Below are 56,142 nucleotides of genomic sequence, written 5' to 3' on the forward strand. Positions count from 1 at the left end.
GGCAAAGCTGCCGCCGGACTGGGCGTCGGCGATCGCCGCCTTTGAAAGCGGGACGCATGTGGCGGAGATCTTTCCGGCGATCCTGCGCGACTCCTTCGTTGCCTGCAAACGCCAGGAGTTGAACACGTTCGCGCTCAATGTCAGCGATTTCGAGATCGAGACCTATCTCGAAAGCGTTTAGGCCAACCGGCGCCTGATCATCGCCAACAGGGCGATGGTCGGGCCGCAAAACAGTTCCGACCACATCACGCACTGGAGCCACGGCACCCCATCGTTTCTTCCGGCCGCCTGCCGTGGCAAAGCGGGCCGGTTTGACATGATATAAAACTTGATAATTTTCATCATGAATATATGTTGCGGGACGATCGACACCACGAGGAAACAGGGTTTCTTCGTCCCGCGCATGGAGAGCCGCATTCAGGGTTTTGCCGTCATCGGCGACCTGAAATGGCATGTCTGGGATGGCGTGGTCGCTGACCTCTGGGATGTTTCATGCGGCAACAGGGCCGAAGGCTATTATGTCTCTCCCGACCCCCGGCTGTTCGTTGCGCTCGATGTGGACGGCGACGGCGCCTTCTTCGTCGAAGGCGCCAAGGGCGAATTGCGCCGCCACGACAAGGCCTTCTCCATGGCCTACATACCGGCCGGCGTGCCAATCCGCGGCCGGGTCGAGGGACTGCGGCGGATCCGGCATCTCGACCTGCATTTCGAGGCGGCGACGCTGATGCGCCGCTTCGGCCGCAGTCTCGACCTTGAAGCCTTGCAGATGTCGCGTTTCCAGTTTCGCGACGACCGCGTCGCCATGCTTGCCGGCCTGATCGCCGCCGAGTGCGGCAGCGACCAGCCTCTGCATGATCTCTATGGCGAGGGCCTGCTCAACGCCCTGTTTGCAAGCCTGTTCCAGATCGACAAGCCGAGCGCCGCCAGGCGTCGGTCGCCGCTGTCGCGCCGCAAGCTACGGCTGGTCACGGATTACATCGATGCGCATTGCCTGGACAGGATCCGCCTCTCCGACCTCGCAGCATTGACCGGCCTGTCCGAAACCGCGATGAGCCACGCCTTCAAGGCTGCGACCGGCGTGCCGCCGCATCGCTGGCAGATGCAGGCTCGAGTCGACAGGGCGAAGGCGATGATGGCGCGTGACGCCGCATCCCTCGGCGACATCGCCGAGGCGACCGGCTTTTTTGACCAGGCGCATCTGACACGCGTGTTCAAGTCGGTCGTTGGAGTGACGCCCGGCGCATGGGCGAAGAACGCCCAGTGACATTTCCGCAACATGGCGTCGCGATGTCCCTCGTTTGGACAAGAACGGACAAACCGCCCAATTCCATCCAATGACCCGCAGATAAGTTGAGATAAATGATCATGTATCTCAATATCGACAGGCGGAACCTTCCTAATGAGCAAAATTTACCGGGTGAAAGCGCTTCTGGCGGCCAGTGTCGCCGCAGCCGCGATGTTCCCGACGATGGCCGCGTTCGCGCAGGCTGTGCAAACCAGCACCCAGCTTGAACCGGTTGTGGTCGAGGGCGAAGCCGGCGACAGCGCGACCGGACCGGTCAAGGGTGTCGTCGCCAAGAAGACCAAGACCGGCTCCAAGACGGCGATCGAGATCAAGGACATCCCGCAATCCATCTCGGTGGCCGGCCGGCAGGAGATCGACGACCAGGGCGCGCAGAAAGCCGACGAAGCACTACGCTACACCGCCGGCGTCTTCGCGCAGCCCTTCGGCCCTGACAGCGACACCAACTGGCTGTTCATCCGCGGTTTCCAGGCGACAGCCACCGGCACCTATATGGATGGGCTGCAGCTCTTCAGCTACGGCTTCGGCGGCTTCTATGTCGACAGCTTCGGGCTTGAGCGTATCGAAGTGATGAAGGGCCCTGCCTCGGTGCTCTATGGCGGCAGCAATCCCGGCGGTCTGGTGAACTATGTCAGCAAGCGGCCGGAGTTCGAACGCAAGCGCTATGTCGAAACCGGCATCAATGACGCCGGCAATGTCTATCTCGGCTTCGACATCGGCGACGTCGCCAACAATGGCACGGTCAGCTATCGCATGACGGGCAAGGTCGCCGGCGGCGACACCTACAGCGACCTGCAGAACGGCTGGCGCGGCTTCATCTCGCCAAGCATCACCTGGAAGCCGGACGAAGCAACCACGCTGACCATTCTGGCCAACTACAGCCACATCGACGAGAACCACAATGGCGGCAGCTTCCTGCCCTATGATGGCACCGTGATCGATCACGTTGTTGGCGGTGTGAACTACGGCCGCATCGACCCGGATGCGAATTTCACGGAGCCCAGCATTGACCTCTACAAGCGCGAACAGGGCTCCATTGGCTATGAGTTCGAGCACGAGTTCGACAATGACTGGACCGTTCGCTCCAACGCCCGCTTCACCGCTGCCGATATCAATGAGGTCAGCGTCTATCCGAACGGCTGGTCACTCGTCGGAGGGCCTACCGATCTAGCCCGGATAAATTTCGACCATGACACCACGGCCAAGACCTTCCTTGTAGACAACCAGGTCGAAGGCAAGGTGGTGACCGGCCCGATCGAACATACGATCCTGGCTGGCGTCGATTTCAAATATTACAACATCGACCAGGTACAGTCCTCTGGCCTCTACGATCCCAACTATGACAACCCCATTGACGCCTTCCATCCGGTGTACGGCTCACCGCTGACCCCACGCGTCAGCTACCTCAACCAGAACCTGACGCAGAAGCAGCTTGGCTTCTATGCGCAGGACCAGCTGCGCTTCGGCGATGGCTGGCTGGTGACGTTGAACGGCCGCTACGATCGTGGCTGGCTCGACGCCGACAACGGCCCGACATACTACTCAGCGAGTTCCAGCTCGCAGAGCAGCACCGTCGGAGACTTCTCCGGGCGCGCCGGCCTGGCCTATGAATTCGCCAACGGCGTAACCCCCTATGCCAGCATCGCCACTTTCTTCAATCCGATCATCGGCACCGACGCCAACGGCAATCTGTTCAAGCCCGAGGAAGGCACGCAATATGAAGTCGGCGTGAAATACGCACCGACCTTTGTCGATGGCCTGTTCACCCTGTCGCTGTTTGACCTGACGCGTCAGAACGTCCCTTCAAATGTTACTCTCTTCACGCAGATGCAGACCGGCGAAGTGCGCTCGCGCGGTGTTGAACTCGAAGGCAAGGTGAACGTGACCGACGATTTCCGGGTCACGGGTGCATTCACAGCCTACGACATAGACATCACCAAGGACGCCAACCCGGCACTCATCGGCAAGACGCCCTTCATCGTACCCGAGGTTATGGCCTCCGCCTCGGTCGACTACACGTTCCGCGGCGGCTGGTACGACGGCATCTCGATCGGCGGAGGTTTGCGGTATCTCGGCTCCTCATGGGCAGACGATGCCAACACTGCGAAGGTGCCCGCGGTTACGCTGGCCGATCTGAAGCTCGGCTACGAAAAGGAGAACTGGGGTATCGATCTCAACATCACCAACCTCTTCGACAAGATCTATGTGTCGAGCTGCCAGACGACGCTGACCTGTTCCTATGGTGAAGGCCGTTCGTTCAAGCTTAAGGCGCATACGACTTGGTAGCCATGGGCCAAATCCGCCAGCGATGATCCACCTGCCCAACAGACGGCAGGTGCTTGCGCTGGCGGCCACAGCTTTGCTGCCACCCGTCGCCGCCAGAGCTGCGGCAATACGTGTTGCCGCGATCGACTGGGGTATGCTGGAGACCTTGCCGGCGCTTGGCATCGAGCCGGTGGCGGCGACCGAACTGATCCAGTTCCGCAAGGTCGCGGTCGAGCCGGCCATCCCCCAACCGGTGACCGATCTCGGACTGCGCGGCGCGCCCAATTACGAGCTGCTGCGCATCGTCGCACCGGATCTCATCGTCATCTCCAATTTCTACGAATACCAGCGCCCGATGCTCGAGCGCATCGCGCCGGTGTTTGCGCGGACGATCTATGAGGCCGGTATGCCGCCTTATGCGCTCGCCGAGGCAGCGACGCTGGCCCTGGGCGAAAAGCTTGGACCGCAGGCCGAGGCGAAGCGCTACGTGGATGATACGGCTGAGGAAATCGCGCGGCTTCGCGTCACCTTGCCGGCGTCCTCCGGGCGACCGGTCTTCGTCATCAGCCTTGGTGATAGCAGGCATTTCCGCGCTTTCGGCCGCGATTCCATGTTCGGCGATGTGCTCACGCGTCTCGGCCTGGTCAATGCATGGACCGACGAGACAAGCTACAGTGCGGCAGCGCCAGTCGGGCTGGAGGCGCTGGCGCGCGTGCCCGAGGCATCGATCCTGATCGTCTCGCCGCTGCCGGCGGATGTTGGGCGCTCGCTTCCGACAAACGCCTTGTGGAACGCCCTGCCGGCCGTGCGCGCGAACCGCGCCGCGGTGCTGGAGCCGGTCAACCATTTCGGCTGCCTCCCATCCGCACGCCGCTTCGCACGGCTGGCCATGGCGGCACTTGCTGGACGGACCCATGGCTGAGCGTCCAATCGATCGTCGCGCCATATCTGGGGTCACACTGTCGCCAATCGCCCTGTGGAGCTTCCTGGCGGCGATGGCAACACTTCTGTTTGCATGGCGGGTCGGCATGCAGTGGCCGGTCGCACTGCCCGGCGACGGCATTGACCTCGATCGTGTCATCCAGCTCTACAGCACACTGCCGCGCGCCGCGGTGGCCGTGCTGGCGGGTGCTGTGCTCGGCTTGTCTGGCCTGCTCTTGCAGCATGTGCTGCGCAATCCGCTGGCCGAGCCATCGACGCTCGGCATTTCGGCCGGCGCGCAACTGGCCATGACGATCGCCTCGCTATACGCGCCATTTCTGATGGAGCGAGCGCAGGGACTGGTCGCCTTTGCCGGTGGCACCACGGCAGTGCTGCTGGTGCTGGCGCTGACCTGGCGGCGCGGGTTGGAGCCGGTGTCCGTCGTGCTCGCCGGCATGATGGTGGCGCTGACCGCGAGTTCCGTCAGTGCCGCCCTGATCCTCGCCAATGGCGAGTATCTGTTCTCGCTGTTCATCTGGGGCGGTGGTTCGCTGGTCCAGCAGGATTGGGGGCCGACCATCGCGCTGACGGTTCGGCTGGCGGCCGGCGCCGTTGCGGCGCTGATGCTGCTGCGGCCGCTGACCGTCCTTGGCCTCGACGACGCCTCGGCGCGCGGCTTGGGCGTCGCCCGTCATTCAAGCCGCTTTCTCATCATCGCGCTTGCCGTGTGGATGGCGACGACTGTCGCGGCCAAGGTTGGCGTCATCGGTTTCATTGGCCTTGCCGCGCCCGCGCTGGCCTCACTTTCCGGCGCACGCACCTTGCGGCAAAAGCTGATCGCCGCGCCGCTGATCGGCGCCGTGCTGCTGTGGCTGACGGACGGGCTGGTGCAGCTCGCCGTCGGTTCCGGCGGAGAGCGCATTCCGACGGGTGCCGGCACCGCACTTCTAGGCGGCCCGCTGCTGCTGTGGCTGTTGCCCAGGCTGCGCCTGTTCGAATGGCCGCAACTCGTGGCCAATGGCACTGCACCGCGCAAGGCCAGCCGACCCTGGCTCATTATTCTGCTGCTGCTTGCGGTGACACTTGTCGCCGCCGCCGTGGCGCTCATCGTTGGGCGTGGCCCGATGGGCTGGTCGGTCGCCAGCGGCGACGTGCTGAGCGACCTCGCCGCCTGGCGCGCGCCACGGATCGGCGTGGCGGCAGCCGCCGGCGCCATGCTGGCGGCAGCCGGCGTCGTCATCCAGCGGGTCACCGGCAACCCGTTGGCGAGCCCCGAAGTGCTTGGCGTCGGCACCGGTGCCGGTGCCGGGCTGACCGCCGTGCTGATGGTCAGCGCCACGGCCGATCTCGGCTGGCAACTCGCCGGCTCCGCCTTGGGCTCACTGGCGGCGTTGATTGCCATGCTCGCCCTTGCCGCACGAGCAAAATTCGGCGCCGAGCGGTTGCTGCTTGCCGGCATCGCCATGAGTGCGCTGTGCAGTGCGGCGATCACCGCGACGATCGCCATGGGCAACGCGCAGTCCTATCTCCTGCTGCGCTGGCTGAGCGGCTCGACCGGCCAGGCAACCGCCCTGGATGCAGGACTAGCACTCGCCTGTCTGTTGCCGCTGACGCTGCCGCTTTTTCTCGCCGCCCGCTGGCTCGACATCCTGCCGCTCGGACCCGACAGCGCGCGCGGGCTGGGCATTCCGGTCGCCGGCGGACGGCTGACGTTGATCATTGTCGCCGCGATGCTGACAGCGCTCGCCGCCATGGTCGTTGGCCCATTGAGCTTCGTCGGCCTGATCGCGCCGCACCTTGCGCGGCTGGTGGGATTTTCCCGCGCACGCGTCCACCTTGCTGGCGCAATGCTTTTGGGCGCCTTGCTGATGATCGTATCGGACTGGCTGTCGCGCATGGCGGCCTTTCCCTACGAACTGCCGGCCGGCCTGTTCGCCTCGCTGCTCGGCGGACCGTATCTCGTCTACCTGCTTGCCAGGGGCGTGCCGCGCCAAGGCTGACAGTCTCGAACTATCAGCACCGCTCGGCCTTCAGCAGCAAGACCGCCGCTTCATACGGCTGGGCCAGTGCGACCGAGCTGGCGCGTATCGATCGGTCATGTCCCCGCGGCCGCGATACTGTCGGCAGGCCTCGGGCTTCTTGCGCACCGAAACCCAATCGGGTCAGACAGGCTCGCGCCAAGGCCGCATTGCTGTCGATGACGACCAATCCATTCACATCGGCGAGGCTGGCGGCCACCACCGACAGTTCGGTGCAGCCGAGGAGGGCGGCATCAGCGCCAGCCGCTTGCGCGATGTCGAGCGCACGCTCGGTTTCGACCGCCGCATCCGCGATCGAACCAGCCTTGACGAGGCTGATCGCGCAGTCGACGCCCTCCTGGAACTCGGTGTTCGCGGGAAGGGAGAGCTCAAATCCCGCCGCCGACATCCTGTCCCGATAGAAGCCGGAGACCAACGTGCCCTGGGTGGCGAGAATCGCAACCCGGCCTCGGTCCAAGCTACGACGCGTTTCCGCCACCACTGCATCGCCGATATGGATGATCTCCGCGTGCGAATTCGTCGCCAGTTGGTCGTACCAATGATGGGCGGTGTTGCACGGCACCGCGATGCAGGCGACGCCGAGCGTATTGAGCGTCGAGACCGCGGCTTTCAAAGGCGCCAGCGGGCCGTCATGACCGGCAAGGATGGCCTCGGTCCTGTCGGGCAGCTGCGGTAGGCACATGTTCGTTGTCCCGGAACGCCTGGGTCATTCGGGTCAGCTTGAAGTAGAAGTCAGCCGATGCAAGCGGCCCGAGGCCGCCGATAATGCCGAGCTGGGGACGGATGCTGTCGTCGATCATCCGACGGGCTCGGGTTCGAGCTGTCCCGAGACGGTTTCAGGTTGCGTCGCCTCCCTGTGGCTGGGAGCGATCATTGCCGTACTCGCCGCGACGGTGCAGACGCTGGCCAGCATCATGAACGTGTCCACGGCCGCATCCATCGCGACGAACAGGGCGAACGCCGCCTCGAAGGGAAGTTTGCAACATGCACAACCGAAGTTAAACAAACGTATATATTACATAGTGCCTTTTTTGTGTATTGGATAGACAGCATAGCATCGCGAAATATGAGCATCTCCTGATGTATAGAAGTGCGGAAGGATTGCGTTGCTTCCCCTGGGCGATCCGCTGGATTGTCAAAACGTCTCGACCCAGGGCCGCAGCTCGAGCTCCGAGCTCCAGGCGCTGCGATGCTGGCGATGGGTCGCGAGATAAGCCTCGGCGATGGCGTCCGGCGACAGGCGGCGGTCCGGCCGGTCGGGATCGGCTGCCTGTCCGGGCGGCTCGATCACCCCGTCGATGATGAAGTGGGCGACGTGGATGTTCTTCGGGGCGAGTTCGCGGGCCATGGACTGCGCCAGGCCGCGCAGGCCGAACTTAGGCATGGCAAAGCCGGCCGAGCCGGGAAATCCCTTCACACTGGCGGTGGCGCCGGTGAACAGGATCGACCCGGAACCCCGGACAAGCAGCCGACGCGCCGCCTGCTGGCCGACCAGGAAGCCGCCATAGGCGCCGACCAGCAATGCCTGTTTGACCGCTTCGGTATCCAGTTCGGCAATCGGGCCGCGCGTGCGCGCGCTGGCATTGAAAACCACGAGCGCCAGCGGGCCGGCCTTGTCGGCGGCGTCGAACAACTTGGCGACGGACGCGGCGTCGGCGACATCCGTCTCGACGGCCAGCGCACCGGTCCCGTCGACCAGAGCGCTCAGCTTCTCCACGTTGCGGGCGGCCAGAACCACGCGAAAGCCTTCCCGGGTGAGAAGGCGCGCAAGCGAAGCGCTCAGACCAGCGCCGGCGCCTGCAATGACGGCCACATCGGATGTCATGATTTTTCTCTCCCTGCGGATTTCGGCGGAAGCGTCTCGCCCGATTAGACAGGGTCGCGCCTTTGCGGGTGACAGGCAAGAGATGGCATTGCTGCAGCTGTTGCGCCAGACGGCCGCGGGACCGGCGTTGCGCGGTCCAATATCGCCTGTGGCGCTACGAAGACCGCTCGGCCTTCAGCACCGAAACCGCCACTTCGCTGTTGTGAACGTACTCATTGGCATCCGGCTGCTTCTGTACCAGCAGGATGAACAACAGGTCCGTCAGCGTCAGCTGTGCGTCGCGCGCGGTGATGGAGGAGGAGCGCGCACGCTCCTCGTCGGCGATGGTATAGAGGCGGATGTCGGCGACCCGGCTCAGCGGATTGTCGTGCAGGCCGGTGACGGCGATCACCATCGTGCCGCGCTTGCGGGCAAGCTCGGCGATGCGCAAGGTTTCGATGCTGGCGCCGGAATAGGAGAGTGCGAACAGCACGTCATCAGGCCCGAGCGTCGAGACATTGGCCATCTGGATGTGGCTGTCGCTGTCATGCATGACATTGCGGCCGAGCTTCATCAGCTTGTAGGAGAAATCGCGCGCCACCAGCGAGGAAGCGCCGACGCCGACCAGATGGATGCGGCGCGCGCCATCCAGCAATTCCAACGTCCTGGAGATGATGCGCTCGCTGTTGGCGACGATCGTCCGCTGCATCGACAGGAGCTTGCTGCCGATCAGCTTCTTCAAAATGACCTGATGGTTGTCGCCGACCTCGATCGAGCCGTGGATCATGCCGGCCGGCACCTGCCACTCCCGCGCCTTGGCCTCGCTGACGGCGAGCTTGAGCTCCTGATAGCTAGCATAGCCGAGCTTCTGGCTGAACTTGACGACGCTCGACTGGCTGCGTCCGATCTCGGCCGCGAGGGCGGCCGTCGACAGGCGCAGCATCTGGTCGGGATTGTCGACGATGTACCGGCCGATCTCACGATCGCCGGGCGCCATGCCGTCGAGCTTCACATTGATCCTGTTCAGGACGGACACGGGATTTCCTCGCGCTTTCAGGTGCCGGCTCAAGGAATAAAATATTCCAATTCCGATTGACAGCCAAGAACGTAGAATTAATTCTCGAACTGGGCCGAGCCAACATCCGGGATTCGGAGCAGTATCTCCGGAGAAAGCCGCCCGAGTATGGCCGGCTTTCGTCGCACAAGGTTTCAGCCCATGGACAGATTGCGGATCGTCGGCGGACAAAGATTGGAAGGCGCGGTCACCATATCCGGCGCCAAGAACGCCGCCTTGCCGCAGATAGCGGCGGCGCTGCTCAGCCCCTACCCGCTCGAACTGACCAATCTGCCTGATGTGACCGATGTCGAAAACATGCTCGGCGTGGTGCGGCTTCATGGCGCCGAAGTGACACGATCGGCGCATGCCGCGACGATCGACACCAGTGCCGCCGTTTCCAAGGAGACGTCCTACGATACGGTCAGGAAGATGCGGGCGACGGTGCTCGTCCTGGCGCCGCTGCTGGGCCGGTTCGGCCATGCCCGGGTTTCGCTGCCGGGCGGCTGCGCGATCGGCGCGCGGCCGGTCGACATGCATGTCGCGGCACTCGCCGCGCTGGGCGCCAAGATCGCCATCGAGAACGGTTCGATCGTCGCATCAGCGCCGAACGGGCTGACCGGCACGCGCATTGTCCTGAGCTCACCGTCGGTCGGCGCGACGGAAACCGCCATGATGGCCGCGACCACGGCCAAGGGAGAAACCGAGATCCTCAACGCGGCGCGGGAACCCGAAGTGGCTGATCTCGCCGCTTGCCTCAACGCCATGGGTGCCAGCATCGAAGGCGCCGGCACGCACCGCATCCTGATTGCCGGCGACACCAACTGGCATGCGGCCACGCACGACATCATCCCCGACCGGATCGAGGCCGGCACCTATGCCATCGCCGCGGCGATCACCGGTGGCCAGCTCGAACTGACCCACGCCCGGCTTGAGCATATGGCCTCGGTGGTGCAATTGCTCGAGGCCACCGGCGTCAGCGTCTGGCCGGGCGACCGCGGACTTATCGTCTCGCGCGACCGGCCACTCAGGGCTGTCGACGTCACGACGGAACCCTACCCCGGTTTTCCGACCGACCTCCAGGCGCAGTTCATGGCGCTGATGTGCTGCGCCGACGGTGCTTCGCTGGTGCGTGAAACAATCTTCGAGAACCGCTTCATGCATGTTCCCGAATTGATGCGGCTCGGCGCCAACATCAAGCTGCAAGGCACCACGGCGCTGGTGCGTGGCGGCGAGAAACTGCATGGCGCGCAGGTGATGGCCACCGATCTGCGCGCATCGGTGTCGCTGGTGCTGGCGGCGCTTGTCTGCGAAGGCGAAACCATCATCAACCGCGTCTATCATCTCGACCGCGGCTATGAGCAACTGGACCGAAAACTCCGCCTGTGCGGCGCCAACATCGAGCGGCTGAGCACATGAGCAGCGGCGCGGATTATTTCCTCGGCGTCGACGGCGGCGGCACCGGTTGCCGCGCCCGCATCGAGGATACCCAGGGAAACGTGCTGGGACAAGGACTGTCAGGCCCGGCGACGATGCGGCTCGGCATCGACGCCGCCTGGGCCTCCGTCGCGGAAGCCTTTGGCACGGCGATCGAGGAGGCTGGCTTCGGACCGACCGAGATCGCTCGAATCCATGCCGGCATCGGCCTTGCCGGCATCGGCCGCAAGGGTGCGCTGGAGGCGTTGCGAGCGATCGCGCATCCCTTCGCCAGCATCGATTTCGTCAGCGACGGAGTCGGCGCCTGCCTTGGCGCGCATTCGGGCCAGGACGGCGCCATCGTCATTGCCGGTACCGGCTCGATCGGCCTTGGCTTTGTGGAGGGCCGCGACCTGCGCGTCGGCGGCTACGGCTTTCCGATCTCCGACGAAGGCAGCGGTGCCGATCTCGGCCTGAAAGCCGTGCAGCTGGCGTTGCGCGCCCATGACGGCCGGCATGAGCGGACGGCACTTCTGGCGGAAGTGATGCAGCGTTTCGAGGACGATCCGATGGAAGCCGTCGCCTGGATGGACCGCGCCAGTCCTACGGACTATGCCGCCTTGGCGCCGATGGTGATGCGCCACGCCGACCAGGGCGATCCGGTCGGACGGCGCATCGTGCAAAGTGCGGCCGAGCAGATCGATACGCTGGTGCGGGTGCTGTTCGAGAAAGGCGCGCCGCGTGTGGCCTTGCTGGGCGGCCTCGCCAGCCCGCTCGAGCCCTGGCTCTCCCCCGATGTCCGGCGTCGCCTGAAGCCCGCCGACGGCGACGCGGTGTCGGGCGCGATCATCCTTGCCAAAAGACCCCTCGACGGACGGTAGTGTCTTGTCAGCGAAGGAATAAAATATTCCCAATTTCTGTTGACGATATGAATATCCAATTCTAAAAAGTTAACAGAGAAAACAGGGTAGCGACCACGGACCTTGGTCCGTGTGCGTTTGCGCCGATCGGCGAGCCATGCTCATCCGGCTGCGCCGCATGGTTTTTGAAAGCATTGGGATGACCGAGCAAGGGTTGATGTCCGAGCTGGACCGGCTGGTTTCCGAGGGCCGGAACCCGAGGACGATGGACATCGATCTGCTGCCGACCATCGACGTGCTGCGCAAGATCAACGACGAGGACAGGGCCGTCCCGGCGGCTGTCGAAAAGGTCGTGCCTGAAATCGCTGCCGCGGTGGACCGCATCGTGCTTGCCTTCCAGAAAGGCGCGCGTCTGATCTATATCGGCGCCGGCACCAGCGGCCGGCTGGGCGTTCTCGACGCCTCGGAATGCCCGCCCACCTTTGGTGTGCCCGAAGGCATGGTCGTCGGTCTGATCGCCGGCGGTCGCGACGCTCTGGTGCGGTCGACGGAAGGCGCCGAAGACGATCCGAAGATGGGCGCCAGGGCATTGCAGGACATTGACCTCACATCAGACGACGTCGTGGTCGGCATCGCGGTCAGCGGACGCACGCCCTATGTCATCGGCGGGCTGAACTATGCCCGGCAGGTGGGCGCAACGACGGTTGCCCTGTCCTGCAATCCGGCCTCGACGATTGCCGGCATCGCCGACATCGCCATCTCGCCGGTCGTCGGCCCGGAGGTGCTCACCGGCTCGACCCGGCTGAAGTCGGGAACCGCGCAGAAGCTGGTGCTCAACATGCTGACCACCGCCTCGATGATCCGCATCGGCAAGAGCTATCAGAACCTGATGGTCGACCTGAATCCGTCGAACAAGAAGCTTGTCGCCAGGGCGATCAGGATCGTCATGCAGACGACTGGCTGTGGGGCGCAGCAGGCCAAGCAGGCGCTCGGCCAGACCGGCAACGATGTGAAGCTGGCGATCCTGGTGACGATCACCGGCATGGGTGTCGAGGAGGCGCGAGCGGCTCTCGGCAAGGCCGGAGGCTTCCTGCGAAAGGCAATCAGCGACAAGACAGCGTGAAGCCGCATAGACTGGGCCGATAGTCCAAAGCATGTGTGTCTTGGAAGCGGTCGGCGGAAACCGCAAGGCATCGAGTTCAAACAAAATGGGAGACGAGAATGGTTCATCTCACAAGAAAGCTGCTGTCGGGCATTACGCTGGCCGCGATGCTCGGCGTGGCCGCGGTCTCAACGCAGGCGAGTGCTGCAACGCTGCATATGGCCTGGTCGCAGGACGCAACCGGGCTTGACCCGCACAAGCAGACGGCGTTTTCGTCGCTGCGGCTGCTGGAGCTGATCTATGAGCCGCTGGTGCGTGTCGATGCCAGCCTGCGGATCATCCCTGCAATCGCCACCTCCTGGGAGTTCTCCAAGGACGGCAAGGAGCTGACCTTCAAGCTCGACCCCAAGGCAAAATTCCAGGACGGCACCGCCGTCACCTCGGCCGACGTCAAGGCATCGTTCGAGCGTATCCTCGACGAGAAGACGGGGGCTGCGGCACGTGCCAACTTCCTGTCGATCGCCAGCATCGATACGCCGGATGCTGAAACCGTGGTGTTTCATCTGTCGCAGCCCGATGCGCCTATCCTGACGGCGATGAGCGACGTCAACGCTGCCATCGCCCCGGCCAGCGAAATCAAGGCCGGCTCGATCGGCACCAAGGCTTTGGGCTCCGGACCCTTCAAGCTCGACAAATGGGACCCCAACGCCAAGGAAGTCTTGAGCGCCAACAAGGATTGGGCCGGGGGTGCGACAGGTGTCGACGGCATCGAGATCAGCGTGCTTCCCGATGAAGCGGCGATCCTGGCCGCCATGCGCACCAAGCAGATCGATTTCGCGCTGCTCAACGACCCGCTCGTCGCCACGCTGGTGCCCAGGGAACCCAGCCTGCAACTGAACCGGGTGCCGGTGCTGGCCTATCACGTGCTGCAGCTCAATCCGTCGCGCAAGCCGATGACCGAGCTTAAGGTGCGCCAGGCGATCTCCTGCGCCATCGACCGACAGGAGGTGCTGGATACCGCTTCGCTCGGCGAAGGCAAGGTGACCGGACCGCTGACCATCCCTGCTCTGGCGACCGACCCAAGCCAGTTGTTCTGCTACAAGCGCGACGTCGAAAAGGCCAAGAAACTGATGCAAGAGGCCGGCTTTGCCGACGGCTTTTCCGCGACGGTGATCGGCGCCACCGGCGAGCCGCCGACGGCAGCGGCAGAGGCGCAGGTCATCCAGTCGCAACTCGCTGAAATCGGCGTCAAGCTCGACATCAAGATGATGGAACTCAACGTCTATGTCGACGCCTGGCTGAAGGGCGATTTCGACATGGCGATCGCCTTGAACGGCGGCCGCGCCGACCCCTACACCATGTACAACCGCTACTGGACCAAGGCGGGCAATCTGCAGAAGGTGGCGAACTACATCGACGACACGCTCGACAGCCAGATGCAACAGGGCCGCGCCGAGACCGATCCGGCAAAACGCAAGGCGATCTTCGCCGCGTTCGAGAAGCACCTCGCGGAAATGTCGCCGTGGATCTGGCTCTACACGTCCTACAGCTATACGGCCCAGCAGAAGAACATCGCCGGGTTCGTGCCGACGCCGACCGGCACGCTGTTCAGCCTGAGCAAGGTTACCATCCAGCAGTAGCCGCCGCAGGCATTGGACGAGAGGACTTCTTCGCGTGAACTATCTGATGCGACGACTGGCGACGTTTCCTCTCGTCCTGCTTGGCGTGTCCATCCTGGTCTTCGTGGCGATCCGGACGGTGCCGGGCGATTCGATCACGGCGATGCTGGGGACCGAAGCCGGCCTGCTGACGCCGGCACAGCGCGACTCGCTCGCCGCCTATTTCGGCATCGACCAGCCCTGGTTCGTCCAGTACTGGCGCTGGATAGGCGGCATCCTGCATGGCAATCTCGGCATCTCGGTCACCTATGGCAGGCAGGTGCTCGACGTCATCATCGAGCGCTTCCCACTGACGCTTGAACTGGCCGTTCTGTCGATGGTCATCGCGCTCGCGGCCGGCATGCCGGCCGGGATCTATGCCGCCACGCACAATGAGAAGCTATCCGATTTGGGTGTGCGCATCTTCGCCATGATCGGCCAGTCGACGCCGAGCTTCGTGCTAGGCCTGCTGATCATCTACACGCTGTCGGCCGGCTTCGGCGTGCTGCCGGCGATGGGCGAATTCGCGCCGCTCTGGCAGGATCCCTTACGCAATCTCAGCCAATTGATCCTGCCCGCCATCACGCTCGGCTTCGCCTTCGCCGCGTCGGTCACCCGTATATCGCGTTCGGCCATGCTCGACGTGTTGAGCGACGACTATGTGCGGACCGCGCGCAGCAAGGGCGCCTCGGCGCGCAGCGTCATCTGGCGGCACGCTCTGCCCAACGCGCTGATCCCTGTCGTGACGCTGAGCGGCATCGAGTTCGGCTACCTCCTGGGCGGCGCCGTCATCGTCGAGCAGATCTACGCCCTGCCCGGCCTCGGTCGCATGGTTCTGGATGCGATCCAGCAGCGCGACTACGCGCTGGTGCAGGGCAGCGTGCTGTTCATCGCCTTGAACTTCATGATCGTCAATCTCCTGGTCGATCTCGCCTATGTCGCGCTCGACCCGCGCATCCGGCTGGGAGAGTCCTGATGCGCATCCTGCGCGCCATCTTCGGCCACGGCAGCGGCCGCATCGGCGGCGTCATCGTCGGCGTCTATCTCACGGTCGCCATCCTCGGCATGCTGGGGCTGACGCCGCACAACCCGATCACGCAATTCCGGGTCGACCGGCTGCATTCGCCCAGCGGCGCCTATTGGATGGGCACCGACCTGTTCGGCCGTGATGTGGCCAGCCGGCTGATGGCCGGCGTCGGCCAGTCCTTCACGGTCGCCTTCTTCTCCGTGGCCTTCGCCACCCTTGCCGGCACCGTGCTCGGGCTGGCCGCCGCCTGGCTCGGACGCCGATGGGACGGCATCGTCATGCGGATCATGGACGTGCTGCTGGCCTTCCCGGCGATCCTCCTGGCGCTGCTCATCGTCACCGTCGCCGGACCCGGCACCTGGACCAGCGTCGTTGCCATCGGCATCGTTTACACGCCGATCTTCACCCGCGTGGTGCGCGGCCCTGCGCTTTCGCTCAAGGCACGTGAATTCGTCGATGCCGCACGCACCTTCGGCAGCAGTTCGAGCTACATCGTGACGCGCCATCTGCTGCTCAATCTGGTGGCGCCGTTGACCGTGCAGGTGACGCTGGCGCTGGCGTGGTCGCTTCTGACCGAAGCAGGCTTGAGCTTCCTTGGCCTTGGCACGCAGCCGCCGGCGGCCTCGCTCGGCCTGATGCTGAGCGACAGCCGCAATCTGATGGAGACCGCGCCCTGGCTGATGATCTTCCCGGGGCTGACGATCATGATCAGCATTCTCGGCTTCAACCTGCTGGGCGACGCCTTGCGCGACATCCTCGACCCTAGGATGCGGAGGGCGCCGGCATGACCCCGCTGCTCTCCGTTCGCGACCTACGCGTCGGCTTTGGCCGCAATCCGCAAGCCAATGAGGTGGTGCGCGGCGTCAGCTTCGATCTCGCCGATGGCGAGACGCTGGCGATTGTCGGCGAAAGCGGCTCGGGCAAGTCCGTCACCGCGCTCTCGATCAATCGGCTCATCGATTTCGGCGGCGGCCGCATCACTGGCGGCGCCATGAAACTGAAACGCGCCGACGGCAGCCTTTTCGACCTGATGACCGCGACCGAGCCGCAACTGACCGGCATTCGCGGCGCCGAGATCGGCATGATCTTCCAGGAACCGATGACCTCGCTCAACCCGGTGCTGACCATCGGCTGGCAGATCGAGGAATCCTTTCGGCTGCACCGCGGCCTGACCGGAAGACAAGCCACGGCGGCGGCCAAGGATGCGCTCGACCGCGTGCGCATTCCCGATGCCGCGCGGCGGCTGAAATACACGCCCAACCAGCTGTCGGGCGGCATGCTGCAGCGGGTGATGATCGCCATTGCGCTGGCCTGCAATCCGCGCCTGCTGATCGCCGACGAGCCGACGACGGCACTCGACGTGACGGTGCAGGCGCAGATCATGGCGCTGCTTGCCGAACTGAAGCGCGAAACCGGCATGTCGATGATCTTCATCACGCACGACATCGGCCTGGTGGCCGGCATCGCCGACAAGGTGATGGTGATGCAGAACGGCCAGGCCGTCGAGCAAGGCGAGTTGAACCAGATCCTCGACAATGCGCGGCATCCGTATACGCAGCATCTGCTGCAGGACGTGCCGCATTTCACCAATGGCAGCACGACGCGTTCGGACGGACGGCGCGACAAGGGCGCGAGCCACGAGCCGGCCTTGAAGGTCGACGGCCTCGTGGTGCGGTTTCCGCTCAGGAGCAATTTCTTCAGCCGCGCCACGGGCGCGGTGCATGCCGTTGACGGCGTCGATTTCGACCTGATGCCAGGCGAGACGCTGGCCATCGTCGGCGAAAGCGGCTCGGGCAAATCGACCACCGCACGTGCGGTGCTGGGGCTGGTGCGGTCGACGCGCGGCAGCTTCTCGGTTGGCGCAAGAGAAGCTTCTGCGCAACAAAGCGCCCTGCCCGTGCAGATGGTGTTCCAGAATCCCTACGCCTCGCTCAATCCGAGGCTCAGCATCGAGAGCATTCTGGCCGAACCGGTGATCGCGACCGGCGGCCGGGTGGATGCCGGAACGCGGGCCAGGATGGCGAGCCTGCTGGAACGCGTCGGCCTGCCAAAAAACAGTCTCGAACGCTATCCCCATGAATTCTCCGGTGGCCAGCGGCAAAGGCTGTGCATCGCCCGCGCGCTGATGCTCAACCCTTCCGTCGTCGTTCTCGACGAAGCCGTGTCCGCCCTGGATGTCTCGGTACAGGCGAAAGTGCTGGAGCTTCTGGTCGACCTGCAGCGCGAGTTTGGGCTGGCCTACCTGTTCATCTCGCACGACATGGCGGTCGTCGAGCGGATCGCCCATCGCATTGCCGTCATCTATGCCGGCCAGATCGTCGAGATCGGCGACGCGACCTCGGTGCTGTCGAAGCCGAAGCATTCCTATACGAAGAAACTGATCGCCGCCGTTCCGACCATCGACCGGCGCCACGAACATTTCGAGCTCGACACGCGCCAGGTTCCCTCGCTCGTGCGCCCGCAGGGGTATGAGCCGGCACCGGCGAGGTGGGAGCAGTTTGGGCTGGATCATATGGCGAGGGTGGAGGTGTGATGAGTGGTGCGCAGGCACTTCTAAACTCGGAGGGACAGCACCCCCCTCTGCCCTGCCGGGCATCTCCCCCGCAAGGGGGGAGATCGGATGTCGCCACGGCTTTCGCCAATCTCCAACATTGGAAGGTTGGCGGAACATCAACGCTGCCAATCTCCCCCCTTGCGGGGGAGATGTCCGGCAGGACAGAGGGGGGTGTGACGGATCGCGGCCTCTCGGACGGAGGCCGACATTGAGCGACCTCCCCGAGCTCTTCAATCGCGCCTTCCAGCCCCTCGCAGCAGCGGTTTCCGCCAAGCGCATCCCCGGCGGCGTGCTCGGCATTGTCGACAAACATGGCGAACGCATCATCCGATCGATCGGCTCGGCGCAACTCGTGCCGAAGCCCCGCCCCATGCAGGACAACACCTGGTTCGACCTGGCATCGCTGACCAAGGTCATCTTCACCACACCGCGCATCCTGACGCTCGCGCAACAGGGCGTCATCGATCTCGATGCGCCGCTTACTTCCGCCCTGCCCGACCTTCGCCAGTATGATGCAAAGGCCTGGGAGCGGAACGTGACGTTTCGCCAGTGCCTCGGCCACCAGACGCCCTTTCCGGCTGTCGAGCCGATCTACACTTACGGGCGCGATCCCGACCTGCTACGCGCCTTCATCCTGCAGCGCGAGTGGCGGGCCCGCGACCCCGTCTATTCCGACATCAACTTCATCCTGCTCGGTTTTGCGCTGGAGCGGCTGTCGGGAAAGACGATCCGGGAAATGGATCCCGGCCCCGGCTTTGCGTTCTCCGCCGACGCCGATGCGTCAGCGGCGACCGAGGACTGCACCTGGCGCCACCGCGTGCTGTCCGGCGAGGTCCACGACGACAATTGCTCGGCGCTGCAGGGCGCGGGTCACGCCGGCCTGTTCGGAACGGCCGCTTCGGTGCTGGATTTCGCGCAAGGACTATTGGATGGCAACGGCGCGTCCGAGCGTTCGATCGCGCTGATGCGCACGCCCTTGTCCGCCACCCGCACCCATGGCTGGGAGCGCCCCTATGCGGGCTGGTCCGGCGGGGCCTTGTGCAGCCCGGGAACCATCGGCCACACCGGCTTTACGGGCACCGGGCTGTGGATCGACTTCGACAGTGGCAAGGCCTGGACCTTGCTCACCAACCGGATCCATCCGACACGTCATTTCGATAGCGGCATCGTTTCGCTTCGGCAGGCGGTCGGCGATCTCGTCAATGGAGCTCAATAATGGAACCAATCTGGGCCGTCGGCCTGATGACCGGCACCGTGCTGGACGGAAACATCGACGTCGCGCTGATCAAGACCGATGGCGAACGGATCGACGATTTCGGCACCTATCGGCTGATGCCTTATCCCTCGTCGATCCGCACCCTGCTGGAAGAGACGCTGAAGCAGGCACGGGCCTGGAATTTTGTCGGGCCGGAGCCGGCGATTTTTCGCCAGGCGGAGGAAGCCCTGACGCGTGCCCAGTCGGCGGCGGTCAAGGAGCTGGTCGAAGGCTATGGCATGACGATGGCCGATATCGGCGTCGTCGGCTTTCACGGCCAGACCGTGCTGCATCGTGCGCCGCAATTTGGACGTCTCGGCCAGACCCGGCAGCTCGGCGATGGCGAGCTGATGCACGCCCTGTTGGGCACCAAGGTCGCCTATGACTTCCGCTCGGCCGACATGCGCGCCGGCGGGCAAGGCGCGCCCTTGGCCGCGGCCTATCACACCGCGCTGATGCGCAGCGCCGGCGCCAATGGCGAGGTGGCGGTGCTCAATCTCGGTGGCGTCGCCAACATCACCTGGTGGGACGGCGCCGACAATGTCGTTGCCTTCGACACCGGGCCGGCCAACGCGCCGCTCAACGATTTCATCAAATCGAAGGGACTGGGCGAAATGGACCGTGACGGCGCGCTTGGCCGTGAGGGCAAGGTCGACGAGGCCCGGCTCGCCAAGCTGTTGCAGCACCCCTATCTGAGCAAAGCCTATCCCAAATCGCTGGACCGTTTCGACTTCGGCTCCGCGATGGCGGACAGCCTGGGCGCCGAGGATGGTGCGGCGCTCCTCACCGCCTTCACCGCTGCCGCTGTCGGCAAGGCGCTCGACCTTTTGCCGCACCGGCCGAAAAAGCTCGTGGTCAGCGGTGGCGGCCGCCACAACCCGACGATGATGGCGATGCTGGCCAGCCGCGCCGGCGTCGAGGTGGTGCAGGCGGAAAGCCTGGGCTGGAGCGGCGACGCGGTCGAGGCGGAGTGCTTCGCCTTCCTCGCGGTTCGCGTGCTGCGCGGCCTGCCGATCAGTTTTCCAAGCACCACCGGCGCGCCGCAGCCGATGCGCGGCGGAAAGCTTGCCGGTTAAGCCAGTTTCTTCTGCAAGAAAACGCGGCTGCGGCCGACGGGGAAATCGGTCAGCGTGCCGAAGGGCCGATAGCCCTGGCGCTGGTAGACCTTGGCGGCGTTCGGATTGAAGGTGTCGATCCAGGCATTGTTGCAGCCGCGCGCAACGGCCTCCTGTTCGGCCGCGTCCAACATCGTGCCGGCCATGTGCTGGCCGCGCAGCTTCTCATCGACCCACAGCCACTGCACGTAAAGCCAGCCCCAGGCGGTGTAGCCCGAAATGCCGGCAACGACCGCACCGGCCTCGTCGCGCACGAACACCGCCAGCGCCTTCCTTTCGGAAGCACCGATATCGCTGTCGTTGAACGCCGTCAGACGCTCGCCGAGAAAGGCGAGTTCTTCCGGCAAGGGGTTTGCCGTCGTTTCAAGTGTCGTGTTCATGGCTCTTTCCGAAATGCGCGACGGGATAAAAACTAGCGTTACGAAGGGCAGCGCACTTGCGCAATTTCTACATCTGTCCGCGAGGTTGCGCATCCGCGTCGCCGCCATTGCGGAATTCAGACGCGGCGATGCCGTAGCGCTTGAGCTTGTCGTAGAAGGTCTTGCGCGGTACGCCGAGTGCGTCGATGGCGCCGCGCACATCGCCGCCATGGTCGCGCAGCGCATCGCGGATGAGTTGCGCCTCATAGTGACCGACCCTTTCGGGTAGTGTTGCCGCGAGCTCCGGCAAGTGTGCGGAGGCCGCTTTCGTCTCATCCTCTGGACCAAAGCCGAGTGCGACGCGATCGGCAAAATGGGCAAGCTCGCGCACATTGCCCGGCCAGGCGTGCGACTGGAGATGATCGCTGACCGCGGCGTTCACCTTGGCGATTGGCCGGCCGAACCGTTCCGAGGCCTTGCCGAGGAAATGCCCGAACAGCATCGGGATGTCGCCGCGCCGCTCGCGCAGGGGCGGGATGCGCAGCGTCACCACGTTGAGGCGAAAATACAAATCCTCGCGAAAATCGCCGCGCTGGTCTGGCCGGCCGAGATCGACCTTGGTCGCCGCGACAACCCTGAGGTCGACGCGGCGGGTCTCGTTCGAGCCAAGCGGTGTCACGCTGCGCGTTTCGAGCACCCGCAGCAGCTTGACCTGTAGGGCCGGCGGCATGGATTCGATCTCGTCGAGGAACAGCGTGCCGCCGCTGGAATGCTCGATGCGGCCCATCCGCCGCCGCTGTGCGCCGGTGAACGCGCCGGCCTCATGGCCGAACAGTTCGCTTTCGATGACTGTCTCCGGCAGCGCGCCGCAATTCAGCGCCACGAAGGGTTTTGCGCGCCGCCGCCCCCATCTGTGCAGGAGGTCCGCCACCACTTCCTTGCCGGTTCCGGTCTCTCCTTCGACCAGCACGTCGACATCCATGTCGGCGATCTGGCGCAAAGCCTCGCGCAGGCGGCGGATGGCAGGCGCTTCACCGATCAGCGGCAGACCGTCGGCGGCTTGTGCGGCGGCCTCGCGCAGGCGCCGGTTCTCCATCACCAGCCGCCGCTTCTCCGATGCCCGTTTCAGCGCCTCGACAAGGCGATCTCCGGCATAGGGTTTCGGAATGAAATCGTAGACGCCGTCCTTGAGCGCGGCGACCGCAAGATCGACATCGCCATGCCCGGTGACAAGGATCACGGGTATGTCCGGATCGATCGCCTTGATGCGGTCGAACAGCTGCAGACCGTTCATGCCCGGCATGCGGATGTCGCTGACGACCACGCCTTCGAAATTCCTGTCGACGACACCAAGCGCGGCCTCGGCGGCATCGAGCGCGACCACGGTGAAGCCGGCAAGCTCCAGCAATTGCGTGGTGGCGTGAAGCAGATCCGCATCGTCGTCGACGAGTGCCACCAGCCCTGATCGGTCCGTCATTCTATCCGCCTCAGGTCGATGGTGAAGGATGCGCCGCTGGCGCTGCCGGGATCGAGCCGCAGCGTGCCGCCCAGTTCCTGGGCGATCTCCTGCGAAATCACCAGCCCGAGGCCAAGCCCCTTCTCCTTCGTGGTCTGGAACGGCATGAACAGATTGCCGGCGGCCTCCGGCCCGAGGCCAGGGCCGTTGTCGCGCACCGAAATCAGCACCCGATCGTCGCGCTCGGCGAGTTCAATCTCGATGCGGGGATCAGGCTGGTCCTTCATGGCGTCCAGCGCATTTTGCAATAAATTGACGAGGATCTGCTCCAGCCGGATGCGGCTCGCCATGACGACCGGCGATGCGTTGCCGCGCGGCTTGACGATGGTCACGCCGGAATCGCGGATGCGGCCGGACAGCAGCGACAGCGCGCCGTCGATCGCCTCGCGCACCGGTAAGGGCGAGGCAGCGACACCCGGCCGGCGGGCAAAAGTGCGCAATGTGCTGGTGATCGCGCCGATGCGTTCGGTCATCGACACGATCGACATCAGATTGCCGCTGGCCGGTTCGGTCTTGCCACTGTCGAGAAAGCGGCCGGCATTCTCGGCATAGGTGCGGATGGCGGCGACCGGCTGGTTGATTTCGTGCGCCACGCCGGCGGCGATCTGTCCGAGTATCGACAGCCGGTTGGCCTGGGCGAGGTCGTCACGCAGCCGGCGGACCTTGGCTTCGGCGTTCTCGCGCTCGGCGATTTCGCCGGCAAGTGCGGCGTTGGAGCGCGTCAGCTCGGCCGTCCGCATGCTGACCCGGCTCTCCAGTTCGACATTCATCCGCGCCAGCGCTTCCTGTCTCAACAGGCGGGCGCGCCGGCGCCGGGTCAGCACGAAGGTTAGCAAGCCTATCAGCAGCAAGCCGAGCAGCGTGGTGAGGCGCGCCGTGTTGGCGGCGGCGGAGAGTGCCGCATCGGCGGGCGTCAGCAGCCAGAGACGCCAACCGGGGACAGCACCGGGCAGGTCCTGCACCACCTCAACGAACTGACGCTGCTTGCCGGCGCTGTCGATCGTCGCCAGACCGTCACCAGCGCCGCGCCGGATCGGCAGGGGTTCGAAGCCGGCATCGGCCAGCTGGAGCTGCTCGCGGGCAGCGGCCGCGTCCTTCGCCGACAGTGGCGCCAGAGCATGAAAGCGCCAGTCGGGCTGGCTGGTGGCCAGCACCACACCGCGTTCATCGGTGACGAAGACGAGAAAGCCGCTGGAGCGCCAATTGGCTTCGACGCGGTCTAGCTCGACCTTCAACACCGCAACGCCAAGCGGCTTGCCGCCATCGTCGACACGGCTGGCCAGGTAAAGGCCTGGCTTGCCGCTGATCGTGCCGAGGCCATATTGGCTGGCGGCACCCTTCGCCATGGCCTCCTGAAAATAGTGCCGAAAATTATAGTCGATGCCGACAAAGCTGGTCGGCTCGCCGGCATTGCTGGCTGATATGGCGATGCCTGCCGTGTCGATGACATAGATGGCGGACGCCGAGGCATCGCCGGCAATCGCCTTGAGCTTGTCGTCGAGGGCCTTTTCTTGCATTTTTCCGGCTCGGCGCAGAGCGCCCCGCACAGCGTCGTCTCGTGCCAGCACCAAGGGAACCAGGCGCTGCTTTTCGATTTCGCCGGTCAGCGTCCCCGCCGCCAGCGGCAGGGCCGCAAGCGCTGTGTCGCGCAGATTGCCTGCCGCTTGGCCGGAGGCAATGCGCCCGGCAATTGCGATCGCGCCGGCCAGAAATACGAGGGCGACGACCACGACAAGCCAGCGGCCATCGCGCGCGGCCTCGCGCAGCAATTCACGGCCGGCAAATCCAGGGGAGCCACTGTCGGTACCTGCTTGCGACGTCTGCCCTCTCCTCTTCCTCCCAGCCCTCCGGCTTCGCGGCCAGTGTAATGCGAAAATCCGCCCAGGCAAACGCTGCTTGTGCGGAAATCCGCACAGGCATTGCCCGCATGGCCTCTGACAAAGGCGGAAACCCTGGGATTCCGGCCTTTTCCCGATCTGGCACGACGCTTGCAAAAGTCCTTGCAGCGGCGTGCGACCGGAGCGCCGCGATGGGAGAAGTCACGCAGGGCGGTCCATTTTCGCCCATCCGGCCAGGGAGAGTTCGATGCACATCGCAGATCATTCAGGCGCGGCTTCCGCGCGGCGCAAGCCTTTCTATGCCCAACTCTACGTGCAGGTGCTCGTCGCGATCACCGTCGGCATCCTGCTCGGCCATTTCTATCCGTCGGTCGGCGAGAGCATGAAGCCGCTCGGCGACGCCTTCATCAAGCTGGTCAAGATGATCATCGCCCCGGTCATCTTCCTGACGGTGACGACGGGAATTGCCGGCATGAGCGACCTGCAGAAGGTCGGGCGTGTCGCCGGCAAGGCGATGCTCTACTTCCTCACCTTCTCGACCCTGGCGCTTGTCATCGGCCTTGTCGTGGCCAATGTCGTGCAGCCGGGCGCCGGCTTCAACATCGACCCGGCGACGCTCGATGCCTCGACCGTAAACACCTATGCCGCAAAGGCGCACGACCAGTCGGTCACAGGCTTCCTGATGAACATCATCCCGACGACGATCGTCGGTGCCTTCGCCGACGGCGACATCCTGCAGGTATTGTTCTTCTCGGTGCTGTTCGGCATTGCGCTGGCGCTGGTCGGCGACAAGGCAACGCCCGTCCTCAATTTCCTGCAGGCGCTGACGACGCCGATCTTCAAGCTGGTCAGCGTGCTGATGAAGGCAGCCCCTATCGGAGCCTTTGGTGCCATGGCATTCACCATCGGCAAATACGGCATCGGCGCGGTCATCAACCTCGCCATGCTGGTCGGCACCTTCTACGTGACGTCGTTTCTGTTCGTCTTCGTCGTGCTGGGAGCGGTCTGCCGCTACAACGGGTTCTCGATCCTGGCGCTGATCCGCTACATCAAGGAAGAGCTGCTGCTGGTGCTGGGCACCTCCTCGTCCGAGGCAGCCCTGCCCTCGCTGATGGAGAAGATGGAGAAGGCCGGCGCCAAGCGCTCGGTGGTCGGTCTGGTCATTCCGACCGGCTATTCCTTCAACCTCGACGGCACCAACATCTATATGACGCTGGCTGCGCTGTTCATCGCGCAGGCAACCAACATTCACCTGTCGATGGGCGACCAGATCCTGCTGCTGCTGGTTGCGATGCTTTCGTCCAAAGGCGCCGCCGGCATCACCGGGGCAGGCTTCATCACCCTTGCCGCCACGCTTTCGGTCGTTCCGGCGGTGCCGGTCGCCGGCATGGCGCTGATCCTCGGCGTCGACCGCTTCATGTCGGAATGCCGGGCGCTGACCAACTTCGTCGGCAACGCCGTCGCCACGCTGGTGGTGGCGCGCTGGGAAGGCGAACTCGACGAGGCCAAGCTGGCGAGAGCCCTGGCGGGCACGGCGGACGACAGCCTGCCGGCGGACGTCGTTCCCGCCGAGTAATCCGTGCGGTTTGATACCAATAGCGGCCGGAGGCATACTGCCTCCGGCCGCTGTCGTTCAAGTCGCAGCGTCGACTTTCGGCAGCCCGACGGGCCGACGAGGACAACGAACTCGCGGTCACCGACATCGAGGTCGACACCCTTGATCACCTCGGCATTGCCATAGGACTTGCGCACGCCGCGCAGCTTGAGCTCAGCCATTGAAGTCCCTCCTCGTGTCCGGAAATGTGCTTGGCCCGACAGGCATGCGGGCGGCAATCGTGCCCACATCATCGAACAGGATGAGGCTGGCGGCGCCGACCAGCCCGGCATGGCGGCCGAGCTGGGCCTGAACGACCGGCACGTCGCGATAGGCGCGCATGGCCCGCTGCCTGATGGTCGCCTCGATGGTCGGCAGCATCAGGTCGAGCCCATTGGCAATGCCGCCGCCGACGACCAGCACATCGGGCGAATAGAGATGCAAGAGGTTGGTGAAGCCAATGCCCAGCCAGCGGGCTTCCTCGTCCATCAAGGCCGAGGCAAGACCGTCCCGCAGCCGTGCCGCCTCGACGACATGGCGGCCGGTCACCTCCGCGTCGCCTGAGAGGTGCCGCAAGCTCGAGCCGTCGCCGGCGGTTGTCGCAGCGGTGGCGCGGCGGCCGAGCGCTGTTCCCGAAGCGATCGCCTCGAAGCAGCCGACGACGCCGCATATACAGCGTTCGCCTTCATTGGTGATGGTCATATGGCCGATCTCGGCGGCAAGGCCACGGCGGCCATGCAGGATGCGCCCGTCGACGACGACACCGCCGCCGATGCCGGTGGAAACCGTGACGAAGACCAGCGAGCGCGCGCCATGGCCGGCGCCGAAGCGCCATTCGCCGAGTGCGGCGGCATTGGCGTCGTTCTCCAGCCGCACCGGCAGGCCGAGCCGCCGTTCGAGGATGTCGGCAAGCGGTACGTCCAGCCAGCCGGCGAGTGTCGGCGGGCCGACGGCGATGCCGGCCAGCGGATCGAGTGGTCCCGGCGCACCGACGCCGACGCCGACGGTCGAAAGTGCCGGTGCCTCGGCATGGACGGCCGCCGCCAACGCCTCGATCTGGCCGATCACCACATCGGGGCCGGCCTGCGCCTGCGTCGGCACCGCCGCGAATGCCAGGATCTTGCCGTCGCGGTCGACCAGGGCGGCGCGAAGCTCCGTCCCGCCAAGATCGATCGCAAGGGCGGCTTGTATCGTCATGCCGCGACCTTCAGTCCGTGCAGCCAGCCGATGCGGCCGGCGAGATCCTTGTCGCCGAAGGCGAGCGAACCGAGAACCACCGTCTCGGCGCCGGCGGCACGCAGCAGCGGCACGGTCTCATGGCGGATGCCGCCGTCAGCCGCCAGAACCACTTCCGCCTCGCGGTCGGCCTGCCTCAGGATGGCGCGGGCAGTGCCCAACCGGTCGCAAGCCTTGTCCGACAGGCTCTGCCCCTTGACGCCGATCGCCGTACCCAGAAGCGTGACGAACGCGACCTCGGAAACGAAAGGCGTCACCGTCTCGACCGGCGTCTCCAGCCTGACCACGACGCCGGCCTCGGCGCCGAGTTCGCGGGCCAGCCGAACGGCGCGCAATCCCGCTTCGCCATTCTCGGCATGGACGCTGATCATGTCGGCGCCGGCTTCGATGAACTGGCGCGTCTGCGCCTCGACGATTGCTTCATCGACCATCAGATGGACATGGATAGGCTTGGCCGTCAGCCTGGCGATGCGGGCGACGAGATCGGGAAAGAACAGGAAGGACGGGGCGAAATGCCCATCCGCCACATCGATGTGATGAAGATCGACATAGGGCTCGATGCGCCTGAGATCGCTCTCGAAATTGGCGAGGTCGGCGGACCACAGCGAGAATTCGGCGATCATGCGATCGCGTGGCAATGCGGCGATAGCGGCCGGGCCTGAGACGAGTTTCGAGATCATGACTGGTCCTAGTTGTTGAAATTTGTGTCGAGAAAGCCCGCGATAGCAGCGCGGATTTCGGCGAAATGGCGATCCTTGTCGGTGGCCTTCGGCGTCACCTCGACAAAGGCGGCGTTGGGAATAGCGTCGGCAAGGCTGCGGGCGGTCGCCAGCGGATGGACGAGATCGACACCGCTGCCGATGACGAGTGTCGGGATTGCCAGGCCGGCGGCCGCTGCTCGCGTCACGCCAGGCCCATCCTCTGCGATCGCCTGCATCACCTCGGCGAAGACGGCCGCATTTTCACGCGCGAAGAAGCCGAGCAGCGAGGCGAGATTATCCGGCGCTTCTTTGCGAAAGCGGGCGGCAGTCGCGGAAGCCGCGAAGACATCGCGCGCTTCATCCAGTGGACGACTGCGAATGAGCTCCGCCACTTCCGCGTAAGGACGCATGTTTTGCGGCGCCGCATCGAAAGCCCAGGCCGGGCGCACAAGCACGAGACCTGTGACCCTATCGGGATGCCGGGCGGCAAGCTGCAAGGCGATCGCCGCGCCCATCGAAATGCCGCCGGCGACGCAGTGCTCGACGCCAGCCGCATCGGCGGCGGCCAGCACGTCATCGGCGAACATCGCGATCGAAAAGGGCCGTTTGGTGCCGGCGCCGGAATCGCCCTGCGCGCGGCATTCGACGGTGAGCCGGCGGTATGACGGCCTGTCGGGAAAATTCTGCGCGACCTGCGCTGCATCACCGCCAAGGCCATGCTCGAAGACGATGGGAAGCCTGCCCTGCCCCGTGTCGAAGGCACGAAGTGCGGCATCGTCGCGCAGCAGGATCGCCGGCGCCGCGCCCATCAGAGCAGCCCTCGCAGGAAGGCGGCGACACCTGGAGCTTCGTCGGCGGACAGGCCGTGGGTGACAAGCGACCCGTCGAAGCCCGCTGCCTTCAGCCGCGCGACGAAATCCGGAAAATCGACGATGCCTTGCCCAGACGTGGCAAAGCGACCGTCACCATGGCGGTCCTTGGCATGCGCCATGGCGATGTGGCCGGCGGCCTCGTCGATCGCGGCGGCGACGATAGCGCGCGCCTCGTCGGGCGTGGCCTGTTCGAACAGGTTCGCCGGATCAAGCACGATCTTCAGGTGCTTCGATCCCATCTCGGCGATCAACCTTGTCGCGTCCCTGGCCGAGGTGACGATGTTGGCTTGCTCAGGCTCGATGCCGAGATCAACGCCGGCCTCTTCGGCCAGCGCCAGCGCCTTCTCCATCTCGGCGGCCATGTCGGACCACGCGGCCGGCGTGGCATTGTCGGGGTGATACGCCCATTGATCGACGGCGTTGCGCGAGCCGGTGCAGAGCGTGACCAGCGGGATGTCCAGGGCAGCAGCAACCTCGATGACGACAGCGAGACGCCGAAGGCCATCGTCGCGCACTGCCTTGTCGGGATGCGCCATGTTGTAGGTGCCGGAAAGTGCTGCAAGTGAGACGCCGCTCGATTGCGCGGCAGCGCGGATGGAAGCGACGGCATTTGCCGGCATCGCATCCGGCATCGACGGCAGGCCGGCGCAGGCGAGATTGAATTGCGTCGTCTCATAGCCCGCTTGCCGAACAGCCGCGAGCACCGCGGCCGGCTCGGCACCGGGAAAGGTCTTGGCGAAGATGCCGAGACGCATCAGACCGCTCCCGAAACCGAAGCGAGTTCGACCCGCTCGCCAGTCTCCACCGAGCGCGCGATGGCAACCATGGCGCGGATCGACGCGATGCCGTCCTCGACATTGGCGCCGCGCATCGGCGTGCCTTCCAGCACGGTTTGAGCAAGACCTTCCAGCTGGCGACGGAAGAAATGACCATCGGCGCCGAGCGGCTTGTGGGCGGTGGCGGTCTTCTCGTGAAAGATTTCGACCTCGCTGGCGCGGAAGTACCAGGGGTTGAAAGTCTTGGCGATGACCGAACCGTTCTCGCCATAAAGCTGAAAACCTTCGTGCCAATCCATCCGTACGGCGACGGTCAGGTCGAGATGGCCGAGCGCGCCGCTGGCGAACTCGGTCTCAATGAACCAGCAATAGGCACCGAATCTCTCATTGAGGCGGGCGCGCACGGCGACGATCTCGCCGCACAGGAAGCGCGCCGTGTCGACGAGATGCGAGCCGTGCGCCAGCATGAAATACTGCCGCAAATCGGCCTTCGGATTGCCTCCCGGTTTGCGCGCCAGCTTGCTGGTGACGGGCAGCGGCTGAACGGCGTCGGTGTTGGTGTAGCGATGGGTGGAATCGCAGTACCACGCCTTCAGCGCCAACACCTCGCCGATCTCGTCGCGGACAAAATCGCGCGCGGCCTCCAGCGCCGGGTCGAAGCGCTTCATGTGGCCGACCTGCAGCACCTTGCCCGAGCGCCTGACCGCCTGCGCCAGCGCCTCGCCCTCCTCGACCGAGGTGCCGATCGGCTTTTCGCACAGAACATGCTTGCCGGCATCGAGCGCCTTGATCGACATCGGCACGTGATAGGCGTCCGAGGTGGCGACGATCACCGCCTCCAGTTCCGGATCGGCGAGCATCTCGTCATAGTCGCCATACATTTTTTCGGGCTCGTAGGTGGCGCCCATGCGGGCAAGCAGATCGGGTGCCGCGTCGCAGATGGCGTAAAGGTCGGCATTGCCGGCCTTGACGCAGGATTCCAGATGCGCGAACTGCGCGATGGGGCCGCAGCCGAGCACGCCGACCCTGAGGCGTCTGTCCTGTTTCTTGATCATCGTCTCGTTCTTCAGGCGCCGTAGGAGCGCATTGTCTGGCGGTTGGTCTTGACCGCGCCGGCGGGATCGGCGGCGGCCGTGTCGGATTCCTCCTCCAGCACCAGCCAGCCGTTGAAGCGTGGCGCGGTGCCGGCAATCTCGATGACATCTGCCGTGTCGCAGACGCCCTTGCCGAGCATCGCCCAGGTACCGTTGGCATCGACGTCCTTGAGGTGGATGTAGCGGATGCGGTCGCGATAGGTGCGCAGCGTGTCGGACATGTCCTTGTGGCCACGCAGGATATGACCGGTATCCGGCACCCAGCCGACCAGATCGCGGTCGAGCAAGGCAAAGATCGTGTCGTAATCGGCGCGGTCGAACAGCAGCGTGTTGTGGTGCGAGCTTGGGTGCACCGCGACATCGACACCAGCCTTGCGGCCGATCTCGGCGGCGCGGTTGTAGAATTCGGCTGCAATCGCGAATTTGTCTTCACGCGGACCGTCGGAGACGACCGTCGCCGAGCCCATCGACACCAGCGCGCCAGGAAAGGCGGCGGCGAAGTCGATCCAGCGCTGCGCCGCCTCGAGGTCGGCGCCAATCTTCTCCTTGAGCGTAAAACCGCTCTTCGAACCGAAGGCGAAGGAGACGAGCGTCAGCCCGGACGCCTTCAGCGCGGTCGCGAACTCCGACGGCTTACCGGCATAATGGCCGATCATGGTGTCGGTGATCTCGATGCCGGCGTAGCCGCCATCGGCGATCGCCTTCAAGAGATCGTCGGGACCGCCGGTGAACCGGTCTCCCAGCATTTCCCAGGTGAAGGTCTGGCAGCCGACTTTGAGGTCTTTCACGTTCATCCTTTCATTCCTTGCCTATTCCTTGATGCGCCCTGCGTCAGCCGTTCGATGATGTGGCGCGGGACGAGAGCAGCACGAGCACGATCGGCGGAACGGTGACGACGGCCGCGGCCGCGGCGATGCCGCCTGCCAGCAGACAGGGCCCAATCATCGATTGAGATAGGCGGGGGCCTGCTCCTTCGGTTCTCCTTGGGATGGACATCCTACTTGACCGAGCCTGCGGTCATGCCGGCGAGGAAATACCTTTGGGCAACGAGGTAGATGAGCAAGAGCGGTAACGAGCCGAGCACGCTCATCGCCATCATCTGGTTCCATTCGAAGGCGTGCTGCCCCATCAACAGCTGGATGCCGATCGGGACGGTGCGCATGGACGTTGACTTCGTCAGCGTCAGCGCAAAGAGAAATTCGTTCCAGCACAACAGGAAGGTGTAGACCGACGTCGCCACGATACCAGGCAGTGAAATCGGGACGATCACCCGCCAAAGCGCTGTCCAACTGGAGCCGCCATCGACAGCCACGGCTTCATCGAGATCGCGGGGCAAGGTGTTCAGATATCCCGTCATCAGCAGGATCGCGTACGGCAGTGTAAACACCAGGTAAGTCAGAACCAGTGCGACGTAGGTATCGAAGATGCCGTATGAGACGACAAGCCCGAAGAAGGGGATCAGAAGTGTGATCGGCGGAATCGTCTGCGTGCTGATGATGAGTGTGTTCAGGCTGCCCTTGCCGCGGAAGTCGAAGCGGCTGAACCCGTAGGCCGCCAGCAAGGCGATCAGCACCGTCAGCACGGTCACCGCTCCCGCCACGAAATAGCTGTTGAAGAAGAAGCGCAGTTTTACCGGGTCGCCAAGGATGGCTGCATACGCTTCCAGCGTGAAGGCCTTTGGCAGGATGGTTGGTGGCAGGGCAAAGATTTCGGTATTCGATTTGAACGAACTGCTCAGCATCCAGTAGATCGGGAATGCCGCGAAAATGAGCCCCGCAGCAAGCGCTAGATGGAGCGCGACGGTGATCAGCCTGTCTTTCGGCGTATGCCTTTTCCTCATGGTGACTACCGAGCCTTTTGATAGCGAATATAGAACAGCGTCAGGCCGAGAGAGATCAACAAGATGACCACAGCGCTCGCCGAAGCCTGCGACAGGTTGTAGCTCGAAAACGCCAGCTTGTACGTGTAGGTGCTGAGGACCTCGGTCGAGTAGATCGGGCCACCGCCCGTCGTTATCCAGATCAATGGGAAGACCTGCATGGTCCAGATGAAGTCGAGCAGCGAGATGCTGATGATGATCGGCATCAGCTGCGGAATGGTGATGAAGATCAGCTTCTGGTAGGCTTTCGCCCCGTCGATATCGGCGGCCTCGTAGAAATCCTTGGGAATGCCCTGCAAACCCGCGAGCAGGCTGACCATGAAGAGCGGATAGCCCGCCCAGATATTGGCGAAGGTGACGGCGTGCAGCGCGGTCTCAGGCGAGGAAAACCATTCGACCTTGGAACCGATGACGCCGATTTGCATGAGAATGCTATTCACGACACCGTTCGGCTCAAGCAGGAGGCGCCAGATCACGGCGATAATCACCGCGGTGAACAGCCAGGGCAGTATGTAGAGCACGCGCAGAATATTGCGCAGCGTCGGATTGATGCGGTCGCTGTTCAGCATGAGCGCGAAGACCATGCCGATGGTCATGTGGAAAATGACACTCATGCATGTGAAGTAGAGCGTGTGCCACAGCGAAGCCCAGAACACGGGGTCGTCGAAGATCGCCTGGTAGTGTTTCAGTCCGGCAAAGGATGGGTCACGACGCAGCACCGCGCTGTTCTGGAACGAGTAGGCAATCACCGTCACCATCGGCAGCAGCATCAGAAGCCCGATTATGAGCAGCGAGGGCGACAGATAGAGGTAGGGTGCGACCGCTCGTTTCAGCTTGTGGTGGGAGCGCTTTTGCCGGGTCATTTGCCAACCTTGGGATACGCCTTCAAGAGAAGGTAAGCTTCGGAAACAGGTCCATCTCAAATTGCCGATCCGTTGTTGCCGGGTGGCCTGCCCGAAGTCAGGCCACCCGGTCGAAGATAGCAAACGGGAACAGGCCGATCAGAATTTCGCCATCCAGCCCTTCTGAGCGGTGGCTGCGGCCTGTTCCGGAGACTGCTCGCCGGCGAGCATCTTCTGGGCTTGCACGTCGAACTGGGTCATCAGGTCTTCAGCCACCGGCAGGCCCGTGAACTCATTGGCGAGATAGCCGGTCTTGAAGATTTCAAAAGCCTTGCCGAAAGCCTTGTCCGAGGTCACGAAATCGGGCTTGGCGTTGACGTTGCCCGGGAAGGCGTTTGCAAGCGACACGAGCTTGGCGTTCACCTTTTCACTCATCAGATATTGGACGAGTTTCCAGGCCTCTTCCTGATGTTTCGAGGCAGCAGAGATGCCGATGCCCCAGGAGGCATAGGGAAGGCCGCGCTTGCCGGTATAGTTCTCCACGACCGGGACCGGGATGAGGTCGAAGTTCAGCTTGGGATTGCGCTTGCGGATGAGGTTCACATGCGCGAGCGAGTCGATCATCATCCCGACGCGGTCGTTGACGAATTCCTCGACCTTTTCCTGCTCGGTCTTGGTGGCAATGCCGGGCGAGATGGTGCCGGCGTCGTTGAGTGATTTGACGAAGGCGAGCATATCCACCACCGGTTTGCCCTCAAGGTCCGGCTTGCCGCTCGCCATCATCGACTGACCCGAAGCCCAAACCCACGACATCATGTCGTTCTGGACGCCGGATGGCGTTTGCAGCGACAGGGGCAGCACCCAGCCATACTGGTTCTTGTCGGCGTGCGTCATCTTCTTGGCGGCTTCGAGAAACTCCGCACGGGTCGACGGCAGCTTGGTCACGGCTGCCTGGGCGGCGAGGTCCAAATTCACGAAGACCGGATAGACGAAGGAAGCCACGGGAAACATCACCGCCTTGCCGTCCACCTTGATGATGTCGGCGACCTGGCTCTTGTCGAAACCGCTCGCATCCATCATCGGATTCATGTCGGCGAGTGCGTTCTGCGCATTCAGATTGTTCACCCAGGCACCGTCGAGCCCGAAGACGTCGCTGAGCGTTCCGGTTGCAGCACCAACCGAGATCTGGTCTCGCGTGGTCGCGTAGGGACCGCTGACCAGCGTCACCTTGATACCGGGGTTTGCGGCCTCGAAGTCATCCATGATTGCCCTGAGCGAGCCAGCCGGCAATTCGGGCTCCCACCATTGGGTGAATTCCAGCGTCGTATCCGCCATGGCGCCGGTTGCGCCAAGCAACCATGCGGCCGCGGCTATTTTCAGCATCGTGGGCTTTATACGAAACGTCATTTTCTCCTCCTTCTTTATATTCGACCGCACAATGCGGCCGATCGTCTGTTATTCAGAAGTCTTCTTATGCAGGCGCCTCACCTCGCCCGCGGGTCTTGTCGCGAATATTCAGATCGCCAGATGCGTCTCGGGATCGAAGAAATGGAGCTTGGCGTCATCCAGGGCCAACCTGATTTCCTCGCCGGAGCGGACTGTGCTGACCGGTTCGAATTTCGCCACCGCATTCGACGCCAGGCCGAAATCCTGCACCGCGTCAGGGTCGCCGGAGTCCACCCGGACCGCGTCGATGTTGAGATGGACGATATGTTCGGATCCGAGTTCTTCGATCGAGGTCACCTTTGCCGGTATCGTCTGATACTTGCGGCCGGATTCGAGGCTGCTGTCATAGAGATCCTCCGGCCGTATCCCGAACACGACCTTGCGCCCCGCATACGATCTCAAGCCCGGCCTGCGGACGAAGGCTGCATTCTGCAGCCGGATGGCTAAGGCGCCGGACATCAGTTCGTCGCCCGTCAGGGTCGCCTCGAAAAGGTTCATCGAAGGAGACCCGATGAAGCCGGCAACGAAGGCGTTCACCGGCGATTCATAGAGCCTCTTGGGTGTGTCGACCTGCTGCAGCACGCCGCCTTTCAACACCGCGACCCTGTCGCCCATCGTCATGGCTTCGGTTTGGTCGTGCGTCACATATATGGTCGTTACGCCGAGCTGCTTTTGCAGACTGGTGATTTCGGCGCGCATTTGAACACGCAGTTTCGCGTCCAGATTGGAAAGGGGTTCGTCCATGAGAAAGGCTGCCGGCTCGCGCACCATGGCGCGGCCCATGGCAACCCTTTGACGCTGTCCGCCTGAAAGGTTCGCGGGTTTGCTGTCCAACAGAGACGTCAGTTGAAGGGTTTTGGCGATCTCGTCCACGCGCTTTTTGCGCTCGGCCTTCGGCTTGCCTGCAAGCCGCATCGAAAAGCCGATGTTTTCGAATACCGTCATATGCGGGTAGAGGGCGTAGCTCTGGAAGACCATCGCGATGTCGCGGTCCTTGGGCGGCATGTCGACAACGTCGACTCCGCCGATCCGAAGGCTGCCGCTGGTGACGTCCTCCAATCCCGCGATCATCCGCAACGCGGTGGATTTGCCACAGCCGGACGGCCCGACGAGAATCAAAAACTCGCCATCCTCGACCGACAGGTTCAATTGGTCGATTGCGTGAAAATTGTTCCCGTAGGTCTTGCAGATATTCTCAAGAACGACCTCTGCCATATTCCTCCCTCCACAAGTCTAAGCCACTGATTTTTATGATTGTCCTCTGCCTATATTCACCTGCGAAATATTTCCTCGGATAGTTCGGGCTTTGTTCCGGTATGGAGCCGCGCATATTTCAGTTCGACTGCCGACGGCGCGTTCGTCGATGCCAGGAGTTCCGTGACCTGGTCGTTGTTCGGAAGCGCCTCGCGCCCGCCCCGCCCCGTTATCGAAAGGGCCGCCGCCGCGGCCGCGAATGCGACCCGGCCTGCGGTGTCGGCCCCGCGCGTCAATGCAAGGGCATAGGCGCCATGAAAGCAGTCACCGGCGCCGGTCGAGTCGACGACGGCAACCCGGTGCGGAGGCAGGTGCCAGAGCCCTGTCTCGCCGCGTCCGCGATAGAAGACACCTCTGCCGCCATCCGTCAGAACCACGGCGGACCGCGACGGCAACCACAATGCATCTAGTATCTCGGCCGGCGAGCGGCGGCCCGTGGCGGTCCGCGCAAAGCCGAGCGGAAGAATGAGATGGTCGCAGAGCCCGATCAGTCTCTCGGTGGCTGGGCCGCGGCTCCATTCGACATCGCCGAGGATCGCAAGGCCGAGATCGCGAGCCCGAGCCACGACATCCAGCGACCCGATCCCGTAACTGTCGACGATCAGGACGGTCGCGCGGCTGAGAACCTCGTCCGGAAAATCCGGCGCGGTGCCCAGCATCGCTTCGTCGTCATACGCGATGAACCGCTCCCCATCCGAACCGACGGTGATCCGCGAGCGCACCGGGCGCGCGTTCGGGTGGCGCGGCGCGAACGCGGTTTCGACGCCGCTCGCAACGAGATCGCACAACACAGCGTCGTCGGCGGCGCTGCCCAGCCATCCGACGAAGCCGGCGGTTCCGCCGAGCCGCGCGACGGCGGCAAGTGCCGTCGCGACATTTCCCCCGAAAGCTCGGGCACTTTGCAGAACCTTCCCCTTGCCCGCCGACAACGGCTGATCGACATAGACGATGTCGTCGATCGCAATAGCTCCGAAGCCGAGGATTGAAGGGACGGTGGGCATCGTTCAGGCACCCGCCTTCGCCAAGGCGTCTTGCGCCGAAAGGCCGTCGTGGATGACGCCCCGAAAGGCAATCGCTGCCTTTTCCGGATCGCCATGCCCCCAGAGATTGCGGCCCACCACGGCACCGCGCGCGCCGGCACGGATGGCGTCCGCCGTCTGCTGAAGGGCGCCGAGCAGCGTGTCGGTCTTCGGACCACCGGCGATCACAACCGGCACCGGGCAGGTCCGAACGGTCTCTCGAAACGACTCGAAATCGCCCGTGTAACCGATCTTGATCACGTCGACGCCGGACTCGTAGCCGATGCGTGCCGCATAGGCGATCTCGTCGGGGGTGAAGACGATTTTTGCCCCGTCGGTGAAATCACGAGGGTAGATATGCGCCACCACCGGCATGCCGTAACGGGCCGCCGCATTCACCGAATCGGTCAGCCAGCGTATGTACTTGCCCTCGGTCGCGCCACGCACCGGAATCGCCACGGCCAACGCATCGGCGCCAGCGCGCACCGCATCCTCGGGCGTTGCAATCAGTTCACTGATGCGATCGTCTGGGGTGAAGCAGCCGGCCTGGATCACCAGGGAAGCCTTGCCCGCGTATTGCGGCCACAGATGGCGCGCGGTGCCAGGCTGGATGCTGACGTAGTCGGGTTTGCCTACCATGACGCGTGCAAGCGCGCCCGGCAGGTCGGCAAGACCTCCTTTGCGCACGTCGCCATAGCCGACAAAGTGGTCGACCGCGCCGCCAAAAAGATTCCCCGATGGATGTGAGAAGAGGCGCGCCAGGCGCACCTTGGTTCCGAGGCTCATGAGTCCAAAACTCTCCAATCGGTTGATTTCAAAATCCTGGACCAGTGTTTGCGAAAGAAAGGATAAATGCAATCTTTCGAAAGCTTTCGAATTCGCGCATTTTTGGTAGAGTGAACCGAGGCCAGGGCGATCGCCTGGCGCATGGAGGCAAGGACAGGGCAATGTTGTCAGAGCAGAGACGCCAATCGATCCTGGGTGAAGTGCAACGCAGCGGACAGGTTCGCATCAAGGACCTGTCAGACGATTTTGGCGTGTCGGAAGTCACGGTGCGCTCCGACCTCGAGATACTGGACCGCAAGGGACTGCTGACCAAGACCCGTGGCGGCGCGGTGACCCGGACCACAGATTCGACCACGGCCGCGTTCGCCCGGCGGATGCAAACGAACCTCGATGCAAAGAAACGCATCGCCCGGGCAGCGATAGAACTGTTCGAGGACAACCAATCGGTCATTTTCGACGGCGGCTCGACATTGATGCAGGTTGCCATGCTGTTACCGCCGCTCAGCAATGTCGTGGTCGCGGCCACGGCGATGAATATCGTGCAGCATCTGATGCATCGGCCCGGGCTCGACGTTCACATGATCGGTGGCCGGGTCTATCCAGACACGGTGAGCACGCTGATCACCGATGCTGACACGGCTCTCGGCGGCTTGGTAGCGCATCAGGTCTTTGTTGGAGCGCATGCGATTGACTCGTCACTGGATGTGGTCGACGTGAACGAAGACATGGCGCGAACGAAGCGAAACCTCGTGCGCATGGCCCGGCGCGTTGTCCTTCTTGCGGATTCGAGCAAATGGGGCGTCAGCGGGACCTCCAAGGCCTTTTCGCTGTCGAGCGTCGATGTTGTGATCACCGACGATGGCCTGTCCGGCCCGATACGCAGCCAGCTTGATAGGACCGGGGCCAAGGTGATCTATGCCTGACCCCGTAACGGTCCCCGGCCGCGACGGAAATAATCCAATGCGCACATGACCCACGGCTTAGTACCGGCGGTCGGCCGTTTTTTCATGTCTGTCATTTTCTCCTCCTAGGGCTGGCAGCCTCCCGTTATCGCGCCAGCATTTTCGCATGTTGTATAAAAATTTTACGCGCGTCAATATTTAAAATGTTGTATAGACCTTTGCGAAGGCGATCCGTTGCCGGATGGGCGGATCCGGCAGACCATGACCGCGTTGGGAGGTACGATCGAAAATGCACGGGAAAACAAAGACGAAACTCGGGATCGGCGTCGTCGGATGCGGCAATATCTCGATGACCTACCTACGCAACGCCGCCCTCTTCGGCGGGATCGAATTGCGCGCCTGCGCCGATATCTCGGCCGACATGGCGGCGGTGCGGGCGAAAGAATATGGCATCCGGGCGCTCGGCGTCGATGCGCTGCTGGCCGACACCGAGATCGATCTTGTCCTCAACCTGACCATTCCGGCGGCGCATTTCGACATTTCGTTTTCAGCACTTTCCGCCGGCAAGCACGTCTTCACCGAAAAGCCGCTCGCCACCTCGGCCGCCGACGGACAGCGCCTGGTCAACGAGGCGAGGTCGCGCGGCCTGCTGCTCGGCTCGGCGCCCGACACCTTCCTCGGTGCCGCCGGACGCCGGGCGCGCCGCCTGATGGACGAGGGTGCCATCGGTCGCCCGGTCACCGGCACCGCCTTCATGATGGGCCGCGGCATGGAGCACTGGCATCCCAACCCGCAATTCTACTACCAACCCGGTGGCGGTCCGGTGTTCGACATGGGCCCCTACTATCTGACCATGCTGGTCAATCTGCTCGGCCCGGTCGAGCGCGTCATGGCGATGGCGACACGCGGCCAGGAGGAGCGGCTGATATCCGCCGAAGGGCCATTCAAGAACACCACATTCAAGGTCGGCACGCCGACCAACGTTTTGTCGTTGCTCGAATTCCGCTCCGGCGCGACTGTCACCTTCGGCGCCTCATGGGATGTCTTTCGCCACTCCAATCATCCGATCGAGTTGCACGGCACGGAAGGCTCGCTGCGCCTGCCCGACCCCGATACGTTCGGCGGCACCGTGTCGCTGTCCGAGCGCGGCACCGAGTGGAAGGATTTCGCCAGCGAAGGCGAGCTCTATGGCGCTCGCAACTGGCCTTATGCGGCACCCGATCGCGCCAACTATCGCATGCTCGGCGTCGCCGATCTGGTGCGCTCGCTTCAAACCGGCAACACGCCACGCGCCTCCGGCAGCCTCGCGCTGCATGTGCTGGAGATCATGGAGGCGATCCTGCGCTCCGGTGAAACACAGGGCTCGGTCGCCGTCTCGGGCGATGTCGTCCAACCGGCCCTGCTGACCGAGGAAGAGGCAAGCGACCTGCTAGCCTGAGGACATGACCATGACACTCGATCCGGATGCTCGGCGCGTCCTCGAAATCGGCCGCGTTGCCGGCGGCGAGCCGTTCGAGAGCGGCGGCGTGGCGGCGGCGCGCGCCGCCTACAACGCCTCGTTTCCGACGCTGCAGGGCGAGCATGAGCCGGTCGCCACGACCTTGGAACAGCAGATCGACGGGCCGAACGGCCCCATCACCGTCCGCATCCATCGCGGCATCGGCGCACTACCGAGCGGGGCGCCGGCGCTGCTCTATCTGCATGGCGGCGGCTGGGTGATCGGCAATCTCGATTCGCATGACGAGATCTGTCGCTGGCTGGCCAATCTCGGCAACGCCGTCATTGTCTGTCCCGATTATCGCCTGGCGCCGGAGCACAAATTTCCCGCCGGGCTGGAGGATGGGCTGGCGACACTGCGCTTCATGGCGCAGAACGCCGCCGGTCTTGGCATCGATAAGGCGCGCATCGGCGTAGCCGGCGATAGTGCCGGCGGCAATCTCGCCGCCGTGCTGGCGCTGCTCGCCCGCGATGGGCTGGCGCCACCCGTTGCGGCGCAGATCCTGATCTATCCCAACACCGACGCACGTCAGATGGCAGACAGCTACCGGCATTTCCGCGACGGCTTCGGCCTCACCGCGACCACCATGGCATGGTTCCGCGACCACTATGTGCGAACGCCCGACGACATGCTGGACTGGCGCGTCTCGCCGCTGCTGGCGCCTCACCTCGTCGGCGTCGCGCCGGCTTTCGTGGCGCTTGCCGGCTGCGACATCCTCGCCGACGAAGGGACGGCCTATGCCGCGCGCCTGCAGGCCGAAGGCGTGCCAGTGATCCTGCGGCAATGGCCGGGCCAGATCCATGGTTTCGTCTCGATGGGACGCCATATCCCAGCCGCGCGGCAAGCGGTCGCCGAGGCGGTGGCTGCCTGGCGCCACTTCGACCAGGGGTCGCTGACGCTTAGGCCGACTGACGCATCACCAGGGTGGCACCGAGCTTGACCGTGCGTGCCAGGCTTTGCTTCGGCGGATCGGCCTCGTCCAGCAAGGCCAGCAGGATCTCGACACTGCGGCCGGCCATGGCGGCGAAATCCTGCGCCATGGTGGTGAGCGCCGGACAGGTGTAGCGGCTCAGCGGATGATCGTCATGGGCGGCAACGCGCAGATCGCAATCGGACCTGCGGCCGACCTTCAGGCCGCGCGAGTACGCGGCCGCCATCACGCCAAAGGCGAGACGATCGTTGGCGCACAGGATGGTGCGGCCGGGCAAGTTGCCGGCCTCCAGCATTCTTTCCATCTGCTCGTAGCCGACACGTTCGAAATCCCAGGTGTAATCGCGCGCGGCCTCGATCACGACCGGCTTGAAGCCGGCGGTTTCCATCGCGATGATGTAGCTTTCCTGGCGTTCGCCGGAGTTGTGGTTGACATGCGGAATGTCGAGATAGGCCGGGGGCTCACCCGACCGGCACAGATAATCGACGATGGTCGACACGCTCTGCCGGTTGTCGTTGCCGACGAACGGCGTGTCGCCCTCGATGTACGTGTCGAAATAGACGATCGGAATGTCCTGCCCGAGCTTGTCGAAAACGCTTCGGTCGGAGGCCAGGCCGAGCGGAGCGATGATCGCGCCGGCGACCTTCAGTGACAGCAGCGTCCTGACCGACTCCGCCTCCAGCTTCGGCGAGCCATGCGAGGAGATGACGATCGGCCAGTAGCCTTCGTCGCGGCAGCGAAATTCGATGCGGCTGACCATCTCGGCATAGAACGGATCGGTGATCGTCGGCACGACGATGCCGATGTTACGGGTGCGCTTGCGGTTGAGGTTGCGGGCGAAAAGGTTCGGCTGATAGTCCGAGGAGCGCAGGGCGGCTTCGATGCGTGCCCGCGTCGCCGGCTTCACGCTCGCCGGATCGTCGAAATATTTGGACAGCGTCGGCCGCGACACGCCACATGCCTGGGCGAAGTCATCCATCGTGCGGTGTGTCTTCTCCGCCATCGATACTCCTGATCCCCTTGCCGTCATCGCCGACCGGACGAGCCATCACCAGTCATGCGGCCGTTGACCGGAAGCGGCAATGCTTGACCGAACTTATTCAGTCAAATTTTCACAGTTCCCGATACAGCGCAAAAACATTACGTGCGTCAAATTATTTATTGACGCTCTAAAATTGAAGACATAGGCTTCGGGTTGGAAAAGCGGAGCATGGGTGCAGCCGGGCGAGCCCAACGCCATCCAGCGACATGGTGAGGACATGAAGAAACTGGTTTGCGCCGGCGAGATCCTGGTCGAGATCATGGCCGAGCGGATCGGCCAGAGTTTCCTTGCTCCCGGCCCGCTCATCGGCCCGTTTCCATCCGGTGCACCGGCGATTTTCGTCGACCAGGCGGCGCGGCTCGGCCAGCCGGCAGGCCTGATCGCCGCGGTCGGCGACGACGATTTCGGACATTTGAACATCGAGCGCCTGCGTGCCGACGGCGCCGACATCTCGGCCATAAAGGTGCATCGAGGCGCGGCGACGGGAACGGCCTTCGTCACCTATGAGACGGATGGCAGCCGGCACTTTGTCTATAACATCAAGCAGAGTGCCGCCGGCCTGATCGAGATCGGCGACGAAGCGCGCGCACTGCTGGCGGGGGCTGATCATTTTCATGTCATGGGCACGTCGCTGTTCTCGCCGGAAACGATCCAGGTGGCCCGCACCGGTATCGAAGCGGTCAAGGCGCGCGGCGGCACGGTCTCCTTCGATCCCAACATCCGCAAGGAGATGCTCGATCTGCCCGGCATGCGCCAAGCGTTGAGTTTCGTGCTGTCGCGGACGGATCTTTTCCTGCCCAGCGGCCCGGAACTGTTCACCTTCGCCAAGGCCGCCGACGAGGAAGGCGCGGTGCGCGAAATGCTGGGACGCGGCATCTCGGCGGTGGTCATCAAGAAAGGTGCGCAGGGTGCCGTTCACTATGACCGTGCCGGGCGCACCGTATCGCCCGGCTTCGTCGTCGACGAGATCGACCCGACCGGCGCCGGCGACTGTTTTGCCGCCGCCTTCGTCTCCTTCTGGCTGCGCGGGGCAGCACCTGAAAAAGCGCTCAAGGTCGCCAATGCCTGCGGCGCGCTGGCCGTGACCAAAAAGGGTCCGATGGAGGGCATAGCTTCCCTCGCCGCTGTCGAAGCGTTCATCGAGACCGCCGAGACCGGAGCGCCGGCATGAGCCAGGCGACGGACAGGCTGGCCGCCATCGCGACGCGTCGCGCGGCCGGCGAACGCCGCGGCATCACCTCGGTCTGTTCGGCCCATCCGCTGGTCATCGAGGCGGCGCTGCGCCATGGCAAGGCACGCGGCGCCGATGTGCTGATCGAGGCGACCTGCAATCAGGTCAACCACGAGGGCGGCTACACCGGCATGACGCCCGGCGATTTCCGCCGCTTCGTCGAGGTCATCGCCGACAAGGTCGCCTTTCCCATGGACAGGCTGGTGCTCGGCGGCGACCACCTCGGGCCCAATCCGTGGAAGGACCTTCCGGCGCCCGAGGCCATGCGGAAGGCCTCGCGCATGGTAGACGCCTATGTCGAGGCCGGCTTCACCAAGATCCATCTCGACACCAGCATGGGCTGCGCCGGCGAAGGCGCGGCGCCGCCCGACGCGACGATTGCAGAGCGCGCCGCCGAACTGGCCGCGGTGGCGGAGACCGCGGCCGACCGAACGGGCGGCGCCAAGCCTGTCTACGTTATCGGCACCGAGGTGCCGGTGCCGGGCGGTGCCCTTGAAGCGATGGACCATCTGGCGGTGACGACGCCCGAGGCGGCACTTGAAACCGTGCGCATCCACCGGCAGGCGTTCAGCCGCCGCGGTCTGGACAAGGCCTTTTCGCGCGCGATCGGTATCGTCGTGCAGCCGGGCGTCGAATTCGGCAATGCGGAGGTGATCGCCTACAGGCCGGAACGCGCCCAGGCGCTGGCCGGCACGCTGCGCGACCTGCCGCAATTCGTCTTCGAGGCCCATTCGACCGACTACCAGCCGGTGACGGCGCTGGCCGCACTGGTCGACGATGGCTTTGCCATCCTCAAGGTCGGGCCATGGCTGACATTCGCGCTGCGCGAGGCGCTCTATGGCTTGAGCCACATCGCCGATATCCTCGTTCCCGACCCGGCGCGCGAAAGCCTGCCTGCGGCGATGGAGCGCGCCATGCAGGCGGCGCCCGGCAACTGGAAGAACTACTACCACGGCTCCGAGACCGAGCAGCGGATAGAGCGGCATTTTTCCTACAGCGACCGCATCCGCTATTACTGGCCGGCGCTGGCGGCCCGGCAAGCCACGGACGCGCTGATGCAGGCGCTCGGTGACCGGGACATTCCCCCACCCCTCATCAGCCAGTATCTTGGCCGTCTCGACACAGCGGTGGCGAACGGGTCCGCGGCGCCAAAGGCCAGGGAGCTGCTGATCGGCAGCGTGGCGGAAGTGCTCGACATCTACGCCGGTGCGACGGGCTGACCGCCGGCCACGGCCTCGGCAGCAAGGCCAGCTACCCGCGATAAGCGAAGCGGCGCCGGCAATTGTCGGCGAGGCGAAGACCGGCAGTTCGATGCCGCGCTTTTTGGTTCCGAGCTGAAGCTTGCCGCTCGGCTATCGGCCATGGCCCTGCTTGCCAAAAGTCGCCGCGCCGCCCATACACGACTTGCGCAATCGCCCAACCGAGGTCCGCCTCTCCTTCGACTTTGCCAGGGATACTGTCCAATGTCCGCGACGCCGTGGTCAAAGCCTTGACGGATCACTCCAAGCCATCGCTCGCCAGCCTCGGCTGGACGGATTTCTTCGGCGACCAGCTCGAGCCCGGCGAAGCCAATCTCGTCCCGACGCGTATCGCCACGGTCCATCGCGACCGCCTGACCGGCCTGTCCCAGGCAGGGCCAGTCGATCTGACGCTGCCGGCGCAAGCGAACACCGGTGATTATGCAGTCGGCGACTGGGTGCTCGTCGACGCGCATGACAAGCTTGTGCAGCGCCGCCTGACCCGCAAGACGGTGCTGGAACGCCGCACCCAGGGCGGCAGGGTGCCGCAACTTGCCGCGGCCAATGTCGACACGCTGTTCATCGTCACCTCCTGTAATGCCGACTTCAATCCCGCCCGGCTCGAGCGCTATCTGGCGCTCGCCAACGAGGCAGGAACGACACCGGTGATCCTGCTGACCAAGGCAGACACGGCTGAGGACGCCGAGGCATACCAAAAGCAGGCTGCGGCGCTGCAGCGTGGACTGGCCGTCGTGACGCTGAACCCGCGCACCGCGGATGCCGCGACCGCGCTGGTCGCCTGGTGCGGCGCCGGCCAAACGGTGGCGCTGATCGGCTCTTCCGGCGTCGGCAAATCGACGCTGGTCAACACGCTGGCCGGACCGGCACAGCAATCGCCGCAACAGACCGGAGGCATCCGCGAACACGATGCCAAGGGACGCCACACCACCACGTCGCGATCGTTGCACGCCATCGCAGGTGGCGGCTGGGTGATCGACACGCCCGGCATGCGGACGTTGCACGTCAGTGATGTCGCCTCCGGCATCGACACCCTGTTTGCCGAAATCACCGAACTCGCCCCGCTCTGCAAGTTCCGCGACTGCACGCATGTGCATGAGCCGGGCTGCGCGGTGCAGGCTGCCTTGAAGGCCGGGACGCTGGACCCGGAGCGCCTTGCCCGCTGGCGCAAACTGTCCGACGAAAACCAGCACAACACGCCGGTTCAGAGCGGGCCGCGCGGGGCCAGGTCTCCCGGCGGTCGCGGAAAGAGGCGTTGAGCGGCGGGGGGCAGGCCCCTGGATTCAGAGCCGCGCCGTACCGAAGACCCGATCCCAAAGTGCCGACGTAACACCGAAATTGGCCGATTCGTCGATGTGATGATGCACGGCGTGGCGGCGTTTGAGCGTGTAGAGATAGCTCGGATGGCTGGGATGCCAGTGATGGATCATGTGGTGGATGCTGATGTACCAGAGGTACCCCAGCATCAGCCCGCAACTTACAGCACTTGCGGTTGCGAAACCTGAGACCATCCAGACGGGTACAAACGCGACCAGCGCATGCACCCCAAGGCTGAGCCAGGTCGGCGTGCCCACCGAACCGCGCTCCTCTACATGGTGACGCTCGTGCAGGTCCTTGATGTAGGGAATGTGATGAAGGACGAACCTGTGCAGAACGTATTCGGTCAGCGTCCAGAGCAAGAGACAGGCGAGGACCGTGACGATCCAGCCTGGCGCATTGTCTTCGCCGGCCTCGATCAGCCCTGCAACTGCCAGTGCGGCGATAACCAGCGGATAGACCACGAAGTCGCTATAGTAGCCAATAAGACCGAGTTGCATCGTCACCTAGCCTTCGAGCCGCCAAATAAGCGATGGTATCAGATTGCCGGACTCGCGGGTGAGGCGCAATGCAGACGCAACTGACATAGCGTCGCAATCCCTAGGTGCAAGGTTCGCGTCAACGAATCAAGGACCATCGGCAGGCTGCCGGCTTCGCAAACGGACGTTCAAAATGGCAAAACGCAGTGCGGGATTGCTGATCTATCGCCGCGGCGACGGCGATCTCAGGGTGTTGCTGGTTCACCCGGGCGGGCCGTTCTGGGCGAAGAAGGACGACGGTGCGTGGTCGATACCGAAGGGTCTTGTCGACGAGAACGAGGACGAGTTGACGGCAGCGCAACGCGAGACCGAGGAAGAGCTCGGCGTCAGGGTCGACGGCACCTTCGCGCGGCTTGGCGACTACAGGCAATCGGGCGGAAAGATCGTCACGGCCTGGTCTGTCGAACCGGCCGTCGACATCGATGTGGCTGCCATCAAGAGCAACATTTTCACCATGGAATGGCCACCAAGGTCGGGATTCCTGAAGGAGTTCCCGGAAGTCGACAAAGCGGGCTGGTTCACCTTGCCCGAGGCCGAGGTAAAGATCCTCAAGGGGCAGCACCCGATCCTGTTGGATTTTGCCAGGCAGCAAGGCGCCGGATGATCCGCGGCCTTCAGTAAGGCAGGCCGACATAGTTCTCGGCGAGCGCGGTCGATGCGGCACGCGACTGCACGAGGTAGTCGAGTTCGGCCTCCTGGATGCGCTGGCCGAACTCGCCGGTGTCGGGAAAGCGGTGCAGCATCGTCGTCATCCACCAGGAGAAGCGCACCGCCTTCCAGACCCGCGCCAGCGCCTTACCGGAATAGGCGTCGATGCCGGCGTGTGATTTCTCGACATAGAAGTCGCGCAAACCGGCGAAGAGATAGCGCACGTCGCTGGCGGCGAGGTTGAGCCCTTTGGCGCCGGTCGGCGGCACGATGTGGGCGGCGTCGCCGACCAGGAAAAGCCGGCCAAAACGCAACGGTTCGGCAACGAAGGAACGCAGCGGCGCGATCGACTTCTCGAAGGACGGCCCCGTGACGACGCTTGCCGCTGTTTGCTCCGGCAAGCGGCGGCGCAACTCGTCCCAGAAGCGGTCGTCCGACCAAGCTTCGACACGATCGTCCTGCGGGCACTGCACATAGTAGCGGCTGCGATGCGTCGAGCGCATCGAGCACAGCGCGAAACCCCGCTCGTGATTGGCGTATACCAGTTCGTGATGGGCCGGCGGCACTTCGGCCAGCACGCCGAGCCAGCCGAACGGATAGTGCCGCTCGAAGGTCTTCAGCGCATCCGCGGGCACAGATTTGCGGCTGATGCCGTGATAGCCGTCACAACCGGCAATGAAGTCGCAGTCGATACGATGCGTGGCGCCGTCCCTGTCATAGGTGACGAAGGGTGCCTCACCATCGAAATCGTGCGGCGTGACGTTTGCCGCCTCGCAGATCGTGGTCAGTCCTGCCGCATCGCGCTTGTCCATCAAATCATGTGTCACTTCGGTCTGACCGTAGACAGTGACATGCCTGCCGCCTGTCAGCGCCTCGAGGTCGATGCGGTGCAGGCGTGCGTCGAAGGCCAGCGAGATGCCGGAATGCGGCAGCCCCTCGGCATGCAGCCGTGCCGCGGCACCCGCCTCCTCCAGCAATTCGACAGTGCCTTGTTCGAGCACGCCGGCGCGTACGCGGCCAAGCACATGCTCGCGGCTCGCGCGTTCCAGAATGACCGTCTCGACGCCGATGCCGGCCAGCAGCTGGCCGAGCAGCAGGCCGGACGGTCCCGAACCAATGATAACGACCTGGCTGCGCATCAGTGGCCGAGACTTTCGACCTGTGCGGCCAGTTCAGCGGCAAGCCGCAGCGACGCGGCGGTCGCGACGACCATCTGCGGCAGCAGCAGCCATTCCAGCGTCCATGCCGCGCCCGAGCGTTCCTGTTCATGCACAAGTGCCTGATGCATGCCGGAAAGCTGCGTGGCATTGAAGCGGGCGAGCGCCACCAGCGCCTCGGCCTTCACCGGGTTCTGCTTGTGCTGCATGGCCGACGAGCCGCCGCCACCCGACAGTTCGATGTCGGTTCCGCCTTGCGTCATCAGCGCAATGTCCTGGCCGAATTTGCCGAGGCTGCCCGTGACCAGCGACAGCCAGCCGGCAAACTCGGCGAGCGCGTCTCGCTGGCTCTGCCACTGCCGGGCGTCGGCAAGGCCGAGTTTCGCGGCAAGGGCCGCGCGCACCGCCGGCCCCTTGTCCTCAAGCTTTTCCAGCGTGCCGGCGGCACCGCCGAACTGCACCACCAGCAGGCGCGTAGACTGTTCCGACAGCCTTTCCCGATGCCGTTGCAGCGGCGCCCGCCACGCCTTGACGCGATCGTCCACTTGGATCGGAATCGCTGGTTGCATGCGCGTCATTCCGGTCAGCGCCCTGCCGCCAAAACGCTCTTCGAGCGCGGCGAGGCGCATGACGGTTTCGGTCAACAGCAGATCGAGATGCTCGACGATGAATTTGAACCGAAGCATCAGGCCGGTGTCGATGACATCCTGGCTGGTCGCGCCGAAATGCACTTTCGCGCCATGCGGTTCGCCGACCGCCGCCCTGATCTGGCGCACCAGTTCCGGCACCATGACGCCGTCCCTGGCGACAGCGGCCCGCAGCGGGGCGGTGTCGGGCCGGAACGTGGCAAGTGCGGCCACGATCGCCGCCGCCGCGTCGCTGGCGATGATCCCGGTTTCGGCCTCCGCTTCCGCCAGCGCACGCTCGAAGGCCAGCATCGCCTCGATTTCCGCCTCGACGGAAAAATGCCTCGCCGCTTCCTCGTCGCCGAGGAGAGCGGAGAGCAGTGGATGGTCGAAAGGCGATACGGTCATGGCGCGAGTCTCCTGAGCATCAGCTGTCGAAGAAGACCGTTTCCTTCTCCCCCTGGAGATGGACGTCGAAGATATAGATATCGCCCTTGCGCTCGGCGATCAGCGTCGGCACGCGGATGCGGTGCTCGATCCGTGCCAGGATCGCATCCCCGGCATTGGCCTTTTCCTCGTCGGAAAAATAGAGCCGTGTGTGGAGGCCGAGATTGATGCCGCGCGCGACAATCCAGAGCGTGATATGCGGCGCCATCAGGCTGCCATCCCTGAACGGCACCCGGCCCGGCTTGATCGTCTCGAACGTGCACAGGCCGGTGTCCATGTCGGTCGGGCAACGGCCCCAGCCGAAGAAATTCGGATCGGCGGCACCGCGCGGTTCGGCCGGCGAATTGTAAAGCCCATCCGCATCCGCTTGCCAGATCTCGATCAGCGCGTCCTTGAGCGGCGTGCCGGTGCCGTCGAGCACCCGGATGCGAAGACCGATGCGCTCACCCTTGGTCTTGTCGTTGACCATGGTCGCACCAAGGTCGGCCGGGTAGACGCCGCCGATGCCGCAGAAATTGGGCGTCAGCCCGATATGAACATAGGGTCCGGCGGTCTGTGAAGGGCTCTCCTTCAGCCGGTCGAGCGATTGAGCCATCAATTGCCCTCCAGCCTGTTTTCGAACAGCGACGCGCGCCGCCCGCGAAGCACGATGTCGAATTTGTAGGCGCGCGCGTCGAAAGGGATCGTCGCTTGCATGTCGAGCGCGGCGATCAGCGTCTCAACGGCTGTCTTGTCGGGGATGCCGCGCACGATCGGGCACTGCCAGATCAGCGGGTCGCCCTCGAAATACATCTGCGTGATCAGCCGCTGGGCAAAGCCGTGGCCGAACACCGAGAAATGAATGTGCGAGGGGCGCCAGTCGTTCGGCCCGTTCGGCCAGGGATAGGGACCGGGCTTGACGGTGCGAAAGGCATAGCCGCCATCCTCGCCTGATATGGCACGGCCGCAGCCGCCAAAATTCGGGTCGAGCGGCGCCAGGTAGCCATCCTTCTTGTGGCGATAGCGGCCACCTGCATTGGCCTGCCAGAATTCGAGCAGAGCGCCGGGCACGCCAACGCCGCGTTCGTCGAGCACCCGCCCATAGACGATGATGCGCTCGCCGATGGCGCTCTCGCCGGGTTTGGCGAAATTGTGGATCAGGTCGGCGTCGAGTTCGCCGAGCATGGCGTGGCCGAAGACAGGACCTGTTATTTCCGACAGCGTGTTGTCGAAGGCAAGCAGCGCCTTCCGCGGCGAGCGCAGCACGGAGGTCTTGTAGTTCGGCGTCAGCGCCGGCGGATGCCAGGTCCGATCGCGCTGGAAGAAGGCGCCGGTCTCGGGTCTCTGGTTCGAGCCGGACTTAGCGGGCATTCTTGGCTCCGTCCATTTCCGAAAACACGTCCTTGGCGATCTTGAAAGCACGGTTGGCGGCCGGCACGCCGGCATAGATGGCGACATGCAGGAACGCCTCGCAGATATCGTCGCGCGAAGCACCGGTGTTGACGGTGGCGCGTACATGCATGGCGACCTCCTCATCATGGCCGAGTGCGGCCAGCAGCGCCAGCGTGACGATCGAACGTTCGCGCTTGCTGAAGCCCGGCCGCGCCCACACGGTTCCCCAGGCGGCCTCGGTGATCAGTTCCTGGAAAGGCTGGTCGAAATCGGTGGCGGCGACCTCGGCGCGGTCGACATGCCGGTCGCCGAGCACCGAGCGCCGCACCGCGAGACCCGTGCGATATCTGGCTTCGTTGCCGGGGACTTCATCCATGGGGTTCTGCTCCAGGGGCAAGCGATGCGATAAAATCGCGGATCAAGGCGGTCAGCGCTTTCGGTTGTTCGACACAAGGAATATGCCCGGCGTCGCGAATGATCTCGAAGCGCGCGCCGGGGATCAGGTCGGCCAGCGAGCGGACGAGATCGGGAGGCGTCGAGCCATCCTGGTCGCCGGCGACGCAGAGCGTCGGCACCGCGATGTGGCGCGCGGCATCGGTGAAATCCGCATCGCGAACCGCCACGCAAGTCCCGATGTAACCCGCAAGCGCTTGCCTGGTCATCATGTTCCAGTAGCCGTCCAGCTCGGCCAGACGCGCCGCGTGGAAGGCGGGGGTGAACCACACTTTGAGCACTCCGTCCGCAATGGCCTGGATGCCCTTGCTTTCGACCGTCGCGATGCGTGTGTTCCAGCTGTCTGTCGTGCCGATCTTGTGGGCCGTGTCGCACAGGATCAGGCCTTCGACCATTTCTGGGCGCCTGCGATAAAAGCCTTGTGCAATCAGGCCACCGACCGACAGGCCGCACAGCACGACCTTGCTCAACCCGAAATGATCGATGAGCGCCGAGAGATCATCGACATGATCGTCGATCGACCTGATGTCGCCGATATCGGACAGCCCATGACCGCGCTTGTCATAAACCAGCAACGGCATTTCACCATCGAGCGCCGAGACAATTTCGTCCCAGATCCGGAAATCGGTGCCCAGAGAATTGATGAATATGATCGGGCGCGCATTGCCGGCCGCCTTGATGTGGCGATGGTGCAGCGTGATGCCGCCAATGGTGACGAATGGCACGATTTCGATCCTCCATCCCCACATTGCACAAGGCGTTTGGTTCGGTAAAATGATATTTTGCACCGTTTCATTAACTCAGGGGTTATCAAATCCATGTCCGTAGGCCGCATCCGGTTCCGCCACCTGCAGGCATTCCTGGAAGTTGCGCGGCAGGGAAGCGTGGCGCGGGCGGCCGACTTGCTGCACGTCAGCCCGCCGGCGGTGACCAAGACATTGCGCGAACTGGAAGAGGCGCTGGGTGTGGCGGTGGTGGAGCGCGACGGCCGCGGCATCAGGCTGACGCGCATCGGCGAAATCTTCCTGCGCCATGCCGGCACGGCGATCACCGCGCTTAGGCAAGGCGTCGATTCCGTCCGGCAGGATGGAGCGGTCAACCGGCATCCGATTCGTATCGGCGCGCTGCCGACAGTGTCGGCGCGGGTCATGCCGCTCGCCATGACCTTGTTTCTCGAAGAGGGCACTGGTGCTGCGATCAAGATTGTTACCGGCGAGAACGCGGTGCTGCTCGAACAATTGCGCACCGGCGCGCTCGATCTCGTCGTTGGACGGCTGGCGGCGCCGGAGAACATGACCGGCTTCTTCTTCGAGCACCTCTATTCCGAACCGGTGCTGTTCGTGGTGCGGGCGGGACATCCGCTGCTTGACCTGGGACAGGATGTGTTCGCACGGCTCGACGAATTCCCGATGCTGATGCCGACGCGGGAATCGGTCATCCGTCCCTTCGTCGACCGCCTGTTCATCACCAATGGCATGACGGCGCCGGCAACCGAGATCGAAACCGTCTCGGACTCCTTTGGTCGCGCTTTCCTGCGGCAGAGCAATGCGGTCTGGATCATTTCGGCCGGGGTCGTTGCCAACGAACTCGGCAGCGGCGCCTTCGTCGCCTTGCCGGTCAACACAGAGGAAACCAAGGGCCCAGTCGGCCTGACGATGCGGACCGACATGGCGCCCTCGCCGGCTTTCTCCATCCTGCTGCAGACCGTCCGCGAAGCGGCAAGGCAAGGCAGCTAGGCTCGAGATGGCCGCTGTTCGTCCCGAATTTCCTAACCCAGGGGTTAACGAAACACCGCAAAATATCATTTTACCGAACCAAACCGCTGGTGCACTGTGACGACTGAGGAGCACAGAGGGAGGAACGTATGACTCACGCTATCGGCAGCAAATCCAGTATTCCAGGCATTTCCCGGCGCCAGTTCATCGCCACCTCGATCGCTGGCGGCGCAGCTCTCACGCTTGGCGGCCGCGGCGCCTTTGCCCAGGCCGGCGACACGCTCAAGGTCGGCTTCGTCAGCCCGCGCACCGGGCCGCTCGCCGGCTTCGGCCAGACCGACGGCTATGTGCTCGACCTGGCCCGCAAGGCGCTGGCCGGCGGCCTCGACATCGGCGGCAAGAAATACAGCGTCGAAATCCTCGACCAGGACACGCAATCGGATCCCTCCCGCGCGGGTCAGCTGGCCAAGGATCTGATCAACAACCAGGCCATCGACCTCATGCTGGCGGTGTCGACACCCGAGGTGATCAATCCGGTGGCCGATGCCTGCGAGGCCGCCGGCGTGCCGTGCCTGTCGACGGTCATGCCGTGGGAAGCCTGGTATTTCGGCCGTGGCGCCAAGCCCGATGCGCCCTCGCCGTTCAAGTGGACCTATCATTTCGGCTTCGGCGTCGGCGAGTTCTTCAAGGCCTATATCTCGCAATGGAACCTGATCGAGACCAACAAGAAGGTCGGCGTCATGTATCCCAACGATGCCGATGGCAATGCCATCCGCGCCCATTTGGCGCCGCTGCTGGCCAAGCAAGGTTTCACCATTGTCGATCCCGGCGCCTATGAGACCGGCACCACCGACTATTCCTCCCAGATCGCGCTGTTCAAGCAGGAAGGCGTCGAGATCTTCAACTCGTTCCCGATCCCGCCGGATTTCGCGGCGTTCTGGCGCCAGGCGGGACAGCAGGGCCTGACCAAGCAGATCAAGATCTGCCAGGTCGCCAAGACCGGGCTGTTCCCTTCCGACATCGAGGCGCTCGGCGATCTCGGCGTGAAGATTTCGAGCGCCGCTTACTGGCACAAGGCCTTCCCCTACAAGTCGCCGCTGACCGGCGTTTCAGGAACCGAGCTGGCCGACGGCTACGAGGCGGCCAGCGGCAAGCAGTGGACGCAGCAGCTCGGCGCCTCGATGTCCTTGCTCGACGCCGGCTTTGAAGCCCTGAAGGCAAGCACCGACGCCAAGGACAAGGCGGCGGTGGCCAAGGCGCTGAGCACGCTCAAGACCGAGACGATGGTCGGCAAGGTCGATTTCACCAGCGGGCCCGTGGCTAATGTCTCGCCCGGCCCGATCATCGGCACGCAATGGGTCGCCGCCAAGGAAGGAGCCAAGTTCCCGCTTGACTACGTCGTGACCGAGAATGCCACCGACCCCAACGTGCCTGTCGAAGCCAAACTTTTGCCTTACAACGGCTGATGGACCGCTGAGGATCGCCTGGTGACCCATCCGCAACAACAGGCGATCCTCGCTGCCGCCGGTATCCACAAGCGCTTCGGCGCGCTTGTGGTGCTGGATGCGGTCGACTTCACCATGGCCGCGGACGAGGCGGTCGGCATTGTCGGCCCGAACGGCGCCGGCAAGACCACTCTGCTCAGCGTGCTGGCCGGGGCCTTTCCACCAAGCTCGGGCACGGTCAGCTTCAAGGACAGCGACGTGACGCCGCTGACGGCGACGCAGCGCTGCCGGCTTGGCCTAGTGCGCACGCACCAGGTGCCGAAACCGTTCAGCGGCATGACCACCTTCGAGAATGTCTTCGTCGCCGCCTCGCATGGCGCGGGCCTCGGCCGCGACGAGGCCTATGAGGAAGCGCTCGGCTCGCTGAAACTGTGCGGCATGCTCGGTGTCGCCAACCGGCGTGCCGAAACGCTCGGGCTGCTCGACCGCAAGCGGCTGGAACTGGCGCGCGCGCTGGCGGCCAGACCGACGCTGCTTTTGCTGGACGAGATCGGCGGCGGACTGACCGACGGCGAAGCCGGCGAACTGGTCGACACGATCAAGGAATTGCGCCGGCGCAAGATCGGCATCGTCTGGATCGAGCACATCGTCCACATTCTCCTGCAGGTGGCCGAGCGGCTGATCTGCATGGACGCCGGCAGGATCATCGCCGACGGCGACCCGCAAACAGTGATGGCCGACCCCGAGGTCGTACGCGCCTATCTCGGCGGAGGCCCTAAATGAGCCTGCTTGCGGTCGAGAACCTGGTTGTCCGGCACGGCCTGCTGCAAGCGGTGCGCGGCGTCAGCTTCGGCATCGAACGCGGCGAGACGCTGGCACTGGTCGGCGCCAACGGCGCCGGCAAGACGACGCTGCTGAGGGCAATCGCCGGCGCCCACCAGCCGGCTGCCGGCCGCGTGCTGCTGGACGGCACCGACCTGACCGATGTGCCATCGCACAAACGCGTCGGCATGGGCATCGCACTGGTGCCGGAGGGGCGAAAACTGTTCGTGCGGATGACGGTCGAGGAAAACCTTCTGCTGGGCAAGACCGCCGGCCGGCCGGGCGACTGGAGCGTCGACAAGGTGCTGGAAATGTTTCCCAATCTGAAGCCACGCCGCCATGCCAAGACGGGCCACCTCTCTGGCGGCGAACAGCAGGCGACGGCGATCGGCCGCGCGCTGATGAGCAATCCCGACGTACTGCTGCTCGACGAGGTCTCGCTTGGCCTGTCGCCGCTGATCGTCGACCGCGTCTACTCCGCCCTACAAGGGCTGATCGCCTCCGGCACCACGATCATCCTCGTCGAGCAGGATCTCAATCGGGCGCTCGCGGTCTCCGACAGGGTCATCTGCATGCTCGAAGGGCGTGTCGCGCTGGAAGGGCCGAGCAAGGCGGTTTCGCGCGAGGAGGTGACGAAAGCCTATTTCGGCCTGCACCGGAAAAGCCCCGGGAGCGTTCCCGTATGAGCAACCAGATCATCCAGGGTATCCTTCTTGGCGGCTACTACGCGCTGATCGCCTGCGGCCTGTCGTTCATGTTTTCGGTGATGCGCATCATCAACCTCGCCCATGGGAGTCTTGCCGTATTTGCTGCCTATGCGCTGTGGTGGCTTGCCTCGCGGTTCCACATCTCGCCCTTTGTCGGCCTGCTCATCGTCCTGCCCTTGATGGCGGCGATCGGCTGGGCGCTGCAGCGCTTCCTGCTCGAGCGCAGCGCGCGCGGCGGCGCGCTGCTGCCGATCCTGACGACGTTTGGCCTCGCCATCGTCATCGACAATCTGCTGTTCGAGCAGTTCGGCGCCGATACCCGCTCGCTGGCGCCCTATATCGGCAGCCTGTCCTATGATTCCTGGGAATGGCCGGGCAGCATCTATGTCGGCAAGCTCGCCGTGATCATGTTTGCCACCGCCGTCATCCTGCTGGGCGGGCTGCAATTGT

Annotated in this window: 54 protein-coding genes and 1 pseudogene (2 of these 55 only partly in view); 28 read left to right on the forward strand and 27 right to left on the reverse strand. The window is 64.1% G+C overall.

The features are described from left to right. From NKH19_RS02500 to fhuB, 5 genes are all read left to right on the forward strand, one after another. On the forward strand, positions 1-181 hold the 3' portion of the coding sequence (locus NKH19_RS02500) for a glutamine synthetase family protein (RefSeq protein WP_352981668.1). 1,175 nt of this gene lie to the left of the window's left edge; 181 of the gene's 1,356 nt are visible here — the last part of the coding sequence; its start codon lies off the left edge, out of view; its stop codon occupies positions 179-181. Positions 182-328: 147 nt separating this feature from the next. Then, positions 329-1,264: a helix-turn-helix domain-containing protein gene (locus NKH19_RS02505; RefSeq protein ID WP_352981669.1), complete on the forward strand. Its 936-nt coding sequence runs from the start codon at positions 329-331 to the stop codon at positions 1,262-1,264. A gap of 135 nt (positions 1,265-1,399) precedes the next feature. Next, a complete protein-coding gene (locus tag NKH19_RS02510) occupies positions 1,400-3,589 on the forward strand; it encodes a TonB-dependent siderophore receptor (protein ID WP_352981670.1) in 2,190 nt (729 codons plus the stop codon). A 22-nt stretch (positions 3,590-3,611) separates the two neighbouring features. After that, positions 3,612-4,490, forward strand: coding sequence for an ABC transporter substrate-binding protein (locus NKH19_RS02515; RefSeq protein WP_352981671.1), 879 nt, complete (start codon positions 3,612-3,614; stop codon positions 4,488-4,490). Further along, on the forward strand, positions 4,483-6,489 hold the full coding sequence (fhuB, locus tag NKH19_RS02520; protein WP_352981672.1) for a Fe(3+)-hydroxamate ABC transporter permease FhuB: 2,007 nt from the start codon (positions 4,483-4,485) through the stop codon (positions 6,487-6,489). Before NKH19_RS02515 ends, fhuB begins: the two co-directional genes overlap by 8 nt. Before the next feature lie 13 nt (positions 6,490-6,502). On the opposite strand, the gene NKH19_RS02525 is transcribed toward fhuB, so the two are convergent. After that, a complete protein-coding gene (locus NKH19_RS02525) occupies positions 6,503-7,210 on the reverse strand; it encodes an aspartate/glutamate racemase family protein (RefSeq protein ID WP_352981673.1) in 708 nt (235 codons plus the stop codon). On the opposite strand from NKH19_RS02525, the gene NKH19_RS02530 reads away from it, so the two are divergent. Next, complete coding sequence (locus NKH19_RS02530) at positions 7,209-7,574, forward strand: hypothetical protein (protein ID WP_352867228.1); 366 nt, start codon at positions 7,209-7,211, stop codon at positions 7,572-7,574. The genes NKH19_RS02525 and NKH19_RS02530 overlap by 2 nt on opposite strands. Positions 7,575-7,663: 89 nt before the next feature. Here NKH19_RS02530 and NKH19_RS02535 read toward each other — a convergent pair whose 3' ends face one another. Both NKH19_RS02535 and NKH19_RS02540 read right to left on the reverse strand, forming a co-directional pair. Next, positions 7,664-8,353 (reverse strand): SDR family NAD(P)-dependent oxidoreductase, encoded by a 690-nt coding sequence (locus tag NKH19_RS02535; protein ID WP_352981674.1) that lies wholly within the window; start codon positions 8,351-8,353, stop codon positions 7,664-7,666. A 154-nt stretch (positions 8,354-8,507) separates the two neighbouring features. Continuing rightward, complete coding sequence (locus tag NKH19_RS02540; protein ID WP_352875551.1) at positions 8,508-9,368, reverse strand: MurR/RpiR family transcriptional regulator; 861 nt, start codon at positions 9,366-9,368, stop codon at positions 8,508-8,510. Between the two features lie 180 nt (positions 9,369-9,548). On the opposite strand from NKH19_RS02540, the gene murA reads away from it, so the two are divergent. From murA to NKH19_RS02585, 9 genes are all read left to right on the forward strand, one after another. Then, entirely contained in the window at positions 9,549-10,805 is a 1,257-nt protein-coding gene (murA, locus tag NKH19_RS02545; protein WP_352981675.1) for a UDP-N-acetylglucosamine 1-carboxyvinyltransferase, read from the forward strand. After that, positions 10,802-11,683 carry a glucosamine kinase nucleotide-binding domain-containing protein gene (locus NKH19_RS02550; protein ID WP_352981676.1) on the forward strand — a complete coding sequence of 294 codons (882 nt, stop codon included), beginning with the start codon at positions 10,802-10,804 and terminating at the stop codon, positions 11,681-11,683. The genes murA and NKH19_RS02550 overlap by 4 nt, the downstream gene beginning before the upstream one ends. Before the next feature lie 178 nt (positions 11,684-11,861). Beyond that, entirely contained in the window at positions 11,862-12,785 is a 924-nt protein-coding gene (murQ, locus tag NKH19_RS02555; protein WP_352981867.1) for an N-acetylmuramic acid 6-phosphate etherase, read from the forward strand. Positions 12,786-12,883: 98 nt separating this feature from the next. Next, positions 12,884-14,404 (forward strand): ABC transporter substrate-binding protein, encoded by a 1,521-nt coding sequence (locus tag NKH19_RS02560; protein ID WP_352981677.1) that lies wholly within the window; start codon positions 12,884-12,886, stop codon positions 14,402-14,404. 34 nt (positions 14,405-14,438) lie between these two features. After that, the gene (locus NKH19_RS02565; RefSeq protein WP_352981678.1) at positions 14,439-15,398 is read left to right on the forward strand and encodes an ABC transporter permease; all 960 of its coding nucleotides are present in this window, start codon (positions 14,439-14,441) and stop codon (positions 15,396-15,398) included. Beyond that, a complete protein-coding gene (locus NKH19_RS02570) occupies positions 15,398-16,237 on the forward strand; it encodes an ABC transporter permease (protein ID WP_352981679.1) in 840 nt (279 codons plus the stop codon). Before NKH19_RS02565 ends, NKH19_RS02570 begins: the two co-directional genes overlap by 1 nt. After that, positions 16,234-17,982 (forward strand): ABC transporter ATP-binding protein, encoded by a 1,749-nt coding sequence (locus NKH19_RS02575; protein WP_352968140.1) that lies wholly within the window; start codon positions 16,234-16,236, stop codon positions 17,980-17,982. The genes NKH19_RS02570 and NKH19_RS02575 overlap by 4 nt, the downstream gene beginning before the upstream one ends. A gap of 229 nt (positions 17,983-18,211) precedes the next feature. After that, positions 18,212-19,219, forward strand: a complete 1,008-nt coding sequence (locus tag NKH19_RS02580; RefSeq protein WP_352968139.1) for a serine hydrolase domain-containing protein — start codon at positions 18,212-18,214, stop codon at positions 19,217-19,219. Further along, a complete protein-coding gene (locus NKH19_RS02585) occupies positions 19,219-20,334 on the forward strand; it encodes an anhydro-N-acetylmuramic acid kinase (RefSeq protein ID WP_352981680.1) in 1,116 nt (371 codons plus the stop codon). Before NKH19_RS02580 ends, NKH19_RS02585 begins: the two co-directional genes overlap by 1 nt. On the opposite strand, the gene NKH19_RS02590 is transcribed toward NKH19_RS02585, so the two are convergent. The 3 genes from NKH19_RS02590 to NKH19_RS02600 all read right to left on the reverse strand — a co-directional run bounded on the left by NKH19_RS02590 (position 20,331) and on the right by NKH19_RS02600 (position 24,017). Next, complete coding sequence (locus tag NKH19_RS02590; protein WP_352981681.1) at positions 20,331-20,753, reverse strand: GNAT family N-acetyltransferase; 423 nt, start codon at positions 20,751-20,753, stop codon at positions 20,331-20,333. The genes NKH19_RS02585 and NKH19_RS02590 overlap by 4 nt on opposite strands. A gap of 67 nt (positions 20,754-20,820) precedes the next feature. Next, complete coding sequence (locus tag NKH19_RS02595; RefSeq protein ID WP_352981682.1) at positions 20,821-22,209, reverse strand: sigma-54-dependent transcriptional regulator; 1,389 nt, start codon at positions 22,207-22,209, stop codon at positions 20,821-20,823. Then, a complete protein-coding gene (locus NKH19_RS02600; protein ID WP_352981683.1) occupies positions 22,206-24,017 on the reverse strand; it encodes a sensor histidine kinase in 1,812 nt (603 codons plus the stop codon). The genes NKH19_RS02595 and NKH19_RS02600 overlap by 4 nt, the downstream gene beginning before the upstream one ends. Before the next feature lie 316 nt (positions 24,018-24,333). Here NKH19_RS02600 and NKH19_RS02605 point away from each other — a divergent pair, with 316 nt between their 5' ends. Further along, a complete protein-coding gene (locus NKH19_RS02605; protein ID WP_352867265.1) occupies positions 24,334-25,662 on the forward strand; it encodes a dicarboxylate/amino acid:cation symporter in 1,329 nt (442 codons plus the stop codon). Positions 25,663-25,727: 65 nt separating this feature from the next. On the opposite strand, the pseudogene NKH19_RS02610 reads toward NKH19_RS02605, so the two are convergent. The 13 genes and pseudogenes from NKH19_RS02610 to NKH19_RS02670 all read right to left on the reverse strand — a co-directional run. Then, positions 25,728-25,862 (reverse strand): annotated as a pseudogene (locus NKH19_RS02610) (ABC transporter); the annotation flags it as partial. Next, positions 25,855-26,877 (reverse strand): ROK family protein, encoded by a 1,023-nt coding sequence (locus NKH19_RS02615; protein ID WP_352981684.1) that lies wholly within the window; start codon positions 26,875-26,877, stop codon positions 25,855-25,857. The gene NKH19_RS02615 and the pseudogene NKH19_RS02610, both read right to left, overlap by 8 nt. Continuing rightward, positions 26,874-27,596, reverse strand: a complete 723-nt coding sequence (locus tag NKH19_RS02620; RefSeq protein WP_352867271.1) for a ribulose-phosphate 3-epimerase — start codon at positions 27,594-27,596, stop codon at positions 26,874-26,876. Before NKH19_RS02620 ends, NKH19_RS02615 begins: the two co-directional genes overlap by 4 nt. 8 nt (positions 27,597-27,604) lie before the next feature. Then, complete coding sequence (locus tag NKH19_RS02625) at positions 27,605-28,426, reverse strand: alpha/beta fold hydrolase (protein ID WP_352981685.1); 822 nt, start codon at positions 28,424-28,426, stop codon at positions 27,605-27,607. Beyond that, complete coding sequence (locus NKH19_RS02630; protein ID WP_352981686.1) at positions 28,426-29,244, reverse strand: sugar phosphate isomerase/epimerase family protein; 819 nt, start codon at positions 29,242-29,244, stop codon at positions 28,426-28,428. The genes NKH19_RS02625 and NKH19_RS02630 overlap by 1 nt, the downstream gene beginning before the upstream one ends. Beyond that, positions 29,244-30,320: a Gfo/Idh/MocA family protein gene (locus NKH19_RS02635; protein ID WP_352981687.1), complete on the reverse strand. Its 1,077-nt coding sequence runs from the start codon at positions 30,318-30,320 to the stop codon at positions 29,244-29,246. The genes NKH19_RS02630 and NKH19_RS02635 overlap by 1 nt, the downstream gene beginning before the upstream one ends. Before the next feature lie 11 nt (positions 30,321-30,331). Further along, positions 30,332-31,153, reverse strand: coding sequence for a sugar phosphate isomerase/epimerase family protein (locus NKH19_RS02640; RefSeq protein ID WP_352981688.1), 822 nt, complete (start codon positions 31,151-31,153; stop codon positions 30,332-30,334). 203 nt (positions 31,154-31,356) lie between these two features. Beyond that, the gene (locus tag NKH19_RS02645; protein ID WP_352981689.1) at positions 31,357-32,199 is read right to left on the reverse strand and encodes a carbohydrate ABC transporter permease; all 843 of its coding nucleotides are present in this window, start codon (positions 32,197-32,199) and stop codon (positions 31,357-31,359) included. Positions 32,200-32,204: 5 nt separating this feature from the next. After that, on the reverse strand, positions 32,205-33,101 hold the full coding sequence (locus NKH19_RS02650) for a carbohydrate ABC transporter permease (protein ID WP_352981690.1): 897 nt from the start codon (positions 33,099-33,101) through the stop codon (positions 32,205-32,207). Positions 33,102-33,239: 138 nt separating this feature from the next. Beyond that, positions 33,240-34,487 (reverse strand): ABC transporter substrate-binding protein, encoded by a 1,248-nt coding sequence (locus tag NKH19_RS02655; protein ID WP_352981691.1) that lies wholly within the window; start codon positions 34,485-34,487, stop codon positions 33,240-33,242. 108 nt (positions 34,488-34,595) lie between these two features. Next, positions 34,596-35,741 carry an ABC transporter ATP-binding protein gene (locus NKH19_RS02660; RefSeq protein WP_352981692.1) on the reverse strand — a complete coding sequence of 382 codons (1,146 nt, stop codon included), beginning with the start codon at positions 35,739-35,741 and terminating at the stop codon, positions 34,596-34,598. 56 nt (positions 35,742-35,797) lie between these two features. Further along, complete coding sequence (locus tag NKH19_RS02665) at positions 35,798-36,781, reverse strand: PfkB family carbohydrate kinase (RefSeq protein ID WP_352981693.1); 984 nt, start codon at positions 36,779-36,781, stop codon at positions 35,798-35,800. A gap of 3 nt (positions 36,782-36,784) precedes the next feature. Continuing rightward, positions 36,785-37,585 (reverse strand): beta/alpha barrel domain-containing protein, encoded by an 801-nt coding sequence (locus NKH19_RS02670; protein ID WP_023756676.1) that lies wholly within the window; start codon positions 37,583-37,585, stop codon positions 36,785-36,787. 161 nt (positions 37,586-37,746) lie between these two features. On the opposite strand from NKH19_RS02670, the gene NKH19_RS02675 reads away from it, so the two are divergent. The 3 genes from NKH19_RS02675 (at position 37,747) to NKH19_RS02685 (ending at position 40,925) form a co-directional block, all read left to right on the forward strand. Beyond that, positions 37,747-38,508 carry a DeoR/GlpR family DNA-binding transcription regulator gene (locus tag NKH19_RS02675; protein ID WP_027036118.1) on the forward strand — a complete coding sequence of 254 codons (762 nt, stop codon included), beginning with the start codon at positions 37,747-37,749 and terminating at the stop codon, positions 38,506-38,508. Between the two features lie 268 nt (positions 38,509-38,776). Then, positions 38,777-39,925 (forward strand): Gfo/Idh/MocA family protein, encoded by a 1,149-nt coding sequence (locus tag NKH19_RS02680; protein ID WP_352981694.1) that lies wholly within the window; start codon positions 38,777-38,779, stop codon positions 39,923-39,925. Positions 39,926-39,935: 10 nt separating this feature from the next. Beyond that, a complete protein-coding gene (locus NKH19_RS02685) occupies positions 39,936-40,925 on the forward strand; it encodes an alpha/beta hydrolase (protein ID WP_352981695.1) in 990 nt (329 codons plus the stop codon). Here NKH19_RS02685 and NKH19_RS02690 read toward each other — a convergent pair. Beyond that, positions 40,885-41,919, reverse strand: coding sequence for a LacI family DNA-binding transcriptional regulator (locus tag NKH19_RS02690; protein WP_352981696.1), 1,035 nt, complete (start codon positions 41,917-41,919; stop codon positions 40,885-40,887). The genes NKH19_RS02685 and NKH19_RS02690 overlap by 41 nt on opposite strands. 256 nt (positions 41,920-42,175) lie before the next feature. On the opposite strand from NKH19_RS02690, the gene NKH19_RS02695 reads away from it, so the two are divergent. The 3 genes from NKH19_RS02695 to rsgA all read left to right on the forward strand — a co-directional run bounded on the left by NKH19_RS02695 (position 42,176) and on the right by rsgA (position 45,704). Beyond that, positions 42,176-43,129 carry a tagatose kinase gene (locus NKH19_RS02695; protein ID WP_352981697.1) on the forward strand — a complete coding sequence of 318 codons (954 nt, stop codon included), beginning with the start codon at positions 42,176-42,178 and terminating at the stop codon, positions 43,127-43,129. Next, positions 43,126-44,409: a D-tagatose-bisphosphate aldolase, class II, non-catalytic subunit gene (locus tag NKH19_RS02700; protein WP_352981698.1), complete on the forward strand. Its 1,284-nt coding sequence runs from the start codon at positions 43,126-43,128 to the stop codon at positions 44,407-44,409. The genes NKH19_RS02695 and NKH19_RS02700 overlap by 4 nt, the downstream gene beginning before the upstream one ends. A 257-nt stretch (positions 44,410-44,666) precedes the next feature. Beyond that, positions 44,667-45,704, forward strand: coding sequence for a ribosome small subunit-dependent GTPase A (rsgA, locus tag NKH19_RS02705; RefSeq protein ID WP_352981699.1), 1,038 nt, complete (start codon positions 44,667-44,669; stop codon positions 45,702-45,704). Positions 45,705-45,728: 24 nt separating this feature from the next. Here the strand turns inward: rsgA and NKH19_RS02710 are convergent, their stop codons facing one another. Beyond that, positions 45,729-46,262 carry a sterol desaturase family protein gene (locus NKH19_RS02710; RefSeq protein WP_352981868.1) on the reverse strand — a complete coding sequence of 178 codons (534 nt, stop codon included), beginning with the start codon at positions 46,260-46,262 and terminating at the stop codon, positions 45,729-45,731. A 172-nt stretch (positions 46,263-46,434) separates the two neighbouring features. Between NKH19_RS02710 and NKH19_RS02715 the strand changes: the two genes are divergently transcribed. Next, a complete protein-coding gene (locus tag NKH19_RS02715) occupies positions 46,435-46,905 on the forward strand; it encodes an NUDIX hydrolase (protein ID WP_352981700.1) in 471 nt (156 codons plus the stop codon). 10 nt (positions 46,906-46,915) lie between these two features. Here the strand turns inward: NKH19_RS02715 and pobA are convergent, their stop codons facing one another. From pobA to pcaD, 6 genes are read right to left on the reverse strand one after another with little or no spacing between them, the layout of a single operon-like run. Then, positions 46,916-48,088, reverse strand: coding sequence for a 4-hydroxybenzoate 3-monooxygenase (pobA, locus tag NKH19_RS02720; RefSeq protein ID WP_352981701.1), 1,173 nt, complete (start codon positions 48,086-48,088; stop codon positions 46,916-46,918). Continuing rightward, entirely contained in the window at positions 48,088-49,140 is a 1,053-nt protein-coding gene (locus tag NKH19_RS02725; RefSeq protein ID WP_352981702.1) for a 3-carboxy-cis,cis-muconate cycloisomerase, read from the reverse strand. Before NKH19_RS02725 ends, pobA begins: the two co-directional genes overlap by 1 nt. Positions 49,141-49,159: 19 nt before the next feature. Then, positions 49,160-49,774 carry a protocatechuate 3,4-dioxygenase subunit alpha gene (pcaG, locus tag NKH19_RS02730; protein ID WP_352981703.1) on the reverse strand — a complete coding sequence of 205 codons (615 nt, stop codon included), beginning with the start codon at positions 49,772-49,774 and terminating at the stop codon, positions 49,160-49,162. Continuing rightward, positions 49,774-50,529, reverse strand: a complete 756-nt coding sequence (gene pcaH / locus NKH19_RS02735) for a protocatechuate 3,4-dioxygenase subunit beta (RefSeq protein ID WP_352981704.1) — start codon at positions 50,527-50,529, stop codon at positions 49,774-49,776. The genes pcaG and pcaH overlap by 1 nt, the downstream gene beginning before the upstream one ends. Next, positions 50,519-50,926, reverse strand: a complete 408-nt coding sequence (gene pcaC, locus NKH19_RS02740; protein ID WP_352867322.1) for a 4-carboxymuconolactone decarboxylase — start codon at positions 50,924-50,926, stop codon at positions 50,519-50,521. The genes pcaH and pcaC overlap by 11 nt, the downstream gene beginning before the upstream one ends. Further along, on the reverse strand, positions 50,919-51,728 hold the full coding sequence (gene pcaD / locus NKH19_RS02745) for a 3-oxoadipate enol-lactonase (RefSeq protein WP_352981705.1): 810 nt from the start codon (positions 51,726-51,728) through the stop codon (positions 50,919-50,921). The genes pcaC and pcaD overlap by 8 nt, the downstream gene beginning before the upstream one ends. A 93-nt stretch (positions 51,729-51,821) precedes the next feature. Here pcaD and pcaQ point away from each other — a divergent pair, with 93 nt between their 5' ends. The 5 genes from pcaQ to NKH19_RS02770 all read left to right on the forward strand — a co-directional run. Then, positions 51,822-52,739 carry a pca operon transcription factor PcaQ gene (pcaQ, locus tag NKH19_RS02750; protein WP_352981706.1) on the forward strand — a complete coding sequence of 306 codons (918 nt, stop codon included), beginning with the start codon at positions 51,822-51,824 and terminating at the stop codon, positions 52,737-52,739. 128 nt (positions 52,740-52,867) lie between these two features. Then, positions 52,868-54,184 carry an ABC transporter substrate-binding protein gene (locus NKH19_RS02755; protein WP_352981707.1) on the forward strand — a complete coding sequence of 439 codons (1,317 nt, stop codon included), beginning with the start codon at positions 52,868-52,870 and terminating at the stop codon, positions 54,182-54,184. 18 nt (positions 54,185-54,202) lie between these two features. Next, the gene (locus NKH19_RS02760) at positions 54,203-54,946 is read left to right on the forward strand and encodes an ABC transporter ATP-binding protein (protein ID WP_352981869.1); all 744 of its coding nucleotides are present in this window, start codon (positions 54,203-54,205) and stop codon (positions 54,944-54,946) included. Continuing rightward, on the forward strand, positions 54,943-55,671 hold the full coding sequence (locus tag NKH19_RS02765) for an ABC transporter ATP-binding protein (protein WP_352981708.1): 729 nt from the start codon (positions 54,943-54,945) through the stop codon (positions 55,669-55,671). Before NKH19_RS02760 ends, NKH19_RS02765 begins: the two co-directional genes overlap by 4 nt. Continuing rightward, a protein-coding gene (locus NKH19_RS02770; protein ID WP_352981709.1) for a branched-chain amino acid ABC transporter permease crosses the window boundary here: on the forward strand, positions 55,668-56,142 show its 5' portion. 422 nt of this gene lie beyond the right edge of the window; 475 of the gene's 897 nt are visible here — the first part of the coding sequence; its start codon is at positions 55,668-55,670; its stop codon lies beyond the right edge, outside the window. Before NKH19_RS02765 ends, NKH19_RS02770 begins: the two co-directional genes overlap by 4 nt.

The organism is Mesorhizobium sp. M1338, from assembly GCF_040318045.1.
GTDB lineage: Bacteria > Pseudomonadota > Alphaproteobacteria > Rhizobiales > Rhizobiaceae > Mesorhizobium.

What these genes read in the sequence shown, in the direction of transcription:
- NKH19_RS02510 (WP_352981670.1), top strand. Translation starts at nt 1,400, where the DNA reads ATGAGCAAAATTTACCGGGTGAAAGCGCTTCTGGCGGCCAGTGTCGCC.
- NKH19_RS02525 (WP_352981673.1), bottom strand. Translation starts at nt 7,210, where the DNA reads ATGTGCCTACCGCAGCTGCCCGACAGGACCGAGGCCATCCTTGCCGGT.
- NKH19_RS02655 (WP_352981691.1), bottom strand. Translation starts at nt 34,487, where the DNA reads ATGACGTTTCGTATAAAGCCCACGATGCTGAAAATAGCCGCGGCCGCA.
- NKH19_RS02515 (WP_352981671.1), top strand. Translation starts at nt 3,612, where the DNA reads ATGATCCACCTGCCCAACAGACGGCAGGTGCTTGCGCTGGCGGCCACA.
- fhuB (WP_352981672.1), top strand. Translation starts at nt 4,483, where the DNA reads ATGGCTGAGCGTCCAATCGATCGTCGCGCCATATCTGGGGTCACACTG.
- NKH19_RS02680 (WP_352981694.1), top strand. Translation starts at nt 38,777, where the DNA reads ATGCACGGGAAAACAAAGACGAAACTCGGGATCGGCGTCGTCGGATGC.
- pcaQ (WP_352981706.1), top strand. Translation starts at nt 51,822, where the DNA reads ATGTCCGTAGGCCGCATCCGGTTCCGCCACCTGCAGGCATTCCTGGAA.
- NKH19_RS02755 (WP_352981707.1), top strand. Translation starts at nt 52,868, where the DNA reads ATGACTCACGCTATCGGCAGCAAATCCAGTATTCCAGGCATTTCCCGG.
- pobA (WP_352981701.1), bottom strand. Translation starts at nt 48,088, where the DNA reads ATGCGCAGCCAGGTCGTTATCATTGGTTCGGGACCGTCCGGCCTGCTG.
- NKH19_RS02660 (WP_352981692.1), bottom strand. Translation starts at nt 35,741, where the DNA reads ATGGCAGAGGTCGTTCTTGAGAATATCTGCAAGACCTACGGGAACAAT.
- NKH19_RS02615 (WP_352981684.1), bottom strand. Translation starts at nt 26,877, where the DNA reads ATGACGATACAAGCCGCCCTTGCGATCGATCTTGGCGGGACGGAGCTT.
- NKH19_RS02635 (WP_352981687.1), bottom strand. Translation starts at nt 30,320, where the DNA reads ATGATCAAGAAACAGGACAGACGCCTCAGGGTCGGCGTGCTCGGCTGC.
- pcaC (WP_352867322.1), bottom strand. Translation starts at nt 50,926, where the DNA reads ATGGATGAAGTCCCCGGCAACGAAGCCAGATATCGCACGGGTCTCGCG.
- NKH19_RS02715 (WP_352981700.1), top strand. Translation starts at nt 46,435, where the DNA reads ATGGCAAAACGCAGTGCGGGATTGCTGATCTATCGCCGCGGCGACGGC.
- NKH19_RS02535 (WP_352981674.1), bottom strand. Translation starts at nt 8,353, where the DNA reads ATGACATCCGATGTGGCCGTCATTGCAGGCGCCGGCGCTGGTCTGAGC.
- NKH19_RS02630 (WP_352981686.1), bottom strand. Translation starts at nt 29,244, where the DNA reads ATGCGTCTCGGCATCTTCGCCAAGACCTTTCCCGGTGCCGAGCCGGCC.
- murA (WP_352981675.1), top strand. Translation starts at nt 9,549, where the DNA reads ATGGACAGATTGCGGATCGTCGGCGGACAAAGATTGGAAGGCGCGGTC.
- NKH19_RS02590 (WP_352981681.1), bottom strand. Translation starts at nt 20,753, where the DNA reads ATGAACACGACACTTGAAACGACGGCAAACCCCTTGCCGGAAGAACTC.
- NKH19_RS02620 (WP_352867271.1), bottom strand. Translation starts at nt 27,596, where the DNA reads ATGATCTCGAAACTCGTCTCAGGCCCGGCCGCTATCGCCGCATTGCCA.
- NKH19_RS02570 (WP_352981679.1), top strand. Translation starts at nt 15,398, where the DNA reads ATGCGCATCCTGCGCGCCATCTTCGGCCACGGCAGCGGCCGCATCGGC.
- NKH19_RS02595 (WP_352981682.1), bottom strand. Translation starts at nt 22,209, where the DNA reads ATGACGGACCGATCAGGGCTGGTGGCACTCGTCGACGACGATGCGGAT.
- pcaG (WP_352981703.1), bottom strand. Translation starts at nt 49,774, where the DNA reads ATGGCTCAATCGCTCGACCGGCTGAAGGAGAGCCCTTCACAGACCGCC.
- NKH19_RS02710 (WP_352981868.1), bottom strand. Translation starts at nt 46,262, where the DNA reads ATGCAACTCGGTCTTATTGGCTACTATAGCGACTTCGTGGTCTATCCG.
- pcaH (WP_352981704.1), bottom strand. Translation starts at nt 50,529, where the DNA reads ATGCCCGCTAAGTCCGGCTCGAACCAGAGACCCGAGACCGGCGCCTTC.
- NKH19_RS02695 (WP_352981697.1), top strand. Translation starts at nt 42,176, where the DNA reads ATGAAGAAACTGGTTTGCGCCGGCGAGATCCTGGTCGAGATCATGGCC.
- NKH19_RS02645 (WP_352981689.1), bottom strand. Translation starts at nt 32,199, where the DNA reads ATGAGGAAAAGGCATACGCCGAAAGACAGGCTGATCACCGTCGCGCTC.
- NKH19_RS02585 (WP_352981680.1), top strand. Translation starts at nt 19,219, where the DNA reads ATGGAACCAATCTGGGCCGTCGGCCTGATGACCGGCACCGTGCTGGAC.
- NKH19_RS02605 (WP_352867265.1), top strand. Translation starts at nt 24,334, where the DNA reads ATGCACATCGCAGATCATTCAGGCGCGGCTTCCGCGCGGCGCAAGCCT.
- NKH19_RS02700 (WP_352981698.1), top strand. Translation starts at nt 43,126, where the DNA reads ATGAGCCAGGCGACGGACAGGCTGGCCGCCATCGCGACGCGTCGCGCG.
- NKH19_RS02650 (WP_352981690.1), bottom strand. Translation starts at nt 33,101, where the DNA reads ATGACCCGGCAAAAGCGCTCCCACCACAAGCTGAAACGAGCGGTCGCA.
- NKH19_RS02690 (WP_352981696.1), bottom strand. Translation starts at nt 41,919, where the DNA reads ATGGCGGAGAAGACACACCGCACGATGGATGACTTCGCCCAGGCATGT.
- NKH19_RS02640 (WP_352981688.1), bottom strand. Translation starts at nt 31,153, where the DNA reads ATGAACGTGAAAGACCTCAAAGTCGGCTGCCAGACCTTCACCTGGGAA.
- NKH19_RS02625 (WP_352981685.1), bottom strand. Translation starts at nt 28,426, where the DNA reads ATGGGCGCGGCGCCGGCGATCCTGCTGCGCGACGATGCCGCACTTCGT.
- NKH19_RS02665 (WP_352981693.1), bottom strand. Translation starts at nt 36,781, where the DNA reads ATGCCCACCGTCCCTTCAATCCTCGGCTTCGGAGCTATTGCGATCGAC.
- NKH19_RS02685 (WP_352981695.1), top strand. Translation starts at nt 39,936, where the DNA reads ATGACACTCGATCCGGATGCTCGGCGCGTCCTCGAAATCGGCCGCGTT.
- murQ (WP_352981867.1), top strand. Translation starts at nt 11,862, where the DNA reads ATGACCGAGCAAGGGTTGATGTCCGAGCTGGACCGGCTGGTTTCCGAG.
- NKH19_RS02550 (WP_352981676.1), top strand. Translation starts at nt 10,802, where the DNA reads ATGAGCAGCGGCGCGGATTATTTCCTCGGCGTCGACGGCGGCGGCACC.
- NKH19_RS02575 (WP_352968140.1), top strand. Translation starts at nt 16,234, where the DNA reads ATGACCCCGCTGCTCTCCGTTCGCGACCTACGCGTCGGCTTTGGCCGC.
- NKH19_RS02560 (WP_352981677.1), top strand. Translation starts at nt 12,884, where the DNA reads ATGGTTCATCTCACAAGAAAGCTGCTGTCGGGCATTACGCTGGCCGCG.
- NKH19_RS02670 (WP_023756676.1), bottom strand. Translation starts at nt 37,585, where the DNA reads ATGAGCCTCGGAACCAAGGTGCGCCTGGCGCGCCTCTTCTCACATCCA.
- NKH19_RS02725 (WP_352981702.1), bottom strand. Translation starts at nt 49,140, where the DNA reads ATGACCGTATCGCCTTTCGACCATCCACTGCTCTCCGCTCTCCTCGGC.
- NKH19_RS02765 (WP_352981708.1), top strand. Translation starts at nt 54,943, where the DNA reads ATGAGCCTGCTTGCGGTCGAGAACCTGGTTGTCCGGCACGGCCTGCTG.
- NKH19_RS02675 (WP_027036118.1), top strand. Translation starts at nt 37,747, where the DNA reads ATGTTGTCAGAGCAGAGACGCCAATCGATCCTGGGTGAAGTGCAACGC.
- NKH19_RS02530 (WP_352867228.1), top strand. Translation starts at nt 7,209, where the DNA reads ATGTTCGTTGTCCCGGAACGCCTGGGTCATTCGGGTCAGCTTGAAGTA.